Origin of the sequence: Chryseobacterium arthrosphaerae, from assembly GCF_001684965.1 — a bacterium.
Lineage (GTDB): Bacteria > Bacteroidota > Bacteroidia > Flavobacteriales > Weeksellaceae > Chryseobacterium > Chryseobacterium arthrosphaerae.
In genome coordinates this window covers 574,335-632,005 of the sequence record NZ_MAYG01000012.1, presented here as the reverse complement: position 1 = coordinate 632,005, position 57,671 = coordinate 574,335, and the positions used below count along the sequence as shown (strand labels likewise).

40 protein-coding genes and 2 riboswitches (2 of these 42 cut by a window edge) are annotated in these 57,671 nt (G+C 38.5%); of the genes, 12 read left to right on the top strand and 28 right to left on the bottom strand.

What is annotated here, in order from left to right:
- A riboswitch (cobalamin riboswitch) is annotated at positions 1-5 on the bottom strand (it extends 180 nt beyond the left edge of the window).
- Positions 6-256: 251 nt separating this feature from the next.
- The 15 genes from BBI00_RS18180 to BBI00_RS18110 form a co-directional block, all read right to left on the bottom strand.
- A complete protein-coding gene (locus BBI00_RS18180) occupies positions 257-1,204 on the bottom strand; it encodes a transporter (protein ID WP_065400433.1) in 948 nt (315 codons plus the stop codon).
- A gap of 12 nt (positions 1,205-1,216) precedes the next feature.
- Positions 1,217-2,266, bottom strand: a complete 1,050-nt coding sequence (locus tag BBI00_RS18175; protein ID WP_065400266.1) for a cytochrome-c peroxidase — start codon at positions 2,264-2,266, stop codon at positions 1,217-1,219.
- Entirely contained in the window at positions 2,259-3,089 is an 831-nt protein-coding gene (locus BBI00_RS18170) for an MbnP family protein (RefSeq protein WP_083988574.1), read from the bottom strand. Before BBI00_RS18170 ends, BBI00_RS18175 begins: the two co-directional genes overlap by 8 nt.
- Before the next feature lie 246 nt (positions 3,090-3,335).
- On the bottom strand, positions 3,336-3,704 hold the full coding sequence (locus tag BBI00_RS18165; RefSeq protein ID WP_065400265.1) for a hypothetical protein: 369 nt from the start codon (positions 3,702-3,704) through the stop codon (positions 3,336-3,338).
- Positions 3,705-3,708: 4 nt separating this feature from the next.
- Positions 3,709-4,383, bottom strand: coding sequence for a superoxide dismutase (locus BBI00_RS18160; protein ID WP_065400264.1), 675 nt, complete (start codon positions 4,381-4,383; stop codon positions 3,709-3,711).
- 158 nt (positions 4,384-4,541) lie between these two features.
- A complete protein-coding gene (locus BBI00_RS18155) occupies positions 4,542-5,219 on the bottom strand; it encodes an SCO family protein (RefSeq protein WP_065400430.1) in 678 nt (225 codons plus the stop codon).
- Entirely contained in the window at positions 5,206-5,481 is a 276-nt protein-coding gene (locus tag BBI00_RS18150) for a YHS domain-containing protein (RefSeq protein ID WP_083988572.1), read from the bottom strand. The genes BBI00_RS18155 and BBI00_RS18150 overlap by 14 nt, the downstream gene beginning before the upstream one ends.
- Positions 5,482-5,740: 259 nt before the next feature.
- Positions 5,741-6,103 carry a hypothetical protein gene (locus tag BBI00_RS18145; protein WP_065400263.1) on the bottom strand — a complete coding sequence of 121 codons (363 nt, stop codon included), beginning with the start codon at positions 6,101-6,103 and terminating at the stop codon, positions 5,741-5,743.
- Positions 6,104-6,707: 604 nt separating this feature from the next.
- A complete protein-coding gene (locus tag BBI00_RS18140; protein ID WP_394363637.1) occupies positions 6,708-8,357 on the bottom strand; it encodes a heavy metal translocating P-type ATPase in 1,650 nt (549 codons plus the stop codon).
- Positions 8,358-8,734: 377 nt separating this feature from the next.
- Complete coding sequence (locus tag BBI00_RS18135) at positions 8,735-9,154, bottom strand: Fur family transcriptional regulator (protein ID WP_050020659.1); 420 nt, start codon at positions 9,152-9,154, stop codon at positions 8,735-8,737.
- Between the two features lie 18 nt (positions 9,155-9,172).
- Positions 9,173-10,075: a cation diffusion facilitator family transporter gene (locus tag BBI00_RS18130; RefSeq protein ID WP_065400261.1), complete on the bottom strand. Its 903-nt coding sequence runs from the start codon at positions 10,073-10,075 to the stop codon at positions 9,173-9,175.
- Between the two features lie 18 nt (positions 10,076-10,093).
- A complete protein-coding gene (locus tag BBI00_RS18125) occupies positions 10,094-10,975 on the bottom strand; it encodes a bestrophin family protein (protein WP_065400260.1) in 882 nt (293 codons plus the stop codon).
- Between the two features lie 177 nt (positions 10,976-11,152).
- Positions 11,153-12,382, bottom strand: coding sequence for an efflux RND transporter periplasmic adaptor subunit (locus BBI00_RS18120; RefSeq protein WP_065400429.1), 1,230 nt, complete (start codon positions 12,380-12,382; stop codon positions 11,153-11,155).
- A 73-nt stretch (positions 12,383-12,455) separates the two neighbouring features.
- Positions 12,456-16,817, bottom strand: coding sequence for a CusA/CzcA family heavy metal efflux RND transporter (locus BBI00_RS18115; RefSeq protein WP_083988571.1), 4,362 nt, complete (start codon positions 16,815-16,817; stop codon positions 12,456-12,458).
- Between the two features lie 137 nt (positions 16,818-16,954).
- Positions 16,955-17,278: a DUF6660 family protein gene (locus tag BBI00_RS18110; protein WP_065400259.1), complete on the bottom strand. Its 324-nt coding sequence runs from the start codon at positions 17,276-17,278 to the stop codon at positions 16,955-16,957.
- Between the two features lie 399 nt (positions 17,279-17,677).
- On the opposite strand from BBI00_RS18110, the gene BBI00_RS18105 reads away from it, so the two are divergent.
- The 5 genes from BBI00_RS18105 to BBI00_RS18085 all read left to right on the top strand — a co-directional run bounded on the left by BBI00_RS18105 (position 17,678) and on the right by BBI00_RS18085 (position 27,759).
- Complete coding sequence (locus tag BBI00_RS18105; protein WP_083988570.1) at positions 17,678-18,643, top strand: DUF536 domain-containing protein; 966 nt, start codon at positions 17,678-17,680, stop codon at positions 18,641-18,643.
- Positions 18,644-18,649: 6 nt separating this feature from the next.
- The gene (locus BBI00_RS18100; RefSeq protein ID WP_065400258.1) at positions 18,650-19,723 is read left to right on the top strand and encodes a hypothetical protein; all 1,074 of its coding nucleotides are present in this window, start codon (positions 18,650-18,652) and stop codon (positions 19,721-19,723) included.
- Between the two features lie 6 nt (positions 19,724-19,729).
- On the top strand, positions 19,730-20,203 hold the full coding sequence (locus BBI00_RS18095) for a hypothetical protein (RefSeq protein ID WP_065400257.1): 474 nt from the start codon (positions 19,730-19,732) through the stop codon (positions 20,201-20,203).
- A 123-nt stretch (positions 20,204-20,326) separates the two neighbouring features.
- Complete coding sequence (locus BBI00_RS18090) at positions 20,327-27,178, top strand: RHS repeat-associated core domain-containing protein (RefSeq protein ID WP_065400256.1); 6,852 nt, start codon at positions 20,327-20,329, stop codon at positions 27,176-27,178.
- Complete coding sequence (locus BBI00_RS18085) at positions 27,175-27,759, top strand: hypothetical protein (RefSeq protein ID WP_065400255.1); 585 nt, start codon at positions 27,175-27,177, stop codon at positions 27,757-27,759. Before BBI00_RS18090 ends, BBI00_RS18085 begins: the two co-directional genes overlap by 4 nt.
- Positions 27,760-27,907: 148 nt before the next feature.
- Here the strand turns inward: BBI00_RS18085 and BBI00_RS18080 are convergent, their stop codons facing one another.
- Entirely contained in the window at positions 27,908-29,401 is a 1,494-nt protein-coding gene (locus BBI00_RS18080; protein WP_065400254.1) for a RagB/SusD family nutrient uptake outer membrane protein, read from the bottom strand.
- An 18-nt stretch (positions 29,402-29,419) separates the two neighbouring features.
- Positions 29,420-32,353, bottom strand: a complete 2,934-nt coding sequence (locus BBI00_RS18075; protein ID WP_065400253.1) for a SusC/RagA family TonB-linked outer membrane protein — start codon at positions 32,351-32,353, stop codon at positions 29,420-29,422.
- Positions 32,354-32,436: 83 nt separating this feature from the next.
- Positions 32,437-32,533, bottom strand: a riboswitch (SAM riboswitch).
- A 246-nt stretch (positions 32,534-32,779) separates the two neighbouring features.
- On the opposite strand from BBI00_RS18075, the gene BBI00_RS18070 reads away from it, so the two are divergent.
- Both BBI00_RS18070 and BBI00_RS18065 read left to right on the top strand, forming a co-directional pair.
- Complete coding sequence (locus BBI00_RS18070; RefSeq protein ID WP_065400252.1) at positions 32,780-33,187, top strand: type II 3-dehydroquinate dehydratase; 408 nt, start codon at positions 32,780-32,782, stop codon at positions 33,185-33,187.
- A 4-nt stretch (positions 33,188-33,191) separates the two neighbouring features.
- A complete protein-coding gene (locus BBI00_RS18065) occupies positions 33,192-33,629 on the top strand; it encodes a hypothetical protein (RefSeq protein WP_065400251.1) in 438 nt (145 codons plus the stop codon).
- 54 nt (positions 33,630-33,683) lie between these two features.
- Here BBI00_RS18065 and pckA read toward each other — a convergent pair whose 3' ends face one another.
- The 8 genes from pckA to BBI00_RS18025 form a co-directional block, all read right to left on the bottom strand.
- Positions 33,684-35,300: a phosphoenolpyruvate carboxykinase (ATP) gene (gene pckA, locus BBI00_RS18060; protein ID WP_065400250.1), complete on the bottom strand. Its 1,617-nt coding sequence runs from the start codon at positions 35,298-35,300 to the stop codon at positions 33,684-33,686.
- A 127-nt stretch (positions 35,301-35,427) separates the two neighbouring features.
- The gene (locus BBI00_RS18055; RefSeq protein WP_065400249.1) at positions 35,428-36,333 is read right to left on the bottom strand and encodes a GYDIA family GHMP kinase; all 906 of its coding nucleotides are present in this window, start codon (positions 36,331-36,333) and stop codon (positions 35,428-35,430) included.
- A gap of 12 nt (positions 36,334-36,345) precedes the next feature.
- Positions 36,346-37,221 (bottom strand): ACP S-malonyltransferase, encoded by an 876-nt coding sequence (fabD, locus tag BBI00_RS18050; protein ID WP_065400248.1) that lies wholly within the window; start codon positions 37,219-37,221, stop codon positions 36,346-36,348.
- A 70-nt stretch (positions 37,222-37,291) separates the two neighbouring features.
- On the bottom strand, positions 37,292-39,244 hold the full coding sequence (locus tag BBI00_RS18045) for an amino acid ABC transporter substrate-binding protein (protein WP_065400247.1): 1,953 nt from the start codon (positions 39,242-39,244) through the stop codon (positions 37,292-37,294).
- 38 nt (positions 39,245-39,282) lie between these two features.
- The gene (bshC, locus tag BBI00_RS18040; protein WP_065400246.1) at positions 39,283-40,869 is read right to left on the bottom strand and encodes a bacillithiol biosynthesis cysteine-adding enzyme BshC; all 1,587 of its coding nucleotides are present in this window, start codon (positions 40,867-40,869) and stop codon (positions 39,283-39,285) included.
- A gap of 12 nt (positions 40,870-40,881) precedes the next feature.
- On the bottom strand, positions 40,882-42,822 hold the full coding sequence (locus BBI00_RS18035) for a putative porin (protein ID WP_065400245.1): 1,941 nt from the start codon (positions 42,820-42,822) through the stop codon (positions 40,882-40,884).
- A gap of 90 nt (positions 42,823-42,912) precedes the next feature.
- Positions 42,913-44,583: a RagB/SusD family nutrient uptake outer membrane protein gene (locus BBI00_RS18030; RefSeq protein WP_065400244.1), complete on the bottom strand. Its 1,671-nt coding sequence runs from the start codon at positions 44,581-44,583 to the stop codon at positions 42,913-42,915.
- Between the two features lie 12 nt (positions 44,584-44,595).
- A complete protein-coding gene (locus BBI00_RS18025) occupies positions 44,596-47,454 on the bottom strand; it encodes a SusC/RagA family TonB-linked outer membrane protein (protein ID WP_065400243.1) in 2,859 nt (952 codons plus the stop codon).
- A 433-nt stretch (positions 47,455-47,887) separates the two neighbouring features.
- Between BBI00_RS18025 and BBI00_RS18020 the strand changes: the two genes are divergently transcribed.
- Positions 47,888-48,568 carry a hypothetical protein gene (locus BBI00_RS18020; RefSeq protein ID WP_065400242.1) on the top strand — a complete coding sequence of 227 codons (681 nt, stop codon included), beginning with the start codon at positions 47,888-47,890 and terminating at the stop codon, positions 48,566-48,568.
- Positions 48,569-48,654: 86 nt separating this feature from the next.
- Here the strand turns inward: BBI00_RS18020 and infB are convergent, their stop codons facing one another.
- The 3 genes from infB to rimP all read right to left on the bottom strand — a co-directional run bounded on the left by infB (position 48,655) and on the right by rimP (position 53,427).
- On the bottom strand, positions 48,655-51,627 hold the full coding sequence (gene infB / locus BBI00_RS18015; protein ID WP_065400241.1) for a translation initiation factor IF-2: 2,973 nt from the start codon (positions 51,625-51,627) through the stop codon (positions 48,655-48,657).
- Between the two features lie 79 nt (positions 51,628-51,706).
- Positions 51,707-52,942 (bottom strand): transcription termination factor NusA, encoded by a 1,236-nt coding sequence (gene nusA / locus BBI00_RS18010; protein ID WP_002982960.1) that lies wholly within the window; start codon positions 52,940-52,942, stop codon positions 51,707-51,709.
- Between the two features lie 17 nt (positions 52,943-52,959).
- Entirely contained in the window at positions 52,960-53,427 is a 468-nt protein-coding gene (gene rimP, locus BBI00_RS18005) for a ribosome assembly cofactor RimP (RefSeq protein WP_065400240.1), read from the bottom strand.
- Positions 53,428-53,640: 213 nt separating this feature from the next.
- Here rimP and BBI00_RS18000 point away from each other — a divergent pair, with 213 nt between their 5' ends.
- The 4 genes from BBI00_RS18000 to BBI00_RS17985 all read left to right on the top strand — a co-directional run.
- The gene (locus BBI00_RS18000; protein WP_065400239.1) at positions 53,641-54,954 is read left to right on the top strand and encodes a UDP-glucose dehydrogenase family protein; all 1,314 of its coding nucleotides are present in this window, start codon (positions 53,641-53,643) and stop codon (positions 54,952-54,954) included.
- 4 nt (positions 54,955-54,958) lie between these two features.
- Positions 54,959-56,038 (top strand): dTDP-glucose 4,6-dehydratase, encoded by a 1,080-nt coding sequence (gene rfbB, locus BBI00_RS17995; protein ID WP_065400238.1) that lies wholly within the window; start codon positions 54,959-54,961, stop codon positions 56,036-56,038.
- Between the two features lie 97 nt (positions 56,039-56,135).
- A complete protein-coding gene (gene rfbA, locus BBI00_RS17990) occupies positions 56,136-56,999 on the top strand; it encodes a glucose-1-phosphate thymidylyltransferase RfbA (RefSeq protein WP_065400237.1) in 864 nt (287 codons plus the stop codon).
- A 173-nt stretch (positions 57,000-57,172) separates the two neighbouring features.
- Positions 57,173-57,671, top strand: partial view of an ABC transporter permease gene (locus BBI00_RS17985; protein WP_065400236.1) — the 5' portion only. The gene runs 350 nt beyond the window's last position; the window shows 499 of its 849 coding nt (coding positions 1-499); the start codon lies at positions 57,173-57,175; the stop codon falls past the right edge of the window.

Here is a 57,671-nt window from a genome sequence, read left to right as displayed (position 1 = left end):
GATAGAAAATTATTGCTATATCCTGTTATCAACAAAATGATTTACAATATTATATATCAGAAGGCTGTAAAAAACGGTTTTAATAAAGAAATAAAACGATGAAAATCACTGTCTGCACCGGTCATTATATTTAACTTTATGCCCCAATCAGAAAGAAGGCTGCCCCAATAATGAAACAGCCTTTTGTATCAGTCATCAATGTTCAGATTCTTTACTCTTTCATTCATGACAGGAAAAATGTTTTTTACAAGATCCGTTATATTCCAATATTCAGGAACACGCTGAACCTTGATTTTGCCTCAATGTCTCCTCCGGCAAGATGGGTATATAACGGGAGCATCACTTCACTTCCCAGGCTGAACCTTTTATAAGAGGCTTCAAATCCCAGTTTTCCATATAATGCACTTCCTGCAGTATTGGGCAAGCCTTCCCCAAACTGTTTATTCTGTGCATACACTTCCCCCTGAAGCCCGGTTTTAGCAGAAAATATGGTTTTTTCATTTCCTGAGAGCTGATAGAAACCGGTGGCTGCATAATTCCATTGGTTTCCGAAGCGGTAATGTTTTTTGTTTTCAGTTTTAATGGTGTAATCGGTATTGATCAATACGGCTATTTTATTTTTTTGAAATTTATAGTTCAAAGCTGCCTGATAATCCCAGCTGCCTGTTCCCAACTGAAAGCTCGGGTTGACGCCTGATATTCCTTTTTCATCAAATTTACCCAGAGGCACTTTCACGCCGAGGCCTCCGCTCAGTTGATGGAAATTATCCCCTGACTTCACCAGCCTGTAAATTCCCATCAGATTCAGGTCACCGATTCCATTGATTCTGATATCGCCCTGCGTGGTCTTTTTTTCGTGAAAATGAAATGGCAGACTGGCATATACACTCAGTTTTTCCGTCACCGGAATTTTACCCCAGATCTGCAGTGTATTGAAATACTGATCCTGAGTGAGGTCTTTGACAAATAAATTCTCTTTGGCCTTATAATGCTGTGCAAAATATTTGACTCCTATAAATTGTGGGTTCAGTAAAGATTCAAAACCGGATGACCCGTTTCCTGCAGCACAACCACAGGCATCACAATCATCATAAAAACTGATCCTGCTATAGCTTTCAGGAGTAATATAAATACTGTCTCTTACGGTATTGGCCTTATTCAGGTTAAATAAGACCAGGCATATTATCAATATTATCTTCTTCATGTTTTCTCTCATTTATTCTGCAAATTTTGGATTGGATATAAAGCTTTTATCGGACAGTGTTTTCAGGAAAGCTATGATCAGCTGTTTTTCCTGGCTGTTCATTGCAATTCCCGTACGTCCGTTTTGTCTCAGCTGCGGATCAAGGTTTGGATTATCTTCCACATGATCCGAATAGAAATTGAGGACTGCTTCCAGGGTATAAAATCTTCCGTCATGCATATAAGGTTTGGTATATTCTATATTCCTCAGGCTTGGAACCCGGAACTTCATCCAGTCAGCCTGATCAAGGGTGACCCGGTAGCGGCCCGCATCTTTAAACTCAGTATTGTAATACATTCCCGTATTTCTGAAGCTTTCATCTGTAAAAAGCTCTCCACTATGACAGGATGCGCATTTCTGATTAAACAATGCCATGCCCTGGGATTCTTCCGGGGTAAACTGCTCCCGCCCCTGCCTGAACCGGTCATATTTTGAATCTGCTGAAACCAGTGTGGCCATAAACTGTGAAAGTGCCTTTAAAATCCTTTCTCCTGTAATGGTTTCATCTCCATAAGCTTCCCTGAAAAGTTTTTTATATTTCTGATCATTTTTGAGCTTTGAGATGGCTTCAGGTATAGAGCTGTCCATTTCATTTACGTCTGTAATAGGGCTGATTGCCTGTTGATTCAGATCATGGATCACCCCGTCCCACATATATTTTTTCAAAAAAGCCATATTCTGTATAGGGGGTGCATTCCTGATCCCGATCCTGTCATCCACACCGTGGCTTACCGTATGACCATGATGGGTAAAAGCATTTTCCTGGATATGACAAAACCCGCATGAGATGGTGTTGTTTCTGGAAAGCCTTCCTTCATAGAATAATTTTCTTCCCAGCTCTACCCCGTTTCTGGTGACCGGGTTTGAAGACTGATCAAAAGACATTTCCGGAAAGTAAGCGGGAAACTGCAAATGGTAAGCCTCATCTTTCTCCAGCGGCTGTATAACCTCATCAGAACAGGAAATACAGCCTAAAAGTATCATGAGCACAGCCAGCATCATTTTAATTGAAAAATTAATCATTGTGAACGTGATCTACTTTAAACATCTTGGTAAGGTTATTGGTGACATCTACAAGATGCTGGCTGGACCCCATCATCATATCATTGGCTGATGTAAGGGTAAGAGCTTTATCACCACTTAAAAACTGATTCAGATCTGCCAGGATATGAATGGAAGGCCTGATCTTTCCGGTAACTCTTGCGGTAACCGGGAGGTTCAACGTAATCTCACGGTATAGATCCGGGGTATTATTGGCTGCTGTATTTCCCATGTTTCCCGTATGATTCATAAATTCCTTAGCTGCTGAATCCGCACCGTATTTTCCTTCAAGTTTTACAAACACATACCCTGCAGCCCATGACCATGACATTCCTTTCTGCTTGGCTTTGGTCCAGAATTCTGCCTGTCCGTCCTGGCCCAGCAGATACGCTTTCTGGCTGACTCCCAATCCGAATCTGATCTTCTTATAATTATTTTTCGGAATTCCGTCTAAATTCAGATACACCACTCCGGCAACCGCATCTGCCTGGTCTATGATAAAAGCTCCTTTATCAGGATTGTTTTCATTGTATCTGAACTCATTTCCGCCTTCATCGATCAGGGTGATATTACTTACGACATATTTTAAGGAAGAGAAATTATGCTTTTGTCCCTTTGAGGAAGTCTGTACCGTCTGGTTTAAAACGATATTTCCCAGATTATTAAACCCGTTTTCAAATTTGATCTGAATATTTCCCGGCGTGGTATCCTGCGGATTTTCATCATCCCTGCTGCTATCACAGGATGATACGGTGAACAAAGTAAAGGCAATAAAGAATAGTGATAAAAATTTATAAATTTTCATTGTTGATTTTTTAAGTTGAATTGATTTTGAATTGCTGTAACAGCGTTGTTTTTTAACCACCAAAGGCACATAAGTTTTAACACTTAAGTTTATTTAAGTGAAATGCTGTATGTATAAGAAGGCACTTAAGTTTTAAATCTTTGAATTTAATATATGCCCGTGCCCAGTCTAAGGCATCATCTTAAACTGTTGATGTACTAAGAAAATGCGTTGACCCTTTTGTGATTGAATAATGATATAAGTAACTTAAAAAACCGGTGGCTTGAAAATATGTTTCAGAAACAGAAAAGAATAAGCTGTTTCATAAATAAAATGAAAATTGAAAAATGGAAATTTCTCAGAAGCAGAAATTTCTGTAATTTCAGGAAGAATGTAGATATCAAGGATTTTCTGCCCTGAATTCTTTGATTTTTGTAAAGGTGAAGATTCCGAATCGCCGGTCTTTGCCAGCTGTTTGCTGAGGTAACATTTTCCGTTGCAGTGAATCTCAGGCTTGCTTTTATTCACACACAGCGTGTTGACAATGTAATCATAATTTACGGCATACTCCACCAGCGGTATCAGAGGTCTGAACACCATATAAAAGGTAAAGAGTATGCCGTAAAGAAATTTCACCAGCTTATTTTTTACTTACAGCTTCATCGTATCTTCTGCTGATCTCTTTCCAGTTGGTGACGTTCCAGATAGCGGTAAGATAGTCTGCTCTTTTATTCTGATATTTTAAATAATAAGCATGTTCCCAGACATCAATTCCGAAGATAGGGGTTCCTTTTTCTTCCACTACATCCATCAAAGGATTGTCCTGATTGGGAGTAGAAGAAATGAATAGTTTTCCGTTTTTATCCACAGAAAGCCATGCCCATCCTGATCCGAAACGGTCTGCTCCGGCTTTAGCCATCTTTTCTTTAAAAGCATCCATGCTTCCGAAAGTTTCAGTGATCGCTTTTGCTAATTTTGCGGAAGGCTGTGTATTTTTCTGGGGAGTAAGAACAGTCCAGAACAACTCGTGGTTGTAATGTCCTCCTGCATTATTTCTCACTGCAGGCGGCAGTTTTGAAACATTTGAAAGAATCTGAAACAATGTTTCTTTTTCCTGTGGAGTTCCTGCAATGGCTTTATTCAGGTTGGCTACATACGCTGCCGCATGTTTTGAATAATGAATTTCCATCGTTTGGGCATCAATATTCCCTTCCAAAGCATTATAAGCATATGGCAGAGGTGTCTGCTTAAACTGAGCCAATGCAAACTGGGCCGCGAAAACTGCGCTTAAGGCAGCTATTTTCATAATCTTCATAACTTTTTTGTTTATGGTTGAACAATGTTTTCTATTAGGCTGAAAGATGAGAGTGATTTATTTCAATGTATAACTGCTTCAACCTCTATTTACCTTTACATCAAAAATCATCAGAGCTTTATGGGCTGGATGTTCTTCCTGCTGCGCTCCCCTCTTCACTATTTCAATAATTTCTTAATATCTTCAATCAGAATTTCCCTGTCCGGATGATATTTCCCATTCAGGCGGGGAGTTTTGCCTTCCGGATCATCATAATTCAGCCCTGAATAATACAGGATCGGCATATTATCTTTATTGTATCTACAGCGGATGTTTCCTTCCTGATCTACCAAAGCAATCATACCGCTGTGGTTCAGACTTTCCGCTTCGTCTTCCTTATCTCCTACGTAGATATTAAACTGATCTGCAAGTTTTCCGATATATCCTCTGTCACCTGTTAAAAAATGCCAGTCAGGAGATTTTGCCCCTATCTTCTGAGCATGTTCTTTCAGGGCTTCAGGAGTGTCATTTTCCGGATCTATGCTGATGGAGATAATTCCGAAATTGGGATCATTGATCTGGCTTTGTATAGCCTTCATATTGGTATTCATCACAGGGCAGATGGTAGGACATTTACTGAAGAAAAATTCCACGAGATATACTTTTCCCAGCATATCTTTATTGGTAATTTTCTTATTATTCTGATCCGTAAGTTCAAAATCCGGAACCTTCATCACCGTATACAGGTTCTTTTTGAAGTAGCTCATTCCTATGCCTATTCCCAGAAAAAGCAAAGCAATCACCGCAATGGGCATAATTACTTTTCTTTTGTTATTCGTCTTATTATTTTTGGGCATATTTTTCAGGATTTTGTTTGAATTCATCTTTACAGTAAGCACTGCAAAAACCATACGTTTTATTTTTGTACACCGCAGTATCTTTCAGAAATTCTGCAGTTTTCATATGGCAGATGGGATCTTCTTCATTTGCTACCTGTACATTTGTGATATTTTCTTTTGTAGAGCTCATATTGCTCTTATGCTTTACCTGAGGGATTTCTTTGGCACATGAAAATAATACTATTGACAGCAGGGCAGTCAGTATAACCGGAGATTTCATATTGATGTTAAATTTTAATTAATAATGTTAAATAGATATCCTGGCTTCAAACTCCGAAGGAGATCAAACCATAGACAACAGTTTATTTTAAAATATTCCGAAAACTTTCAGGAGCTGAGATGAAGTTCATACACCAAATTGACTTATCGCATCTTAGAAAATAGCAATTTTACTCCTAGGCGTAAACTATCCCAATAACTTTTCAATAAGGTCTGAAAAGCTTTCAAAATAAAACTAAAAATTTAGTTTAAAGCTGAAATTAAACTAAAGGAGGATGAAATACCCTGGAAAAGTATTCTGAAGAATGAGAACTGATATGGTCTGAACAAGGATCGTTTACAGACCGTTCCAGATTCAACTGATGTGAAAAGGAAAATATGTCATGAGAAATAAAGGCATCTAATCCTGCAATTTTTATGGTTTGAGAACTGTTGGATTGTTTTTCTGTCTTGGCCAGTTCTTTTTCCACATAGCATTTTCCTTTACACGTTGACTGTGGGATATCTCTCTTTTCACAAAGATTTTTCACGATATAGTCATAGTTCACCGCATAATTTACCAGTGGCAACACGGGGCGTATTGCAACAGTAAAAATGATGAATATGGAAATTAATGCCTTCAACAATTTTGTTCTCTGCTACAAATATACTACTTCAAAATTGTTTTATGCTTCATTTATGATGAATGTCATTGATCATTTCCAGGCTTTCACGATTTGATCCTATGCATCAATGCATTTCAACTGTTACCTATAAAATTGGCCAAACTGTATCTGTTATCATTAAGGTATTATTCCGAAATTTGGTTCTGCACTTCAGGTCATCTTACATGGCTGATCATCCCAATAAAATTTAGTTCTTTATATAAAATTTAATCTTGTTCATAAAGCTTTGCCTGATGTGGTGGGGCTTTTTTTAATTATTGGGAGAAGACACAAGGTTTTTCCTCCGATAAAATTTAAGAGTGCATACTTTTATTGCTCGCTGATTTTGCAGATTACGCAGATTTTTATGAAGGATCTTGTAATATGCCGGATCTGCGGGAGAAATAGAATCGTAACAAACACCAGTAAAAATTAATCATTTATTTGGTAAGAGTATGTGTCTATGTTGTTTAAAAAATTAACTACATAGGGGCATAGAAAAATAAGATGGTATTAAAAAAAAGCTTCGCTGAAATCAGCAAAGCTCTTATTGAATATAATTTAGTTTGTGTTTATGATTCTTTTAAAATTTCATCCTCTGAATTCTCACTGCATTTAAAATTGCGAGCAATGCCACTCCTACATCAGCAAATACGGCTTCCCACATCGTGGCCAGACCTCCTGCTCCGAGAATGAGCACAACAGCTTTTACGGCAAAAGCTAAGATGATATTCTGCCAAACGATTTTTTTCGTCTGTTTCCCGATATTAATTGCCATCGGAATCTTACTCGGTTTATCATCCTGAATCACCACATCTGCCGTTTCAATGGTAGCATCACTTCCCAGACCTCCCATGGCAATCCCTACATCACTCAAGGCTACTACAGGGGCATCATTCACTCCGTCCCCAACGAAGGCCACGGTTTGATTTTTTGCTTTGATCTCTTTGACTTTGTTTACTTTATCTTCCGGAAGCAAATCTCCGAATGCATTGTCTATACCAAGCTGATCGGCAACATATTTCACTACTGTACTTTTATCTCCACTCAGCATGGTGGCTTTTACATTCATTTTATGCAGATTGTCTACTGTGGCTTTGGCATCTTCTTTTATGCTGTCTGCAATGGTGATATACCCTGCAAATTTCCGGTCATAGGCTATCGCAATAAGGGTGTAAACAATATTGGCATGGTTGAGGTCATAGCGGATATTAAATTTATCCATCAGCTTAAAATTCCCCACCAGAAGTTCTTTACCGTTCACTGTTGCTTTCAGCCCATGTCCTGCAATTTCTTCTACGTTTTCCAATGGAACAGTATAATTGATATCGCCTACGTAATTGTGAATCGCTGTAGCTACCGGGTGGGTACTTTTGCTTTCAAGAACGTTTACCAGCTGAAGGATTTCATCTTTATTAAATTCAGGACTGATGCTTACTTCCTGAACTTTGAAGACTCCTTCCGTCATGGTTCCGGTTTTATCCATTACCACATTCTGGATTTCTGCAATACTGTCCAGGAAATTACTTCCCTTAAACAGGATTCCATTACGGCTTGCCGCGCCTATTCCACCGAAATACCCTAACGGAATAGAGATGACCAGGGCACAAGGGCAAGAGATCACAAGGAAGATCAATGCTCTGTACAGCCAATCCCTGAACTGATAATCGCTGACAAAGAAATAAGGCAGTAAACAGATTGCTATTGCCAGGGCTACAACAATTGGTGTATACACTTTGGCAAATTTTCTGATGAACAGTTCCGTAGGGGCTTTCTGCGCTGTAGCATTCTGTACCAGTTCCAGTATTTTGCTCAGTTTGCTGTCTTCATAGGCAGTGGTAACCTTTACAAGGGCAATACTGTTCATATTGATCATTCCTGCCAGTACTGCTTCACCTTTATTTTTAGTATCGGGTTTACTTTCCCCTGTCAGCGCTGCCGTATTGAACGACGCTGAATCTGAAATCAGTTCACCATCCAGCGCCAGTTTTTCACCAGGCTTCAGCTGAATAACGTCTCCTACTTTCGCTTCTTTTGCTTTAATTGCTTTTGGCTGATTATTTTCCATGATGGTCACCTCATCGGGACGCTGGTCCAGTAAGGCTTTTATGTTTCCTTTTGCCCTGGTGACTGCCATAGACTGAAATACTTCACCTACAGCATAAAACAGCATTACAGCTACTCCTTCAGGATATTCTCCAATGGCAAACGCACCAATGGTTGCAATGCTCATCAGGAAGAATTCAGAAAACACATCTCCTTTGGTGATACTTTTAAAGGCATCTTTCAGGACAGGGAATCCGACAGGGATATAAGCCGCCAGGAACCACACTAACCGTACCCAGCCTGTAAACCATGCCGGTTTTATATAATTATCAAAAGCGATTCCCAATAGCAGGATGACAAAAGATATAATCGCCGGAAGAAACATCCGGAAGATGGTCTGATCGCCGGTATCATGGGAGTGATCATGCCCGTCATGGTCATGGCCGTCTCCTTCTGAATGATTGTGTGCGTGGGCTTTTGTATCTGGTTTTTCCGGGGTTGTACTACAGCATTTTTCCATAACTGATATTTTTATACAAATTTAGGGTTGAGACTGATGCAATGCTATTGCAAACTTTCAAGACAGTTTTCGCAGATTCCTTTGGCAAAGAGCCTTATTTCATCGATCCTGAAATTGGTCTGTATATTTTCTGGGAAGGAAATATCTTCTTTACAGGTGGTCTGCTTACATATTTTACAATAGAAGTGCAGGTGCCAGTCTTTATGTGTTTTTTCATCACAATCATCCTCGCATAGCTTATACTTTGTAGTTGTGTTTTCCTGTATGCTGTGAACAATCCCTTTTTCTTCAAAGGTTTTTAAGGTTCTGTAAATCGTAATGCGGTCTGCATTGTCGAAATGATTTTCTATTTCAGAAAGAGACAGGGCTGCTTCCTGGGAACTTAAAAAATCATACACCAGAATTCTCATGCTGGTAGGTTTGGTATTTTTATCAATGAGTTTGTTCTCTATATCTTTTTTCATGTTTCCACAATTTGAATGTTACAGATGGGCTTCATTTTCTTCGTAGCCTTCATCTTCTATCTGAAAAGTTGTGTGACTTATCTTAAATGTATTCACTGTTTTCTCCGTCAGGGTTTTCAACAGCTGATTTTGTGAAGTGCCGGTTTCTTTCACCACATGGGCACTCATAGCGTTGACTCCTGAGGTAAGGGACCATACGTGAAGATCATGGATATTTTTCACCCCCGGAATTTCCTCCAGTGATTTTCTCAACCCATGGATATCCACGTCTTTTGGGGTTCCTTCCAGTAAAACATTGACCGCTTCTTTTAAAAGCCTCCATGTTCTTGGAAAGATCAATAATCCGATGGCTGCAGAGATCAAAGGATCGGCATAATACCAGCCGGTTGTCAACATGATAACTCCTGCAATCATAACGCCAACTGATGTTAACATATCTGAAAGAACTTCAAAGTAAGCTCCTTTCATATTCAGGCTGCCTTCAGAATCTTTTCTCAGGATCATCATTCCTGCAATGTTTACAATCAATCCAATCCCAGCTACGATCAGCATCGACTTGCTCTGTACTTCCGGCGGATTCTGAAAACGCTGATAGGCTTCAAATAAAACATAGACAGAGATTCCTAATAATACGACTGCATTGATGACTGCCGCTAATATTTCCGTACGGTAATAGCCGTATGTTCTGGAGGGATCTGCTTTTTTTTCTCCTATTTTAATGGCAATGAATGCCAGTAATAATCCTACAACATCGGTGAGCATATGAGCAGCATCTGCCAGAAGCGCAAGACTGTTGGTCACTATTCCTCCTATCACCTCAGCAATGAGATAGGTACCGCTGAGGCAAAGTACGATCAGGAGGTTCTTTTTATGTCTGCCTGCAGCAGAGGGAGTCTGTATTGGTGTCGGGGTAGTTTCCATATTATTTTTATGGTTTAATTACATTTCATAGTAAGATGTATTTTCTTTTTTTAAAGGAACATTCTGTTCTCCAATCATCTGGCGGATATTGATTTCAATGGTTTGTGCCAAAGAGGTCACCGGAGTATCCACGGGTCTGTTTTCAAACGGGTCCTGCATAATGATTGACGTTTTCTCTATTGCAATGAATACAATCGGGATCAGGAATGTGACCAGGATCTCAACGGCCAGCTGTGAATCGTCAAGCCCAAAAGGCAGGATAACAGCAAACACATAGATCAGGATATGTACCAATACACTGTAAGATCTTGGAAATACCGTATTCTTCAGCCTTTCGCATTTTCCCATGCTGTCACAAAGTCTGGTAATGATGTCATTCAGCTGCATTTGCTGAAAGTCGGTCAGTCCCTGGGAAACCGCAATATCTTTCAACTGTCTGGAATGTGCATCCAGGAGTGCATTCGGAATATTTACAGCCTTGATCTGATGCTGTACGATATACTGCTGTACCTTTTCTGAAAATGGCAGTTTTCTGAGCGATTCGCCAAGGGCATAGGTCCAGATGATCTGTCTTTCTGCAAAATCTTTTACCGTTTTTTCATCTCCTGCAGGCATAAACTGTATAATAAGCCTTACAAAGGTTCTGGAATCATTGACAATAGCTCCCCACACCGTTCTTGCTTCCCACCATCTTTCGTAGGATTGGGAAGTACGGAAAGCCAGCAACAGCGATACTGCCGTTCCTAAAAGTGCCGGAATATTCAGGGGAAGGGATATTTTCCGAAACCATGGCAGCATATCCAAAAGGCCAATGACCACAGCAAATATTCCAATGAACAGAATTTGGGATTTTATTTCACGGATGAAATACCAGACTGATATTTTTTTGTTTAATAGCATAAAAGGTCATGTATTAAATATTATAAAAACATTATTTTTTAAAACCATCTTAGTCTCTTATCAGATAAAAGGTTCAGATGTTTCGTAAGATCATCTTTACTTTCTTCCGGCCGGTTTTTATAATAAGTCCGTAAACAGTTCTAATTTACGCATAAAAATCGACATTGAGCGGATTCATTAATGTTCATGCTCCCCGGAATTCACCAATTTGGCATTCACAAAAAAGGCTCCTTTCACCACAATTTCAGCATTATCCGGAATGTTACCTACGGGTGTGATCGCTGTATATCCCATATCTGAAGTTCCTTTTACCACTTCAATTTTCTCGAAGTTTAAGGTTTTCGGATGTGGCTTTCCTTTTTCGTCATGTTCTTCCTCTGCTTTTTTATCTGTCTGAATAAAAACATAATATTTACCGTCTGCTTCCACAATGGCCTCGGTAGGTACAGCGGGTGTGGTGCTTTTATCAAGGCTTACGATACCTGTGATATTCATTCCGTCGATCAGTCCGGACTTATTTCCTATCACTTCACAGTGCATAGAGATGGTCTTGCTTTCATTTTCAAAAGAAGAGCCTATGCTGTAAATTTTGGCATCGTATTCTGTTTCGGGGTTATTCGTCAGTTTAAAATGAACAATCTGCCCTACTTTCATTTTGGGAAGGTCTTTTTCAAATACCTGAAGATCCAGGTGAATGGAACCGTTATCTATGACCGTAGCGACGGGTGAAGAAATATCCACATAACTTCCTATCTGCGCTGTAATACTACTGATGGTCCCACTGATCGGCGAAGTGATCACCAATCCTGATTTCATATTTCCGTTACTGACTTTTCCGGGGCTTATTCCCATCATCTGAAGCTGCTTCAGGAGAGATGCTCTTTTGGTTCTTAATGTTTTCAGTTCTGCATCTGCACTCTGAAGATTTTTCTTTGCTCCGGCATCGTTATCAAAAAGTTCTCTCTGTCTTCTGTATTCCTGTTCTGCATAGGTAATCCTGCTGTTGGTCGTCAGATAATCTTCCTGAAGCTGAATATATTCCGGATTGGCAATTGTTGCGATGACCTGCCCTTTTTTTACAATGCTTCCCACCTGGATATTAATGGTTTTTATGATCCCGCCGTACAGGGAAGTAATGGTGGCTTTATTACTGTTGGGAACGCTCAGCAATCCGTTGGCTTTGATTGTTGAGGTCAATTCTTTCATCTCTACCTTCCCCAAAGCAACTCCTACCGACTTCATCTGTTCTTCCGTCAGTGAGGCAATGGTTTCAGGACCTTCTTCATGAGCCTGTTCTTTCTGCTCTGTTTTTTCAGGGGCCTTTTCTGCCGCAGCTTCTTTTTTTCCACAGCTTATGACCAGCAGAGCCATGAGCATCAGGGGTATGATATTATATTTGAGTTTCATATTCGAATATTTATTTTTTATAAGACCATCTTTTCTCTTTTTTCCTGTGTTTTCTGTTGACATTGATCTCATATTATTTATTAATGATTGAATTGATAGTCACCACAGATTGGTTGACCTGTTGGATTGATTCCAGATATTTTAACTGAATGCTTGTGGCAGTCTGTAATGCAAAAAGATATTCTACATAGGAAATTTCCCCTGTTTTATAGCCTAACTGAGCTGCCTTTACAATTTTTTCTGCATTCGGCAGTGCCTGAGTGGTATAATACTCATACTGCTGTATATCCTGCCGGTATTGGCTGAACGTATTTTCCAGCTGTGCGGTAAGCTGCTTCTGCTGCATTCTTGCATTGGTTTCTGCAACCTGCTTTTCATATTCCAGCGCCTGGATCCTTGCCTTTGTTGCCCCAAATGTAAGCGGAATAGCCACGCCGACTGTTGCCGACTGAAAACGTTTTCCGGAGTTATAATAATTTTCCTGCCCGTTGATGGTATGAAAACCGATCAGTGACTGGTTGGTATAGCCTAAACTGAAGTCCGGCAATCCCATTGATTTTTCCACTTTCTTATTCTTCTCTGCAATTTCCATTTCCTGATAGAAGGCCTTTACGGAAGGATTATTGGCAACGACACTGCTGTCCAGGACATTTTCTGCTTTCAAAGGCTCATACTCTTTATTGAATGGTACTTCAAGATCTTCAGAGGTGTTTAAAAGTGTTTTTAAATTTTTATAGGCATTGTTCAGGTAGACCTCATTCTGTCTCAGGAGAAGATCTATTTCTCCTTTCTGGGTTTCTGCTGTACTGATCTCAATCTTTTTGATATCCCCTGCTTTAAATCTTACGGTGGCAATTCTGATAAACTCCTCATAGAAGCCATCCAGGCTCGTCAGCTGTGCTTTGTTATACTGCAGGTATTCAATCTGATAATAGTAGGTACGGACCTGTTTTACAAGCTCATTGGCTGTGACCTCTCTGTCAATCTGCCTGCTTTTGATATTTTCATTGATGAGTTCCTTTCTTGCCTTGAATAATGTTGGAAAAGGAATGCTTTGGGATATGGCAAACGACTGGTCAAATTTCGGACTGTTGTACTGCCCAAGCTGAGCTTCAACACTTAGTTTGGGAAGTTCTTTGGAGGTTGGCCTTAATGCTTCGGCAGATTTAATGCTTAGATCTTTCGATTGTAAGGTTAAATTATTATTCATTGCCATTTCCACCGCCTGTTCGACAGATATGGGTCTGGACTGGGCTTTAAAAGTCTGCCCCAGCATCATCAATCCTGCAATAAGAACAATGGTAAATGTTCCTGGTTTGTTATTTTTTCTTTTCAAAATCTTTGTGTTAAAAATAATATACAGCATCGGCAGGACGAACAGGGTAAGGAATGTAGCTGTTATAAGACCTCCGATCACTACTGTTGCCAGAGGCTTCTGTACTTCTGCCCCCGCCCCGGTGGAAATCGCCATTGGTAAAAATCCTAATGATGCTACAGTTGCGGTCATCAGAACCGGTCTCAGTCTGGTTTTCGTTCCTTCCAATACTCTTTTCATAATATCCGTTTCACCTTCTTTTTCCAATTGGTTGAAAGTCCCTATCAGAACGATTCCGTTGAGTACAGCTACCCCGAAAAGGGCAATAAATCCGATTCCGGCACTGATACTGAATGGCATATCTCTGACGAGAAGTGCAAATACACCTCCGATAGCACTCATAGGAATTGCCGTAAAGATAAGGGCTGCCTGTTTGAAAGAGTGGAAGGTAAAATACAGTAACATAAAGATCAAAAGCAATGATACGGGAACAGCAATCATCAGACGTTTGCTGGCTTCCTGAAGGTTTTCAAACTGTCCACCGTAAGTAAAATAATATCCGGATGGCAGCTTCACTTTTTCCAGTTTTGCCTGAATGTCTTTCACCACACTTTCCACATCACGGTCTTTCACATTGAATCCTATTACAATTCTACGTTTTCCCTGCTCACGGCTGATCTGCGCAGGTCCTAATTTATAGCTGACATTCGCCACCTGAGACAGAGGGATCTGTGCTCCCGTAGCAGAGGTGATCATTAAGTTATTAACATCTGAAATATCGGTCCTGTGAAGACTGTCAAGACGTACAACAAGGTCAAAACGTCTTTCATTTTCAAAGACCTGGCCGGCAGCTTTTCCTGCAAAAGCAGTACTTACCGCATTATTGACATCTTCAATATTTAACCCATAATTCGCAATTCTCGTCCTGTCATATTGTACATTGATCTGCGGAAGACCACTTACTCTCTCGATCTGTGGGGCCGTAGCGCCATCAACGGTCTGGATCACCTTTCCTACTTTATCGGCATACACTACCAGAGAATCCAGGTTTTCCCCGAATATTTTTACTGCAACATCCTGCCTGATCCCAGTCATCAGCTCGTTGAAGCGCATCTGAATAGGCTGGTTCTTTTCAAAGAATACCCCTGGAATATTTTCCAGTTTTTCACTGATCTCATCGGCCAGCTGATCATAGGATTTTTTGGTTTTCCATTCACTCTGAGGTTTTAGTACAATGATCATATCAGTAGCTTCCGGAGGCATCGGGTCTGTAGGAACCTCAGCGGATCCGGTTTTCCCCACCACCATTTTTACCTCATCAAACTGCTTGATAATTCTTGAAGCCTGCATGGAGGTTTCTATACTCTGACTCAGCGAACTTCCCTGTGGCAGAATACAATGGAATGCAAAATCTCCTTCCTGCAGCTGCGGAATAAATTCTCCCCCCATATTTTTAAAGATAAAGGCAGAAATAAGGAAAACCACAGCTGTTGCGGAAACGATGACATATTTTATTTTGATAGCTTTCTGTAATAATGGCTGATAAACCTTCTGAAGGCGGTTCATCATTTTATCTGAAAAGGTTTCTTTATGTGATATTTTTTTAGACAAAAACAAAGCACTCATCATGGGAATATAGGTCAGTGATAAGATCAAAGCTCCTAAGATGGCGAATCCTACTGTTTTAGCCATAGGGGTAAACATTTTACCTTCTACTCCGGCCAATGTAAGAATCGGAATATATACGATAAGGATGATAATTTCACCAAAAGCAGCACTGCTTCTGATCTTGGATGCTGAAAGGAAAACTTCTTCATCCATCTCAGACTGGGTCAATGCCCGTGTTGATTTCCTTATGCCCAGATGATGCAGGGTTGCCTCTACTATAATAACGGCTCCATCCACGATCAATCCGAAATCTATAGCTCCCAGACTCATCAGATTGGCGCTGACTCCAAAAACATTCATCATTCCCAAGGCAAAAAGTAAGGAAAGCGGAATTGCTGAAGCTACAATAAGCCCTGCTCTTAAGTTTCCAAGGAAAATAACCAGCACGAAAATAACGATCAGAGCTCCTTCAATGAGGTTTTTCTCAACGGTACTGATGGCTCTGTCTACCAGGTCCGTCCTGTCTAAGAATGGCTCTATTACCACATCATCCGGAAGCGATTTCTGAATGGTTGGAATTTTAGCCTTGATATTATTCACAACTTCATTACTGTTTGCTCCTTTTAACATCATGACTACACCTCCCACAGCATCCACTTTTCCGTCATAGGTCAGTGCTCCGTAACGCACAGCGCTTCCCAAACGGACATCTGCCACATCCTTGATAAAAATCGGAACACTTCCCGTTTCATTTTTAACAGCAATATTCCTGATATCTTCCAATGAAGTTACCAGCCCGATTCCACGGATGAAATAAGCATTCGGCTTTTTATCAATATAGGCACCTCCCGTATTTTGATTATTCTTTTCAAGGGCTGTGAATATTTCGGTAATACTGGTTCCCATTGCCTTCAAGCGGTTGGGATCAATAGCAACTTCGTATTGTTTCAGCTCACCACCGAAGCTGTTAATTTCAGCTACTCCCGGTGTACCATTGAGCTGCCTGCGTACAATCCAGTCCTGCATGGTACGGAGCTCTTTAGCATTATATTTCTTTTCACTGCCTTTTTTAGGGTGAAGAATATACTGGTAGACCTCTCCAAGACCTGTACTTACCGGAGCAAGCTCAGGGGTTCCGACTCCTTTGGGGATTTCTTCCACAGCATTTTTCAGCTGCTCACTGATAAGCTGCCTTGCAAAGTAAACATTGACATCTTCTTTGAAAACGACTGTAATGACAGAGAGCCCGAATCTTGAAATACTTCTTGTTTCCTGAATATCCGGAACATTGGCTATGCTCTGTTCAATGGGAAAAGTCACTAACTGCTCCACTTCCTGTCCTGCCAATGTAGGACATACAGTAATGATCTGCACCTGATTATTGGTAATATCCGGAACAGCATCGATCGGTAATCTGGTGGCACTCCATGTCCCCCAGATAATCAGCACCAAAGTCATCAAACCAATGATCACTTTGTTTTTGATACTGAATCTTATGATTTTATCTAACACGATTTTATTTAATTTTTATTGAAAACAAATGCATACAGCAAGAAATACTGATGCAAAAATATCCTGAAACCCTCTGCAATGGTATTGCAAAGTTTCAAGTACGTTAAGAAAGCATTGCTTTCTAAGGTCAATAAAAATTAAATCTTGGGAGGCTGCCAGATAGGATCGTATACCTGGTAGGCAAAGTCGTTCTTATGGAATAAGATTTTCTTTGAAAAATAAGCAGGAATCTGCTCAGGAATTTCCAGTAAGGGATGCATCTTAAATGCCGAAACTGTCATCTGACAACAGCTGCATGCACATAGCGGCGAACAGACATCTCCTTTTTCCGTAGAATGGGAATCCCGGATACTTAATGATATTTTTTTATTTCCTGAATCCAGCGGATGCGACACGTCTTCGCATGGCATTAGTGATAACGCCATGAAATAAATTGCCAGTATCCATCTTAACAGGTTCATTGTGACAAAGGTAAAGATTTTTTATAAAACGAGTGAATCTCCAAAGTTTTAAATATATGACAAAAATCAAACAATTCATGATTTCATCTATTTTTCAAAAACTAATTTTTTCACAGGATCGTTATTTATTATTCAAAAGAAATGCCATTCTCACAGGGTATTTGCTACCATAAAAACAAAACCGGACAAATACATTCAAAACACCGATAAACAAAGGATTTTCTACTAAAACAGCACCACCTTTTGTACCTTTGTAAAAAATTAAATAATCACTCCTAAGCAGATTTTCAATCTGTTATTACTCAAACGGAGACTCAAAATAAATTCTCAAAAAAAAATTGAAAAAAAGTTTTTTTCAGCAACTTGATATTATTCTTAAACTAATTTATATACAGATATATGAAACGTACTTTACTGATTGCCGCAATGGTGGTCTCAGGTCTTATGCATGCACAAAATGCTGCAGGAATAACCATACATGATACGAGAAGTATCAATGCACTGCCCGCTGCCTATAATCACGAGGTTAAGGCAGAATTTAAACTCAGAGATGTAGTCGGAGTTCCGGGGACGGGAAATTATTCAGGAATGTTAACGATTGCCCCTTGGTTTGATAATTCCGGAAATAAACGCCATCAGCTTAACTTTAATGATGGAGGAATCTTTTACAGAAACGGATTATCAACCGATCCTCAATGGGGAAGCTGGAGCAAGCTTTTGCTTCAATCCAATGACGGGAAAGTTCGAATTGGCTCTTCTAGTGATCCTGATTTAAATTCAGCGTCTTTATTAAGAGTATATGATACTAAGGATGTGATGATGGAAGTTACCAATTCCTATGGAACATTTCAGATTGCGAAATCAGGTTGCAACGGATGCTATGGAGGTACGCCGGGTGATACTGTTTTAAGGAACCTGGGAAGTTCACACAACATTATCATCGCCCAGCCCAATGACAACAATGATGGTAAAACCTTCATAGGATTTCAGGATGCTACCCGTGGCATCTGGATCAAGTTTCTTAATAACGGAATTGCAAAATTCGATGGAAAAATCCACGCCAAGGAAATTGAAGTAAAAGCGGATGTTTGGGCTGATTATGTATTTAAAAAGGATTATCAGCTGAAATCTTTGGAAGAAGTAGCAAAACATATTGAGAGTAAAGGACATCTTCCCAACATTCCTTCAGCTGAAGAAGTATTGAAAAATGGGATTAATGTAGCTGAAATGGATGCCAAACTTCTGGAAAAAATTGAAGAACTGACCCTTTATTCTATTGAGCAAAACAAGCAATTAAAATCACAATCTGAGGAGATCAAAGAATTAAAAGCGCAGGTACAAAAGCTTCTTTCCACAAAAAAATAAATACTTATGAAAGTAAAATTATTATTGATCTTCTTATTTGCTTCATCTTTGACTTCCGCACAGTTGTATACGCCATCCGGTACAGTACAGCCTTCATCCAATAACCATATTGGTATCGGGACCAATACTCCGGCAGGAATTCTTGATATCAATGCCAACAGCAGTATTCCTATTATCAGAGGTAACGGAGGATACATCCCAACCGGATTAAGGTTTATCGATGATTCCTATACACAATCCGGTCAGGTAAAGGAATGGAGCATCTGGAAAGGAAACACCTGGGCAAAAGGACTGGCCTTTATGAGATATGATGCCATCAGCCCATGTAGCACAGGGATCTGTGATGTTCCTCTATTTTTAGCAGATAATGGTAATGTAGGAATCAATACCAGCTCTCCACAGGAAAAGCTTTCTATTCACGGAAAACACGTAGGCTCTACTATTTTATTACATGCTGATAATGACAGCAATGCTCCTGCAGATTTAATGCTTTGGGCTTCTGAACCAGGATTGACTTATTCCGGTGTTGGTATTGGAAACAATATAAGGAATTATGTAGGTGGAGGAGCAAGCATGGAAAGAATCAATGCCTCAAAAGGAGGTTCATATATCCGGTTGCTGGATAATGAGATCAATTTTAATCTGGTATCCAATACCGGAACTAAACAGCAGTCTCTGACTTTACATTCTAATGGAAATGCATCGTTACAAGGTAAACTGGAAGCTAAAGAAATTAAAGTAACCTCAACGCCTACAGCTGATTTTGTTTTTGATGAGAACTACGCCCTTCCGAAATTGGAAGAAGTAGAGCGACACATCAGGGAGAAAAAACACCTTCCGGAAATTGCCTCTGCCCATGTAATGGAAAAAGAAGGTGTAAATGTAGGGGAATTTCAGATTAAACTTTTACAAAAAGTAGAAGAGCTTACCCTTTATTCGATCGAACAAAATAAGCAGCTGAAATTTCAGTCTGAAAAGATCCAGCAACTTCAGAAAGAAAATCAAGCTTTGAAGCTGCAATCTGAAGACATTACCGAATTAAAAAAAATAGTACAACAACTTTTAACGGAAAAAAAATAAATCATCATGAAAAGAAAATTACTTTCTGTATTTTCTCTGTTGATCGGGTTTTTCGGGTTTTCACAAACCGAAGTTTATTTCAAATATGATGAAGCAGGAAACCAGCGATACAGAGGAACCAATGCGGCAGCCAAAAAAGCCGATGAAATTGTCCCTAAAGAGATGAAATTACTGGAACAGGCCAAAACCCAGCAAGCCCCAGCCATGGATGAAAAAACTTTCTGGAAACAAATCAGGCTTTATCCGGTTCCGGTGAACGACTATCTTACCATTGACTGGACTGAGGAAGTAGACGGGCTCATTGAATCTGTTTCACTTTATCAGCACAGTACGGTCCATTGGAAGTTCCAGCAACAGAACATTCCGGGTCTGAACCGTCAGGTCAAAATTAATATGACCGGATATGACTGGGGTGTTTACATTCTGCGCTTTACGCTGAAAGACGGAAGAGTCTTTGGCAGAAACGTAACTAAAAGATAAAGTATAGAATAAGAATTGAAGTATTGAAAGATTTTAGAATGAGTCTTTCTCTTTATTCAATATTATTTCTATCTAACGATTATCATTTATTAATTATCATTTATAAAACAATATAATACAACAATGAAATTATTTTCATCATTGATATTATCCCTGTGTTCAGTATGGGCTTTCTCACAGACTATACTTTACCAGACAGAATCTGCTTCCAGGACCGTTCAGGATCCCCAGGCGGTAATTCTGGCTCAGGGATTTCATGCTAAATCGGATGTTTCGAGTCCGTTCTTAGCTAAAATCGGACCGGCTACGCAGGGCAACCCTGGCGGAGGACCGGCAGATTCCAATGCAGGAGCTAATAATCCCAGCGGGACAACCACTCCAAGCTATCATAATACTGAAGGGAATATAGAAGTGAACGGGGTTGGGCAATTACAGTTCACCCTCCCGATAGCAACACTTCCCGGGGTTAAAAATGTAGCCCCACAAATCAATTTAGCTTATACGAGCGGTTCCGGAAATGGAATAGCTGGATATGGCTGGAATGTTGCCGGTATTTCTTCTATTACAAGAATCGGGAAGAACATTGAAAAAGACGGTGACAGTAAGGGTATTCAGATCGATTACTCGGATTATTACAGTTTCAATGGTCAGAGATTAATCTTAAAATCCGGAGAATATGGAGCTGACGGAGCCGAATATACTACAGAAAAATATTCAAACATTAAAATTAAATCTGTAGGCACATACAATAATGGTGGACTAGACGCCGGACCTGCTCATTTTGAAGTTACTTTCGAAGACGGTTCACAGGCTTGGTATGGAGCCTATAAACCCGGCTTCAGAGGCAATCAGACCGTAACAACCCCTTTAGAATACAATATTGTAAAGTGGAAAGATGCCCAAGGGAATTATATTAGTTATAATTATGCTTCTAACGTTACTCCCGGCGGGTTCAGAACCCAGGAACGTATTATGAAGATTTCCTCAATCGGCTGGGGAGGAAACGAAACATTGAATAAGCCTCATATCAATTCGATTGACTTTCTTTACATTGACCGGGATGCTCAGGAGCAGTCCTATGTACAGGGAGTTGAATTTAATCAGGATAAAATCCTGTCAGAAATTGCAGTAAGGAATAATTTCAAGCCTATCAAGACTTATAAGATCACTTATCAAAAAGATACTAATGGGTCCGATTATCAATTCCTCAATACAATCACTGAATACAACTCGGCTGGCGAAAGTGCCAATTCTATTACTTTTGATTATGAGAAATCCAGCCTGGGAGGATGGAAATCTACCAACTATGATTACACAGAGGATCACAAGGTTTTAGGAGATTTTGACGGAGACGGAAAAGTTGATATGCTGAAATATTCCAATTCTGTTAATTATTGTAAAGCCTATAATACAGAAGCGCCTCTGGATCCCAGAGCAGACGAAAATCAAATTTCATACACGGATTACAGTGATTCAAAATGTATAGAGTGGGTGAATGAACCGGGAGGTTTTTATCTTTTCAAAAATATTTTTGATGATAATAAGCCTGAAAAAATATCTGTAGCAGCTGATATTTCTAAAGAATCTCTGGATAATGCTTCTGCAATTGTGGTTAAAGACAATAACAACATTGTCAATTCAAAGCAGAGTCTGGTTCTTTTCAAGAAAAATAATATTGCAGGCACTCAGAAATCTGATTTAGAATTTAAAGTATATATTTTTTCTGACAGCAATACGCTGGATTATCAGTTTAGCAAAACCATCCAGTATGATCAATATGCTACAGACCAGAATACAATAGCTGAAAATCAGATAAAAGAAGCAGACCTTAACGGAGATGGCTTATCAGAAATAATTGTCACCGTAAAAGATGCTAATGGACTGTACAAATATTTACGTGTCAATTTAGATAAAGATGTTCAAAATAGTGCTTCTTTTGCTTCCTTTGAACTTCTGCCTAAGAATTCACCGGCAATGAGTAATTATATGGCTGGGGATTTTGATGGGGATAGCAAGACTGATTTCCTTACGTTGAGGAATAATGTGGCTACTTTTGTCAAGCTAAAAGATGATGGTCAAAGTATTACTGTTATTGAATCACCTGCAGTAAGTAATACCACCAATGGAACAATGCCTATTTCAGGGGTCTGGGGAAGCGCTGTACTGGGAGATTATAACGGTGACGGAAAAACAGACTTTTTAATTCCTACAGCTTTTGATTCATCGGATTGGAGAATGTATACTTCGACCGGGAAAGGTTTTGCTGAAAAATATTACTCCAACTTCTGTTACTTCCAGGAATCACAGAATGATCCGGACAACCATATTCCATGGTATTCCCACAGAAGAACGTATGTAGCCCAGGATCTTAACAGGGACGGAAAATCTGATTTTATCGAATTTTATTCATTGGTTCAAATCAGCCAGGCCGGAGGTGCCCAATCCAGATTCCTTGTCAATTTGTATGAAAATAAAGGGTATAAATCTGCTTCTTCAGGCATAGAATTCCAAAAGAAAAAGCTGGTTAATTATAAGAGCATCGTCAACCAGTCCAACAGACCACTTATCGAGAATCGCAGAGGGTATCCTTACCTGTATAATACAGACAGAACATGGTATATTCCGAGCATGGAACAGTTCACCTGGTCTAATGTAGCAGAGCACTACACACCGATATTCGGGAACTTCAGAGTGAATATGTCTGATGAAAACATTCTTGTTTTCCAAAAAAGTAAATTGTTTAAATTTAACTATTATGACGTTTCAAAAGAGTCCAGAATTATTGGGATTACCCAGGGAAATATAAAAACAGAAATTGAGTATAAAGAGCTGAATCCTGCTGTTGATTCCAATGTATATCAACCTGTAAAAAAAGAACAGTATCCTTATTTAGAACTTAATAAAGTCTACCAGACTACTGCCGTATCTCAGCTGAGATCATGGGGAAGAAAGCAGGATTTCCGTTACAGAGGTTTTGTTTCTCATTTACTGGGTAAAGGTATTATAGGTTTCCGTCAGTCTGCCCGTTCATCATGGTATGCAGACGGTTTCGAAAACACAAAAATCTGGAGTGGTGTTGAGATTGACCCGCTGAATGATGCTGCTGTTGTAAAGGAGTGGACGACAAGAACCAATGATGAGAGCAAGATATTCCCTGCAGATCTTTCTGAGAACAACACTCAATTATTAAGTTTTAAGTCTACTATTTATCAGACAGACAAATTACTTAACGGACAGGTACTCACTTCTCTGAATAATGTAGATAAATCTAAAATTGTTACCGCTGTTGTTCCGAAATCAACAAGATCAAAAGATTTTCTGACCAATACAGTTGCCACAAGCAGTATAATTTATGGAGAATACTATCTTCCATCACAAAGTATCTCTAAGATAAATGATAATTTTGCTGTCACAACTTCCAACTTTGAATACATCCATAATCCCTCAGCCTCAGGACCGGATTATTATATCGGCCGTCCAAAGGTAAAAACCAGTACAATACAGGCTTATGGTGATACCAAATCTTCTAAAGAGGAATACGTATACGAAGGCAATCTATTAAAGACCTTAAAAAAATGGAACAGAGATAATACTGCCTATCTTCAGGAAACATATAATTATGATGGATTTGGGAACATTATTCAGAAGACAATTATCAATAGTTCAGATTCACAAACCCAAACCAACAAGGCCCAATATGATGATACAGGAAGATTTATTGTAAAACAGACAGATAATCTTGGCCTGGAAACCAATATTACTTATGACAGTCTGGGGCAGGTGCTTACCCAAACCGACCCTATAGGTAATACGGTAACCAATACTTATGATGAATGGGGAAAGATTTTAACTTCCAAATCTAATCTTCAGGGTACAACCACTTACCAGTATGAAACCCTGTTCCGGGTTACAACACCAGGTTTTATCAAGCGTGTTATAGGAACCAAGGTAACAAAATACTCCCCTGATGGAGATATCAGCATTGCTTACACCAATTTATTAGGGCAAAATTATAAGACAACAACCAAAGCATTTAAGGAAGGAAAATTTATTTCCAAGGATACCGAATTTGATATTCTGGGAAGGAAAACAGCTGAAAGCCAGCCTTATTTTGAAAGTGATTCTAATCTGAGACAATGGAATAAGATCATTTACAACGATTCTGTTTTTCCTCCGAAAGTAACTGCATTATCATTCAGCGGTGCAGAAACTATAACTACAACTTCCGGTTTCACTACAACGATTGAAGAGACCAAAGGGAATAAAAGAATCACTACGAAAACGCTGGATGCACTGGAAAATGTAATTTCCGCAACAGACAAAGGAGGAACCATTAAATTCTCTTATAATGCTGCCGGAGACCAAATAAAGGCCCAGTATGCAGAAAATATTGTCACAACTCAGTATGATTCGTGGGGAAGAAAAATAGAATTTAACGATCCATCCAACGGAGTCTATAAATACGAATATGATGGTTTTGGTAAAATAAAAAAAATAATCAGTCCAAAAGGTAATAAACTCTACACATTTAACAATGTGGGACAGCTTGTTTCTCAGAATGAAATTTCTACAGCAGATGGAGGACAGGCGACCAACAAAATAATAACCTTTACCTATGATAATAAAGGCAGACTGATTTCAAAATCGGGAACATCAAAAGGAAAAAGCTACAGTTCCAATATATCCTATGATCCCCAGGGAAGGGTCATCTCCTCATCAGAAAGCAGTAATGGAAAATATTTCATAAAAAAAGGAATCACCTATGATGACAAGGCAAGGGTAATCTCTTATGAAAAACAATTATATTCTTCGGGAGTGCTTACCAAAGTAACTGTTGAAAATTTTTACAGTACCTGGAATGGAGATTTACAGCTGGTGAAGGATAAAACTTCCGGGAAAATCTTATGGGAACTTAAAAACACCAACGAAAGAGGGCAAGTTCTTAATGCCAAATTAGGAGCAGCAGAAATCACCAATTTATATGATGATACGAATGGCTTCTTAACGAAAGTCAATCATTCCTCACAGGTTAAGCAGGATATTTTACAGTTAACCTATGCTTTTGATGCCATCAAAAATGAATTAAGAAGCAGGACTACCGGAGGTGATTTTAATATCACGGAAACATTTGAATATGACAACAATAACAGATTAGTAAAATGGACCAATCCTGTAACCGGGCAATATAATTCCAATATATATGATGCAAAAGGCAGAATTCTGGAAAATGATCAGGTTGGAAAAATTAAGTTTGAAAACTCAGCGAAGGTTTACCAACCAACAGGAATGACCCTTAATGCTGCCGGAACACAGAACTACAATAATGATCTGATCCAAAGTATCGCTTATAATGAAAATAACGACCCGATATTCATTGATGGAGAAAAAGGAGATGTGGCTTTCCAGTACGGATTAACAGCCATGAGGCAGCAAGTCTCTTTTGGAGGAAATTTTGATCCTGACCAGGAAGGTAAATTTACCCGATTCTATAGTGAAGACGGCAGCTTTGAAATCACTAAAAACAATGTAACCGGTAAAGAAAAACATACTATTTATATTGGTGGTACCCCTTATGAAAGTAATATTGTATATTTAAAAAATTATGAAGAGACCAATGGTTCTTATAGATTTTTACATAAGGATTATTTAGGAAGTATTCTTGCAATCAGTGATGAAGCAGGGAATAAACTGGAACAAAGACACTTTGATGCATGGGGGAACTTTACCCATCTTCAGATTGGAAACGGCCCTATCCTTACAGATAAGAACAGTATTGATAATGCTGCATTATTAGTAGACAGAGGATACACCGGGCATGAGCATTTTGCGGAGGTAGGAATTATCCACATGAACGGAAGATTGTATGATCCGTTACTCAGAAGATTTTTAAATGCGGATGAAAACATTCAGGATCCATACAACACCCAAAACTATAATAAGTATGGGTATGTATTGAATAATCCATTAATGTTTAGTGATCCTAGTGGAGAGGTATTTCAATTTGCTTTTCTCGCTGTGATGGGGACTTTTTGGGCTACAGTGATGACAGGAGCGATAATTTCCTCAGCCATTGCCACATTTTTATATCTGGCAAAAGCTTATCTGACAAGAAATTTCAGTGTAGGAGGCTTTTTCAAAGCCGTCACCATTGGGTCAATTACAGGAGCGGTATCAGCAGGACTCGGACAGGTATTCAGTGCAGGAACTTTAATTGCAAGCATTGGTAACGGAGTATTGTCCGGAGCAGGAGCTTCAGCAGTACAGGCATTAGCTAGTGGTACCAACTTCCTTAAGGGAGTTGCACAAGGCGCAGTAATAGGTGGTGCAATGGGCGCAATAAGCTTTGGACTTAGCAGATTATTTGCAAAACCTTCAGGTGAATCTTTAGATGTAGAAGATCATACAGAAGGGGTTACAGAAAACCCTGTAAATCAAAAATCCAACGAAGTAAAAAAAGTTATGGCAAATGATTTTAAAGGGAAAAACCCTGCTAACGGAAGTATCAGAGTATTACGAAAGCCGGAGGACTTACCAAACTATTTAAAAGAAAGAGATTATACATTTGATGGTAAAACATTGGTAAATAAGGACGGTAAATCTGTTTTGGGAGTTACAACCCCATTCTATGGAAATAAATATATCCGATATGTATTTGCTCCTAATGCTTTTAAATCGCCAGAGATATTAACCCTTACTACCGGACATGAAATGCTTCATGGAGTTTTTTATGCCAATCAAATTAACCCCATAGAACTATCTACTCAAACATGGACACCAAACGCTAAGACGGTATCCAACCACCATGTTATAATTGCAGAATGGGAAAAAAGTTATATTGATTTACGAGGTTGGCAAGGTTTAAATCTTCCAGTAGAACCTAGGTTTAATTTAGATCTTATAAGACAATCCAACTATGGTTTTAATGCCAGATTTGACAACATGATGAAGCTAATGAAAAACTTCCTTAAAAAATGAAAAAACTAAACAAAATCGCTCTATTATTAGCAACATTAACAGCAATTGCCTGTAATAAAAACAGTAGTAGTAGTTCTGATAAAATAGAATTATCTTATTCGCTTGAAAATAAAGAAAAGAAAATCAATTTGGTATTATACAACAATACTGATGAGGACTTTATAGTAATTATATCTAAAACACTTAGCTTCGACAGTAAACATTCAGCAAGCGAAAAATTAGAAGAATATAAACCTCTGGATGCAGATTTGTTAAGCCAAGAAAATACATCTTTTTCTAAACAAATAGATTCTATTAACTTGTCTTTAAATCCAGATACCTCGCCTAATGATATAAAGCATTCATTTCCTACTGCTGTATTAGTAAAGAAAAAAGAGAAAAAACAATTGGAATATAAATTCAATAATAATTTCACTTTAAATAAGGAATATAAAAGTTCTTTTAGTAAAATGAGAGATATCTTAAACATTCCCTATAATTTAGAAATGATAAAAAAAATGCTGGAGTGCCGAAAAGATGGCCAGTATAAAATTTATTTGGATGATTTCGTCATCAAAGACAGTATAAAAGTTAAATTTTAAAAACTAAAATCAAGTCCAATAAACACTGCTTCAATAATGGAGCAGTGTTTTTTATTGCTATTAATTCTCACTTACTTCTCCCTACATAAAAACAAAAAAGCCACCGCAAACGCAGTGGCTAAAAAATCAAATCTAATTATGGACTGTATTATAAATTCGGGTTATTCTCTGCTTCTCTCTGAGGAATACTGAATAAATAGTAATTGCTGTTCGGAGCAAAAGCAGACTGGTCAGGAAATGCAAAAACAGAATGCCCTCTACCGTCAACGGTTTTTACAGTTCCTTCCGGTGTGATCACCTGAACTTTAATTGGTTTCCCCTGATCATCTACATAAGGTTTTCTCTCCACACTTCCCTGGGTTCTGATAATATCTGAAAGGGAGAACCCTTCTCCGAATAATTCTTTTCTTCTTTCGATCAGAATGGCTTTCACTACCTCATTCTGAGCTAACGGACCTGTATAAATATTTGCTTTCCTTGCCGTTTTCAATTGATTTAAAGCAGTAACTGCCTGGGAAATATTTCCATTTCTTGCCTCAGCTTCAGCTTCGATCAGGTACATTTCAGCAGCTCTCATATACACGATATCAGCAATAAGGTTGGGCTTAAATTTAAATTTCGCATATCTGAGCAGTCCCTCTCTTCCTTTCTGTCCATCCCACGAAAATAACTGAGTTCTGATATCATTGGCATCAAACAGATCTTTAAAGTAAGGGTCAGCCATAAAGCTGTAGTAGAAACTTCCCGATGAAGACACATCCAGGTAATGGAATGCATAACTTGCGTCTGACTGTTCCTGAGTCTGTCTATGCCCCCAGATCCATTCTGCATTCTCAATATCATTGAATCCCTCTTTATATTTTTCCGGAGCCATAAAAGTAAACCCCTGTCTTGCTGTTCTTGCAGCATCAGCAGCTTTGCTCCATTCACCGGTATTCAGGTAAGTTCTTGCCAAAAGTCCATTGACTACATTTCTGTTGATTTTATCTTTATTATTTCTTGAATAATTTTTCAACAGATGGTCTGCATCTGTAAGATCACTTTTAATCAGTGTATAAATTTCTTCCAGGCTTGCTTTCTTCCTTCCCGGTGTACTTATTGTGGATGGTTCCGTATAGATTGGAGCCGTCAAAGCGGTTTTATCTTTAAGGTAGCTGAACTGGTAAAAGCTTGCAATATTCAGATAACAGAAAGCACGTAACGCTTTTGCCTGGCCTTTTACCTGGTCCTTTTTTTCCTGGCTTCCTACCGTACCGTCAATTCTTGCAATAACATTGTTCATATTATTGATGGTTGAATACAGCATTGTCCAGATAAATAATGGTCTTCCGGCTGTAGTATTCACCATTTCAGTAAAATCATAGGCAGCTGAAAATCCGTATTTATTTCTAAGGATTGCGACATCACTTCCCATAGCATCACTGGCTCTCAGTACTGTAGAATAACCGATATTAGCATAAGTTGTTCCATCATTATTGAATTTTGCCCACGTACCGTTGATTACCGTTTCGGCACTTTCAGCCGTTTTGAAAACTTCTTCACTGTTTGCCTGATCCGTTGGTGCGGTGGTCAGATCACTTTCACAGCTGGTCAGCGACCACAATCCAAGAAGTGCAAAGGATAAATATTTTAAATTTTTCATTGTTTCGATTTTAAAAGATTAAAGGGTTGCCTGAAGACCAAATGTGATCGTTCTCATTGCCGGATATCTGAAATACGTTGTACCGTCCAGTGCCTGCTCAGGATCCATTCCCTTATGTTTATAGAAAGTCAGAAGGTTTTCTGCCTGAATGTAAATTCTGAATTTTTTCAATCCTATCTTTTCAAAATAATCCGAAGGCAACGTATACCCTAGACTTACATTTTTAAGCCTTGCATACGTTCCCGAATACAGGAATCTTGAAGACGTTGAAGTCCAGTTGTTGGTTGTAGTACTAAGTCCCGGAACATCCGTATTAGGATTATCAGGCGTCCATCTGTTCAGCATTTCCACTCCCCATGCACGTCCTCCGGCACTTCCGTTATGTAAAAGCGAAGTATAATCTCCATCCAGGATCTTTCCTCCGATTTTGAAAGTCAGCAATCCTGAGAAGTCAAAATTTTTATAATTAATGCTGGTACTGATTGCTCCGGCCAGTTTAGGCAATGCAGATCCCTGTATTATTTTTGTTGCTTTTGAATACTCTGAAGTCGTTCCTTCCACTTCATTTCCGTTTGCATCTTTAGAAATAGTCTTCCACAATGGTTTTCCGTTGCTTGGATCTACGCCTACCCATTCCTGAATAAAGAAATCATACACGGAACCTCCTTCTCTCAGCTGTTTAGTTCCTACTACAAGCGGTCCTCCGGGTAATTTGGTCACTTTATTTTTTAAAGTACTCAGGTTAACATCCACATTCCATTGGAAATCCTCATTCCTGATCGGAGTGGTGAAAAGTGAAAATTCAAAACCTGTATTCTGGATCGTTCCTACATTCGCCGGATAGTCACTGATTCCCAGAGATGGGGCAACCGGTACGTTGAACAGAAGGTCCTGGCTTTTTCTTTTAAAATATTCGATATTACCCTTAATTCTGTTATTCAGGATGGCAAATTCCAGCCCTACGTTCATATTAAGGTTGGTTTCCCACTTAAGGTTTTTGGTTGCTGCTTTTTCCAGGGTTGTCCCCGCTTCCCCGCCAAGGGTCAGTATTCTGTACAGCTCCTGATATCCATAATACAGAGACTGCCCGTTTGGACGCAGCAATTTATCATTCCCCTGGCCTCCGTAGCTTGCACGCAGTGTCAACTGGTTGAAGACATTCAGGTTCTTAATAAATTCTTCATTGGAGATCTTCCATGATCCTCCTACAGACCAGAACCTTCCCCATCTGTTGTCTGAGGCAAATCTTGAGGATCCGTCTGCCCTTCCTGAAGCGGAAAGGAAATAGGTATTATTATAATCATACTCTACTTTTCCAAGGTAACTCAGCAAACTCAGCTTATTGCTGTACCCGCCGAAGTTGACCAATAATGAAGCTGCATCAGGCTCATAATAGTAAGGCAGGGAGAAACCGCTCCTTGATCCGGAGATGGTCTGATAGTCGTATTTATAAAATTCCTGTCCGGCTAAAACATTAATATGGTGTTTTCCAAACTTCCTGTCATAGGTCAGGATATTACTCGTTGTATAAGAAAGCGTTCTGGTATTGGATTTGGTCACAGATCCACCAATTTCCGTACCTTGTCCCAAAAGTGGATTAGAATAAAAATGGCCGTTATAATTAACAAGATCAACGGAAAAACTCGTTTTGAATTTTAACTCCGGTAAGAAAGTAAACTCCATGAATCCTTTTCCTGAAAAGTTATCTTCTTTGTTTTCATTTTTATCCAGCGGTAAAGATGCAGCCAGGTTTTGATTCTGAAGTGCACTGCTGGGTCTGTATTTTCCGAAATCATAAATCTTGTTTCCGGCAGCGTCCAGTACAAAAGATCCGTCCGGATTTCTTTCATAGTAAGGATAAAATGAAGGAACAACTCTCGCAGCCTGGATCACATTGCTGGCCTTGGAATCTGATGAGGTAGGTGCCTGCTGAACACTGTTGGTATAGTTCAGGTTTATCCCAACGTTTAACCATTTTTTTACTTCTGAATTGATCTTTAGCCTTGTATTGTATCTTTTAAATCCTGATTCAATAGCCATTCCCTTATCATCAAGGTATCCCAGGGAAAAGAAATAGTTGCTTTTCTCACTTCCGCCGCTGATATCAAGGTCTACCTGGTTCCTTGAAGCCGTTCTCTGTAAAACATCTCTCCAGTCATCATTCCATAGCGGAGTTGCTCCCGGCAATAATTTTCCATCCGTTCCTACCGGTTTTGAATAACCAGGACCATAAGGGTTTATTCCAAGCATTGAAACAAGGTTATCTGTAGCCATTTGTGAAGCCTGCTGGGAAGATATTTTATCAGATTTATATCCGTTTCTCAGCGCTTCCCAATACAATTGAAAATACTGATCCGTGCTTACCTGCTCATAATCCTTTACTGCTCTTCCGGAGAATCCCTGGCTGATATTAAGGTTTACTTTTGCTTCCCCTTTTTTCCCGGATTTTGTTGTAATGATAATAATTCCGTTCGCTCCTCTTGAACCATATAAAGCACTTGCTGTAGCATCTTTTAAAACACTTATGGATTCAATATCACTTGGGCTTATAGCATTCAGATTTCCGTCATAAGGAATTCCATCCACCACATATAAAGGATCGCTGGAAGCACTTACCGAGCCAATACCCCTGATTCTGATCGTAGCAATAGCACCCGGCTGCCCAGAAGAACTTGTAGTCTGAATTCCCGGCACCTGCCCTTCCAGAGCTTTGGTAATATTGGTTACAGGTCTGTTGTTAATTTTATCACTGGAAATCGTTGCTACCGAACCGGTATAGCTGTTTCTCTTGGCTTTTCCGTAAGCTACGACAACCACTTCATCAATCTCTTTTTCACGGAGTGTATCTTTTTTCGGTTTAGAAACCTGTCCGTTTACGCTGGCAACACCTAAGAAAAATGCAGCAACAGGCGGAATCCAAATTTTAGAATTAAATAGATTTTTATTAATCATAATCAATTTTGTTTATCAAATATTAAAATTTTGCCCTTTGCAGAAAAGTCAGCAAAGGGCATCGATAAATACGATAAACCAAATGCTTATTTTTCCTTTTACAGGCTGAATGTAACACCTTACCGTAGCAGGTTGTTAAGATTTCGCAGGGTCAGTTCCCTCCATCTTTCTTTATAAGCCGATCGAAATTATGGTTGCAAAGCTATACATATTTAGTCTACAAAACAAGTAGACTTATTAATTTTTTAATAGAAATTTTACAAAAATTAACATAAGATTTTATTAAAACCCATTAAAACCAAGCGTTTAAAGATTTAACACTTCCATAAATATGATAAATATCATTAAAAATAATTCAACAGCAGAAAATAAAAACCTGACTGATTTTTTTGACTCCTTATTAAAAAAACTTTTTAATTTTATAGAATGAAAGTTTTGATTATAAACGGACCTAATCTGAATCTTTTAGGTACCCGGGAACCGGAGATCTATGGAACTGTTTCCATGGAAAATTACTTGGAAACACTGAAGTCTGAGTTTCACACTCATGAGCTCTCCTATTATCAGTCCAATATTGAAGGTGAGCTGATCAACAGGCTTCAGGAAGATGATTTTGATGCAGTGGTGATCAATCCGGGAGCTTTCACTCATTATTCTTACGCTATAGCCGATTGTCTGAAGAACATCAGAAAACCTAAGGTTGAAGTTCACATCAGCAATATTTACAAAAGAGAAGAATTCAGGCAGAAGTCTGTAACGGCAGCCTGTACAGATGCTGTCCTATCCGGATTTGGAATGGATGGGTACAGATTGGCAATACTGAGCTTACAATAATGTCATGGAAGCAGGAAGTAAAGTGTACTGTAAAAGCATTGGAGTTTACAGCAGTCAGCTGACAAAAAGGAAATCTTATATTATTGAGAAAATAAATACCGATAATGTAAGGATATGCAATGATCAGGGTAAACTAAAATGGTATTCAAAATTTTACTTCAGTCCGGAACAGGAACCCGAAATCACTTCAATTCATATTGATGGTGAGATAAAAAATCCGGCATCTTACGACATAGAAGTTACCATCATATTCTCGAATAGTGATCGATACTGGCTCACCTTTATCACTCCAAAATATTTGGAGGTATTTCTTGAAACAGCGCCCTATTTTTCATCCGGACATTTCATGATTGTCAAAAACCTTAGTGAAGAAGTTATTAAAGACACTATTCACAAACTGGATGACCAAAATGAACTGATCAGCAATTGCAAGAAATACTAAAATAAAAAGCCCCATCTTTTGATGAGGCTTTTTCTGTATCTGTAAAAAATCTTATTAGATTGTTTGTTCCTGTAGCTGGGGACCAGAAGCGATTAATCTCTTACCTTCTTCAGTATCACAATACTGCTCGAAGTTTTTGATATATCTTGATGCAAGGTCTTTTGCTTTTTCTTCCCATTCCGAAGCATCTGCATAAGTATCTCTAGGATCTAAAATACCTGTAGAAACATTCGGAAGTTCGGTAGGAATTTCAAGGTTCATAATCGGAACCTGGGTTTTAGGAGCATTGTCGATGGAACCGTCAATGATCGCATCGATGATGGCTCTGGTATCTTTCAGAGAGATTCTCTTACCTGTACCATTCCATCCTGTGTTTACCAGATAAGCTTTAGCGCCGTGCTCTTTCATTTTACCGATCAATGTTTTAGAGTACATTGTTGGGTGCAGAGTAAGGAACGCTTCACCGAATGCAGGTGAGAAAGAAGGCTGAGGTTCTGTAATTCCTCTTTCGGTACCGGCTAATTTAGAGGTATAACCGCAAAGGAAGTGGTACTGAGCCTGATCTTCATTCAGGATAGAAACCGGAGGAAGTACTCCGAATGCATCCGCAGAAAGGTAAACGATCTTTTTAGCATGCCCTGCTTTAGAAGGCAATACAATTTTGTTGATATGATAGATTGGATAAGAAACTCTTGTATTTTCTGTGATAGATCCGTCTGTGTAATCTGCTACTCCATTGTTTACAACAACGTTTTCAAGAAGAGCATCTCTCTTGATGGCTGCAAAGATATCCGGTTCTTTTTCTTCTGATAGGTCAATTACTTTTGCATAGCATCCACCTTCGTAGTTGAATACTCCGTTGTTATCCCAACCGTGCTCATCATCTCCGATAAGGTATCTTTTCGGATCTGCCGATAATGTAGTTTTACCTGTTCCTGAAAGACCGAAGAACAGAGCTACATCACCTTTTTCACCTACGTTGGCAGAACAGTGCATTGAAGCCATTCCTTTCAACGGAAGGTAATAGTTCATCATAGCAAACATCCCTTTCTTCATCTCACCTCCGTACCAGGTACCTCCGATGATCTGTAGCTTTTCAGTAAGGTTGAACATGATAAAGTTTTCAGAATTCAATCCTTGAGCTTCCCAGTTAGGATTAGTTGTTTTAGAACCGTTAATTACCGTGAAATCAGGCTCTCCAAAGTTTTCAAGCTCATAGTGAGAAGGACGGATAAACATATTCGTAACAAAATGCGCCTGCCATGCTACTTCAACGATAAATCTTACTTTAAGTCTTGTATCTGCATTGGTTCCGCAGAATGTATCTACTACATAAATTTTCTTAGATTCAGCAAGCTGGTTCAGCACTAGTTCTTTACAAGACCCGAAAATTTCCGCTGTTGTAGGTAAGTTTACTTTACCATCCCAGAAAATTGTATCTCTTGTAACATCATCCTGAACAATATATCTGTCTTTAGGTGAACGACCTGTGAAAATTCCTGTTTTTACTGATACCGCGCCCGATTCCGTAAGTTCCGCTTTCTCAAACCCCTGATTTTCAGGAGAAACTTCAGCCTGGTATAATTCTTCATACGAAGGATTATACACTACTTCATAGTTTCCTTTAATCCCTAATTTCTCTAAATCCTGGATGATTTTAGTGTTTTTCATTTTACTTATATTTTCTATTTCTTTATTGTCTTCAACAAAAATAATATTAATTATTTGTTAAAGGTGGTTTAAATATACTGATATAAGTCAGAATGACAAATAAAAAAACGGGATTGTAATTTACTGATTATAAATTAATTATATCTGACCATTCAAAAACGGTTGTAAAACCTTTCTCCCAAAAATAGTCTTTATAGCCCCCAAATTTGGCACTCATCACAAAATCTCCGCCCCATGCGCCCAAACTTTTGACAAATACAGGGCAGTCTGAGAATATTTTTTCTTTAACTGTAGGAATTTCAAGAAAATCAGCAATTTTCCGCTCATGAATCATCAGTAATTCGGAAAAATTTTCCAATTCACTGCATAATAAAATTTTCTTTGTGATATCTGAAAATTCGTTAACCAATTCCGGTGACTTCTTTTTCGACTTATAAAAACTGATTCCTTCCCGGCTATCCTGCTTTTGATTTAAATGAATAAAAATCAATTCATTTTTAAAAGGAGGATTAAAATCTACCTTTTCATATTGAATCTCAGGTTTGCTCTGAAAAAGGACTGCAGATTTTTCTTTGGCCACTGCAATGTCATATCCGCTGCCCCCAAGACTGATTGTATTTAAATGAAAAGGATCAATCTCCGCCCATTCAGCAAGGTTATTCATTAAGGTAGAACTGCTTCCCAGGCCATAATCTGCCGGAAACTGAAGGTTTGTTTTCAGATGATAGGTAAAATCATTCTGGAATCTGATAGAAGAAAGCTGCTGAACATTCTTTAAAGTTTTCAGAATAAATTCAGCGCCTGATGGGATATTGGTTTCAAGGATCTGCCAGCTTTTGTAATCAATGGCAGCTTTTAACCAGGGTTTATTCTGATGGAGTGCTTCCCAAAGAATTAAAGACTGTTGATCATCTTTTTCTTCAAAAAAAAACTCTTGTCCCAGCCTGGTAGGTACCGCTAAGACAAGAGCTCCATCGATAGCGAAATATTCTGAAGTAAGCATAAGCTTGCCCGGTGAAAAGATCGCTTTCATATTTTTTCTTAATTAGATTGCAGATGCAGCTTCTACTGATCCGTCAATTTTTTTGATCAATCCCTGAAGGGTTTTTCCCGGTCCTACTTCTACGAAGTTTGATGCACCGTCTTTAATCATATTCTGTACAGACTGTGTCCATTTTACAGGACCTGTAAGCTGATCGATCAGGTTTTGTTTGATCTCATCAGGATTTGTTACCGCTGTAGTTGTGATATTCTGGTATACAGGAATGGTTGCTTTTCTGAATTTTGTTTTCTCGATAGCTGCTGCCAGTCTTTCCTGTGCCGGCTGCATCAAAGGAGAATGGAAAGCTCCGTTTACAGGCAGTAATAATGCTCTTTTCGCTCCTGCTTCCTTCAGTTTTGCACATGCTTCTTCTACTGAAGCTGTTTCTCCTGAAATTACCAGTTGCCCCGGACAGTTGTAATTGGCCGGAACCACTACTCCACTGATCTGTGCACAGATTTCTTCAACCTTAGCATCTTCCAATCCTAAAATAGCTGCCATAGAGCTTGGATTCGCATCACACGCTGCCTGCATTGCCTTAGCTCTTTCTGACACCAGCTTCAGGCCATCGTCAAAAGATAAAACGCCATTGGCTACCAATGCAGAAAATTCTCCTAAAGAGTGTCCTGCTACCATTTCAGCTCCAAGACCATTTACTGCTTTTAATGCTGCTACTGAATGTATAAATATTGAAGGCTGGGTAACCTCTGTTTTCTTAAGATCCGCATCCGTTCCGTTGAACATAATGGAAAGAATATCGAAACCTAAAATTTCATTGGCAGATTCCATCAGATCTTTAATATCTTTTCTAGAATCATACAATTCTTTTCCCATTCCTACGAACTGAGAACCCTGCCCTGGAAATACAAGTGCTTTCATGTATTGAATTAAATATTATGCAAATATAACTATAATGTTAAGAAATATTCTTCTGGGAACTGTAAATCATTTAAGGTACCAGTCTGATGACTCTGTATCCGGTATTGACATAAGCTCCGTTCGCTTTTGATTTTACAAACTCAAATTTTGTTGCAAGCTGAGTCTGCACTTTATTCATCTGCTTAAAGATTTCTCCTTTTTTATTTTCTCTGGTCAGCATATCGTTTACCACATCAAATCCTACGACCGCATATTTTGGAGGTGTTTTGCAGTATTTGCTTTTGTAGGCTGCCAGGATTTCTTTTTCAAAATTACCTTCGGTATTGATCTTTCTATCCATCAGATATACCAGACTTGCCTGGCTCAGATCATCCACTTTCTTCTCGAAAACCGGCGAATAGAACATACTGAAAGCTTTTACTCCCTGTACTTCTTTAGACAAAGCAATTATTTTATTGGCAAAAGCATCTCCTGTACCGTTATCATCATTAGCCAGGATAGCAATAACCGGTGCAGACTGCCCTGTCATCATATTCTGGTCAAGCTGAATGTCTGAAGGAGAATTCACGATGATTACTTCAGGATTTTTAACCGTTTTCTCAAGACCTGCTTTGATGTAGTTCGCATTTTCTTTTTTGGAATCCGCCACTACATATATTTTCTGGTTCGAGTATACTGCTTTTACCTCTTCTACAATTTTGTCTGCGTAGGTCTGGTTGTTGGTTTCAACAATAATCAGATTGCTGTAGTTATATAATTCCGGAGTGTTGGCAAAAGGTGCTACAACCGGTATTTTTTGATTTTTAGTGAAATCCAGAACATCAATAACATTTGATTTGAAGAACGGGCCTATGATCAGATCCGTATTCTCAGGATTAATTTGAGTCAGGGAATTTTTGAATGAAGCTTCATTTCCTGAATCTACAACTTTGATATCGAGTTTCTGGCCTCCTCTTGCATTTCTTTCGATAGCAAGCTTAGCGCCCGTCAGGAAGTCAAGAGCCATTCCTCTGTACTGGGTTTCGTTGGTGCTGTATCCGAAAGGAAGCATTAAAATAACACTCAATGCATCACCGTTTTTCTTACTGTACGCTGCATCCTGTTTTTTGATCTTTAAAACCATTCCGGTTTTCAATCCTTTGGAAAGCTCAGGGTTCAATGCAATAAGCTCATCAATGCTTACCCCAAATTTATTGACGATAGAAAATACAGTATCTCCCTGTTGAACGGTATAGGTTACATAATCGTCTCCTGCCACAACATTGGATACAGATGATGATTTTTCGTTTCCTGAATCCATCTTTTCTTTTGGATTTGCAGGCTCAGCAACAGCATCTGTATTGGTGGTATTAGTATTGGTATTTGATCTTTTGATTTTAATGGATTCGCCAGGCTTCAGTCCTTTTTCTTCCAGTCCCGGATTTAAAACAAAAAGGTCCTGTTGGCTGATTCCAAACTGTTTTGTAATTCTGTAATAATTATCTTTGGCCTGGATCACATACGTTTCTCCCTCTGCTGACGGTGTAGCTGTTACTGTTTTTTCAACCGGTGTTTCCACAGGTTTAGCTGTTGCCACTACAGTCTGCTGATCACCATATTTTTTAATGCTTGCAAGAGGTAATGTAATCTCATCACCGATTTTCATATGGGATTCCAGTTCAGGATTCAGTTTTCTTAAATCGGTTTCAGAAATACGGTATTGTTTTGTAATTCCATAGATGGTTTGCTTAGGCTGCAATACAATTTTTCCTACTGCGGTTCCGGCAGCAGTATGTACTTTTTCAGCTACCGGAGTTTTGGTAACCGGAGCTGCCGCTTTATCTGATTTTATGGTTAAAACATCTCCGATAGCGAGCTTGCCATCTTTATGCTTTGGGTTTAGCTTCAGCAATTCATCTACAGTCATTCCATACTTTCTGGCAATGTTGTAAGGGTTGTCACCTTGCACAACCGTATGTGATTTCTGGGCTGAAACTCCCAAAACCATACATAAACTGGATAGAATAAAAAACCTCTTTATCATATTCGATAATTATAATTTACAAAAATACTTCTTTAAAATTAAATGGCAACAATTATTAATTTGGAATCTTGAACCACCATCTCTTCCAAACAATTTTCAAGCCACGAATAGCCATAATCCGAAAAGAATACGCTAAAGTTATACACTCTTTCCTGCCACGTTTTTGCGGGATGAACATCTAAAAACAGATTTTCAAGTCTTTCCAGCAATTCATTCTGCTTTATTTTTTCAGCATGAAGCAATCTTTTCTTCATTCTTTTAAATGATTTCAGCTGTCTTACTTCTTCTGCTTTCACCATATTTCCAAAAGACTTTTCGGTAGTTTCCGCAAGTGTTCTGAGCTCAGAGAAATTATGGATCAACATATTTTCCCTGTCATCCAATGCTTTTAAAATGGCATTATCTTCTAAAATTTTCCGGTTGGTGAGTACTGTAAAGTTATGGAAGAAATCCTCTATTGTAAGATCAAGTTTTTCAATCTTTCCTAACGTTTTTTCTTTCAGGAATAACATTGAATTCCTTGGAATAAGAATTGGAAAAGGGATATTTATTTTTGAAAAATAATCTTTGAGTTCCAGCCAGTACATGATTTCTGCATTCCCTCCTATATAAGCCAGGTTCGGAAGTACATTTTCCTGATATACCGGACGCATTAAGGCATTCGGACTGAATTTTTCAGGGTGATTTTCCAGTTCTGTAAGCAGTTCTTCTTTTGTAAACCTGATATCTTTATCTACAATAGTATATTCCTGACCGTTCCATTCGATTCTGTCTCTGGTATCGGAAAGATAGAATAAATTGATTTCACGGGGATTCACCTGTACTTTTCCGTATTTCTCCGTCAGAAAATTTACTTTCTCCTGAGATGCTTTCTGCAGGCTGAAATCAAGAAGTTCATCTTTAAAGATCCCTTTCATCTGGTTTTTAAGTTCTTTGGAATCTCCATCGAGAATCAAAAGTCCGAATTCAGAGAAAAGACGGTTGACCAGAATTTTTATAGCCTGGGTCAAAGTATTTCCTGTCTTATAAGCTTCTTTCATCATTAAGATCAGTTCGGTCCCGAAAACAGAGTCTTTGAATTCCTTTTCAAATTCCGAAATAAAATAAGTATCACTGATCTCGATTCGTCCTACCGGTCCTCCGGATTTCTCACGGGTCTCGTAATAATTGCTTTCTGTTTTAAAGTGATTGATCTCCACAAAATCATGATCTTCTGAGGCCATCCAGTAAACAGGAACGAAATTAAAGTCCGGGAAGTATTCTTTCAGGGAGGTACAGGTCTTGATAGTCTGTAAAATTTTATAGACAAAGAAAACAGGCCCTGAAAAAAGGTTTAGCTGATGCCCTGTTGTAATGGTGAAAGTATCGGGAAGTTTAAGATGGTCCAGATTTTCCTTCTGCTTCGAAGAAAGACGAAGATCCGCAAGCTGGCCGCTCATCACATCAAACAACAGCTCTCTTTTTTCTGAAGTGAAGGAATCTTTCTTCACATGGATCTGCTGGCGAAAATGCTCAACAGAGAATGTAGTATTTTCAAAACCCTCAATTTTCTGATCCAGAAAATCTTTTACCAATTGAGGAATGCTTTCTATATCGTTGAATGATATCTTATTAATTGTTTTCAACCTGTTATTTTTTTAGTTGAACAAATACCACACAATGCCGATATTCAATCTGAAATCATATACCGGATAATGTGGAAATGCATATGCTTTATTATTGGAAATAAATGTTCCTATCTGCTGACCTTCTATGAAGAAAAACATTTTTTTCACCTTCATGTTGATGTAAAGATCTGCAATAGGCTGCCCTCCAATGGAGAATGAATCTGCACGGGGAAGAATATATTCATTAAGGACAGGGAAGTAATCTCTTGAAGCAAATTTAGAGAAGTAATATACTTTGAGTCCTGCCTGAATTTCAGCAGCTTTTTTAAAGGCCTGGGTCTGATAGAAGAAGTTCGCTCTACCGATAAATCCTGGCAAAGGAAGCAGGTTTTTATTGGTTAAGGTATTCTGGAAATGCAGCCTGGTATTCAGATGGAATTTACCAAAGCTGAATGTAGCATCACCTCCAATCTGGGAAATATTCACAGAATTTTCACTTTGCTTCGGATTTCCGTTGCTGTCAAAGTAAGTATAGTTATCAATTCTGAAATAATTGGCGAAAATCTCTGTTTTGAACCATTTCAGATTAATACTTCCCCCTATTTCCATTACAGACTGGTTCTTTGCATTTTCAAAATAATAATTGAAGTTGTTGTAAACGGAAGTATTTAACAGATAGTTGAAAGAAGGGTAAGCACTTTGAAAGTTGACTTTAGCATTAACAAAATAATCTTTTATCGGTTCAAACTTCAGGTTATTGGCTGTTCTTAGGTAGCTTTTAAACTGGCTCCCGTTTGAGAATTCCAGGAATGAATTCAACTGAATTTTATCCCAAAGTTTTACCTGTAAGTTTCCTACTGCTCCAATTCTGTTTTCTTTAAGCTCACCTGGGAAAGACACCCCATTAAGGGCTACAACATCTCTGATTCCCAGTTTAATGATCTGATAGCGTACTCCTGCATCCAGTTTAAATTTTTCATTATTAAAAATCAAGCTTACCGTATTGCTGAAATTGTCAGAGTATTTCTTTGTGGTCAGAGGAAAGCCATTCACCAGATCTGCCGGCACTCTGTACCAATAGTTTTCCAATGCGCCTTGGTTATAATAATATTTGTTTCCCTGATGCGAAATAGTGTGTCTGATGCTGAAAGGAAATTTTTCTGCATTGAACGGAGTGAACTGATGACTCAGGTAATATCTTCGATAGGAAAACTGAGAGCTTGACGATGCCAGATTTACCTGAGCATTCTGTCTGTTTTTATAGTTGCTGTCACCATTCTGAAACAGATTATCTTCGGTGATCCCGCCACTTTCCTGATTGTTTACATTCTGATGGAGATAATGGGCAAATAATTCATAGTTTCCACTTTTAGAAACATAATGACCGGAAAATATAGTATTGTTATTTGCCGCCAATGAGTTCCTGTAAAGTCCCTGAGAGCGAAGCCCCATATATTCAAGCGCAAAGTTGAATCTTTTCCCGATATTCTGGGTGTAGGTAGATCTCAGCGCCGCACCGTTCCGCATCGCATTATGATAAATAAATGAAGCGGTGGGTGTTTTTACATCGTAGTATTTCACATCATTGGCTCCAAGAATCATATAAGATTTATTGGAAGGCAATAAAGCCAGATTCTGCTCCGGATTAACTTCAAATACCAATGGGTTGAATCCTGCACCGATATTGGCAGGCTGCACCCTTCCAAAGTTATCGCTGTTGTTATATTGAGAAAAAATATGGGTTTTATCAAAAGTCATTACAGTATCAAAGACTTTCTTTTCAGAAAACTGGGTCTGAAACTGGTAATCTTCAATTGTAGGTTTAAAAATTTTCAGGGAATCTTTTTTTCCGGAATCGATTACCAATGTATCTTCTTTTTTGACCGGAGGATTCTTCACCTCTGCTTTGTCAACAATCTGAGCCTGCGCTGCAAAGCTAAAGAAGGAAAGTATGAAAAGGATGTACTTCATTATTCATTATTGTTCAGCAAAAATAAGAAATAATAGCAAATAAAAACCCCTGCTTGGAGCAGGGGTTGTATATAATATGATTATTGTTGATTAATAACCAGGGTTTTGCTTACAGTTTGGATTAGCAGAAGTCTCCTGAATAGGAATAGGTAAAGTATACTTATGGCTATTATTTGGGAGATTCGAAGTTGGGATAATATCGTCTTTTGCATTTCTATCCATTGTTACACCTGCAATGGTTGCAAGTCTCTTCAAATCGATATAACGGTGACCTTCTAAACCAAGTTCAATTCTACGTTCTTTCAAGATGTCAGCATAAGCAAACTGAGCATTTGTATAGGTAGGAGTTGTAGCTGTACCTAAGTAATTTCTTGCAACTCTTACTTCTTGGATCAAATCATGTGCTGCGGTAAGATTTCCAGCCGCTACTTCAGCTTCAGCTAAAATAAATTTCATTTCAGATAATCTGAATACCTTAATGTCATTTCTTGTTGCTGTACTTACTTTACCAGGATATTTATCAATTACCAATCTATCTGAAGTAGGATTAGTAGCAGCTGCATTTATTACCGAAGTAGGATCAATGTATGTATATCTTCTGATATCTCCTTTGTCTACAGCCGGGTCATATATTAGATTGAACAAGTTTCTTCCTAAGAACCACATTGGAACTCCAGATACGGTAGACCCATTAGTATTAAACCTTTCTCCAATAGGTAAGCCTGCTCCTAACGGAAGTCTGTTTAATGAGAAAATAACCTCTCCATTATCAGTATCAGCCCACATTCTTCTATATGGGTTGAAAGATCCACCAACGGTACCATTTCCGTTAGCTGGAGCGGTACCACCATAGAACGCTATACTCCAATTGCTAGTACCTACAAAAGGAAACGTGTATGGCCCAGATGCTACTCCAGGATTAGCGGCAGGCCCTGCATTTGGATTATTACCAGTTAATGGCGTTGCAGGTGTAAGCGTTAAACCGGCATTAGTAATTACATCTTGCGCATATTGTTTAGCTAAAGCATTTTCCCCTCTATATAAATTGAAACGTGCTGACACTGCATTTACAAAAGCTTTATCAATCACATATCTTCTTGTACTTGTTGAGTAAGATAATATACCTCTTGCATAATCCAGATCTGCGTTAATAAAGTCGTATACTTCTTTATTAGTAGCTCTTGGCAGTTTTGCATCACTGGCAGGTATATCTTTTAACAAAATAACTCCTAAAGCATTAGGATCTTTCATATCTGTAGAAAAATATGCTTCTAACTGCATATAGCAATAAGCTCTCATTGCTCTAGCCTGCGCAAGGATTCCATTATAGGTATTTACCTCATTTGCCGCAGGTTTAACATTTTTTGCTCCTTCTAATAATCTGTTGATTCTGTTAATCACTCTATAGTGATTACGCCAAATCCCGTCACTAGTTTGGGTACTGATACCTCCACCTCCAACAATTGGAGAAGAAGGATCCAGGAAAAATCTATGGATTTCATACTCCTGTCCACCGCTACCACTACCTGGTTTTACCTCATCAGTAAATACCGCAGTAAAATATATTTCATCAATTGGATCAATCTGTCCGTAAACTCCACCGTATAGAGCCTCATTCAAATTAGAAACAGTGGTATAGAGTTCTTTATCCTCTAACTCTCCTGCCTGCTTAATATCTAATGCATCCTGACAGCTATTCAACGTAAATCCTGCTGCTGATAAGGTTGCTACAATTAATACTGTATTTATAATTCTTTTCATAATTATTTTCTATTAAAAATCAACATTTAATCCTACCGACACTGTTCTAGGGTTTGGATATACATTTAATGAATAAGTAGTAACAGGCTCTGGGTCAAAACCTTTCCAACTTGTCCAAGTATAAAGGTTTTCCGCCTGAACAAATACTTTAACTCCTCTAATTGGCAAGTTGCCTAATTGATTCTTAGTGAAAGAATATCCTAAGGATACATTCTTAAGTCTTATGAAATCTGACTTATATAGAAATCTATCTGACGATCCATCTCTACCAGTATTATCCGCCTCTACGCTAGGAACATTTGTATTGGTGTTATCCGGTGTCCAAGCATTTAATAAGTCTGCAGAAACGTTGATATTATTAGCTGCATAGTTCGGATTCATTACCCACTGATATAAGTTATCATAGATCCAACCTCCTTGTTGGAAAGAGAATAAAGTATCTAAGAACCATCCTTTATGCTGGAAGTTGAATCCAAAACCACCTGTAAATTTAGCAAAACGAGATTTACCTGTTAATCTTCTGTCTGAAGGTTGTGGATCTTCTGTAATATTTCCGTTGATATCAAGGAACTGCATATTACCATTAGCTTGATTTACTCCTACATAAGGATATAAATGATATTGTCCAGCAGGGCCTCCGATAGCATTAACTACATCATCAGAAAGATCTTCGTTGCTCATGGATACGATCTTGTTCGAGTTGTATGCACCGTTTACAAAAATAGATAGTTTTGTATTTTCATTTCTGATAGCATTAAATCTGATCAAACCTTCAACCCCTTTATTATCAAGAACTCCGTCGTTTCCTCTTATAGACCAATACCCTGTAACGGCAGATCTCTGAAGATCGTTGAACATTCTTGATGTTCTTTTCTGATAATAGTCAAAGCTACCTTCAACAATTCCTTTATAATTAAAGTCAACCCCAACATTCGTTTGTTTTACCTGCTCCCATCTTAAATATGGGTTAGAAAGGTTAACGAAGTTATATCCAAGAAGGTTTTGATACCCGGAAATACCATTATATCTATCTAGGAAGTTATTTGGAAGTAAAGCCAATGGGTTTTGATTATTAGCTGCGATTCCTAAGTTCTGGTTACCTGTAGTACCAATGGAAGCTCTTAATTTTAATAATCTGAATCCAGAATCAGCCATGAATTCTTCTTTATCGATATTCCATCTACCAGCTACTGACCAGAAAGTTTCCCATCTGTTTGTAGGAAGGAAACGGTAAGATCCATCTCTTCTTACAACCCCACTTACTCCGTACTTATCTTTATAGTCGTAATCTAATGTTCCGAAGTATGCTAAAGTTCCAGCTGTTGTTTTTTCAGCTAATACAGTTGGTCTGTAAATATTTGGTGTATCAGGGTTAAATGGAATATATCCTGTTCCAGCTCCGAATGCCCATTGTAATGGATTCAAACCATTTTGTGTTTGAGCATTACGGTTAACATGAACTTTGATGTAATCCATATAAGCCGCTGCTGAAATTGTATGATCTCCAAAAGATTTATTGAATGTAATATTCGTAATACTGTTGTAAGTAAGATCCTGAGTGGTATCGAATGTTTCAAACCCTCCATATTTTGCACCCTGTCCGGTTGCTACAGATATCGCAAGGTAACCAAGAGGTGATCTTGCAAAGGTTCTTTCATATTCTTTATACTCAATTCCTGTTCTGTTTCCTACGCTTAACCAATCTGTAATTTTATAGTTTACGTTAGCGTTAGCAGATATACTCAATTCGGTAAACCTGTTTTGAATACCTCCATTAATATTATCCTGAAGGACCCATTGTCTGTTTCCTGCACTATTGGTTCCGATAGCATTAAATAATTCTCTTCCGTTTGCATAAGGAGATGGAGCTACATATGATGGAGAAAGCACTCCTCCAAATAATGGGTTTTGAATTACGTTTCCGTTAATCGCTCCATTGGTTTCATCATCCAACTGATGTCTCTTAGAGTAACCAAGTCCCATAATTGCACTGAAAGTCAATTTCCCATCTTTAGATTTCCCATTAAGGTTATTTCTCAATGTGAATCTCTTAAAATCTGTAGATCTCACAATACCTTCACTATCCAGATATCCTAAAGAGAAAAAGTTATTGATATTTTCTCCCCCTCCGGTTATTGCTAAATTGTGTTGTTGAGATGCCCCTACACGAGTAAATTGTTTATTCCAATCTGTATCTGTAGCCCAGTTATCAATTTTATCTTGTGTTAAAGTACTACCATATCCACCGCCGATATCAAACTGAAATTGTAATAGTTGCTTAGCGTTTGACATGTTATAATCAGGCTTAGGCATATAATTGAATGATGTCAATGCATCATAAGATACTCTTAAGCCAGAATTAAATTTACCTCCTTTTGTAGTAATTACAACAACCCCGTTAGCAGCTCTGTTACCATAGATAGCAGTAGCCTGAGCATCTTTTAGAATACTGAAAGTTTCAATATCATAAGAGTTCAGGTTTCTAAACTGAGATCCTGAGGTAATAACACCGTCTACTACATATAGAGGATCCGTAGAACCGTTCAATGAACTCATACCTCTAATTAGGATATTGAACTTTCCTGAACCTGGGGAACCAGATGCAGAGTTAACCACAATACCTGGAGCTGTTCCCTGAATTGAATTCAGAACAGAGATGTTAGGTCTGTTTTCTAAAGTTTCAGCACCAACTGTAACTGAAGAACTCGTAGTTTTTGCTTTTGTAGCTGTCTTACTATATCCTAAAACAACTACTTCCTCAATTTTCGTCTCCTTGTCCTTTTTGTCCTTAGAGTCATTTTCCTGAGCAAATACAGCTTGTCCTGTAAAAAACAGTACACCAGCCGTTAATACACGTAGTTTAACATTCATATTAACAAATTTTAATATATTTTAGGAGCAAATATGTTAATAAATATTAATACTGGCAAATTTTTCACATTCACAACTTATGGACATATTCACAATATAACAACATCAGCACTACATATATAAAGAAATTCATAATTTTAAACTTGATTTAATTGTTAAAATTTAAAACAAACTTCACAAAACGCTTGTTTTAATACTTTTTAATCAACTGAAAAAAAATTATTTATAATAAATCTAAATTACAATCGCTCTAATTTTCAGCCATATAGCCGTTTTAAAGACAAAACCCAAAAAAATCATATCAATTTTTATTGTTTTATCTATTATTTAAAAAAATATGTCTGCTAAAGCAAAAAAAGAGACTCATCAACTCTTTGAAAATAATATTTTTTATACTTTTGAAACCAAAACTAAAAATTCATAAATTTAGAGTATGAAAAAAACAATTTTAACCACATTCGCTCTAGCTACTTTTACCTTAAGCTTTGCACAGAACACACTTTCAGTAAATGGGGCTACAGGAGCACAGTCGGTATTTGACGGAATCAAGTCTACTACGGGTAAGACATTTAAATACGAAGAGATTGCAGGGGACTCTCCCTATATTGGAAAAGAATTCTCCAATGCCAAAATTGCGGCTAATTACGAGCAGGTTCCTGTACGTTATAACAGCTACACTGATGAAGTAGAATTTAAGAAAAACGGAGAAGTTCAGGTACTTCCAAAAACGGCAGATTTCTCCAGGATTGAGATTGCCTCTCCTAAACAAACCATCGTAATGCTTCAGACTTCGGATGAACTAAACGGGTATTTTTTTGAATTGGTGAACGGCAAAAACAGTCTGTATAAAAAGATCAAGACCAAATTCACAGATGTTGTACCGGCTACTAATTCATACGCAAGTGAGCGACCTGCCAACTTCAGAACTTTACCTGCTGTATATTACATTAAAACGGAAAAAGGTTTGATCAAGAAGCCGAGAAATCAAAAAGACATCATTGAATTGTTCCCGGATAAGAAAGATAGCTTAAATGACTTCTGCAAATCCAACAAAATAAAATTTGACAGGGATGAAGATTTAATCAAGCTTGTCAACTTTATGAATCAGAATTAAGAAGAAAAGAAAACATTAAAAGTTATTGTAAAAAAATAAACCCGGCGCCTCAATGAGGCGCCGGGTTTCATCATATGTTAAAAGTATTATTTCAACTTTTTCTTAACTGCTACTTCTTCGTAAACTTCAAGAATATCTCCGATTTCGATATCGTTATACCCTTTCAGGTTCAATCCACATTCGTAACCTTTTGTTACTTCCTTCACATCATCTTTGAAACGCTTCAAGCTTTCCAATTCTCCATCGAATTTCACGATTCCGTCTCTCAACAGACGTACTTTCGACTGTCTTGTAACTTTTCCGGTAAGAACCATACATCCGGCAATTGAACCCACTTTAGAAATCTTGAATACTTCACGGATCTCAACGTTACCAATTACCTGCTCCTGAATTTCCGGAGAAAGCATTCCTTCCATCGCTTCTTTTACTTCATCGATAGCTTTATAGATTACAGAGTATGTTCTGATCTCAATTTCCTCACGGTCTGCAAGTTCTTTTGCATTCGCACCGGCTCTTACGTTGAATCCGATGATGATGGCATCTGATGCTGCCGCTAAGTTGATATCAGATTCAGTGATCTGTCCTACCCCTGAGTGAAGGATTTTCACGCTGATTTCTTCTGTTGACAATCTTTGTAACTGATCAGAAAGTGCTTCAACAGAACCATCCACGTCACCTTTAAGGATAATATTCAATTCTTTGAATTCTCCTAAAGCAATACGTCTACCCAATTCTTCAAGGGTTGTGTGTTTCTTCGTTCTGATAGAAAGTTCTCTCTGTAGCTGTTCTCTCTTATTGGCAATAGCCTTACCTTCACTTTCGTCGGTATAAACACGGAATTTATCCCCTGCTGTAGGTGCTCCGTCCAGACCTAAGATTGTTGCAGGAATTGAAGGACCTGCTTCCGCAAGGTTTTTCCCTCTTTCATCAAGCAATGCTTTTACTTTACCGTGGTTTTTACCTGCTACTACATAATCTCCGACTCTTAAGGTCCCGGTTTGTACCAACATTGTTGCTACATATCCTCTTCCTTTATCTAAAGATGCTTCGATAACCACTCCATTTGCCGAACGATCAGGATTAGCTTTCAATTCAAGCATTTCTGCCTGTAATAAAACTTTCTCCAGCAATACATCTACATTATTACCAAACTTCGCTGAAATTTCCTGCGCCTGCACATTTCCTCCCCATTCTTCTACAAGAACCGGCGGATTTAAACCTGATAACTGCTGACGGATATTGTCAGGGTTTGCATTCGGCTTATCTACTTTGTTGATCGCGATAATCATTGGCACTCCCGCAGCCTGTGCGTGAGCAATTGCCTCTTTTGTCTGTGGCATCACATCATCATCGGCAGCAATTACGATAATCGCAATATCTGTGATCTGAGCACCTCTTGCTCTCATCGCCGTAAAGGCTTCGTGACCCGGTGTATCTAAGAATGTAATTCTCTGACCGTTTTCCAGTTTCACATTATAAGCACCGATATGCTGGGTAATCCCTCCGGACTCACCTGCAATTACGTTCGTTTTTCTGATATAATCCAGTAATGAAGTTTTACCGTGGTCAACGTGTCCCATTACAGTAACTACAGGGGCTCTTGACACTAAGCTTTCTTCAGTATCGATTTCATCTTCTGCATCTGTATCTTCAAGATCTGCATCAGAGAACTCAATTTTATAACCGAATTCATCTGCTACCAATAATAAGGTATCAGCTTCCAGTCTCTGGTTCATGGTTACCATGACGCCAAGTGAGAAACAGGCAGAGATTACTTCAGTTGGAGAAACGTTCATCAAACTGGCCAATTCACCTACTGTGATGAATTCGGTTACTTTAAGCGTTCTGTCTTGCGCTTCAAGCTCCTGCTGACGTTCGTCCTGTTCTCTACGGAAAGTTCTTTTATCCTTTCTGTGTTTTGCAGATTTAGATTTACCTCCTTTATTAGTAAGCTTTTCTAAGGTTTCCTTGATCTGATTTTTAACTTGTTCATCAGTTAATTCAACCGGCATAACTCTTTGTCCAGGTCTGTTGTTCTGGCCTCCTTTTTTGAAGCCACCACCTTGACCACCCTGACGGTTTCCGCCCTGGCCACCCTGGTTATTTCCGAAACGGTTTCCACCTTGACCTCCCTGACCTTGTGGACGGTTTCCTTGTCCACCCTGGCCCTGACGGTTTCCGCCTTGTCCACCGTTATTATTGTGCTGACGGTTTCCACCTTGTCCACCTTGATTATTTCCAGAGTTTTGATTGTTTCCACCCTGGCCCTGGTTATTCTGACCTCCGCCTGGTTTTTCAATTCTCTTTCTTTTCTTTTTTGCACCAGCACCTGGTTTTGGAGCAAACTGAGTAAGGTCGATCTTTTCACCTACGATCTTCGGACCGTCAAGTTTCTGATATACCGTCTCAATTTTCTGTGGTTCCTGCGATTCAGGCTCAGCCTCAACTTTTGGAGTTTCCACTTTTTTCTCTTCCGCTACAGCTGGCTTTGGAGTTTCTTTCACTGGTTCCACTGGTTTTACTTCTTCTTTTTTCTCCTCCATTTTTGGTTTGTCTTTTTTCACAGGTCTGTTTCTAGATTCTATTTGAGACAAATCAATTTTATCCAAAACTTTAAATTCCTGTTTTTCAGGAGCTGCTTTTACTTCCGGTTGCTCTTCTTTCACAATTTCTTCTTTCTTCTCTTCAACCGGTGTAGCCACAGGTGCCACAGGAGCTGCAGGAGTTTCTTCAACTTCAGGTTTCTTAGGCTCTAAGTCTATTTTACCTAAAATTCTAGTTTCTGGTTTATTTGCTTTAGCTCTTATCACTTCAGGGGTTTTCTTCTCTTCAATTTCCAGTTTTTCTTCCGGAACTTTAGTGATCACCACCTCATGGGAAGCCTTTCTTTGTTCGCCGTCTTTAGCAAACTCAGCCTCCAATGCAGAATATGCCGATTCTTCCAATTGAGCGTTAGGATTGCTTTCAACCTCGAAACCCTTTGACTGTAAAAACTCTACTAATCTGGACATCGAAATGTTGAATTCCTTAACCGCTTTATTTAATCTAATTTTTGGCATCTATATTATTTACTGTTTTTTAATTTTTAAAATTAAAGTATTTCTTTTTTACTGTTTATTAAAATTTATTTCTAAAATCTTAATCTTCAAATTCTTCTCTCAGAATACGTTTAACCTCTTCAATTGTTTCTTCCTCAAGGTCAACCATATTTAAAAGACTCTCAGTTTCTTTATCCAATACTGATTTTGCAGTCGTAAGTCCTACTTTCTTAAACTCATCCAAAATCCACTGCTCGATATCATCATTGAATTCTTTCAATTCAACATCATCATCCTCGCTGGACTCTCTGTATACATCAATCTCATATCCTGTCAACCAAGAAGCCAGTCTGATATTCTGACCTTGTTTTCCGATTACTTTAGAAATTTCTTCAACCGGAGTATATACTAATGCATAGTTGGTCTCCTCATTGATTTCAATTTTGTTAATGGTAACGTTTCCTAATGCTCTCTTCACCAAGATCTCAGGGTTTTTAGACCACTGAATAACATCGATGTTTTCATTTCTCAACTCTCTTACAACGCCGTGAATTCTGGATCCTTTTACCCCAACACAAGCTCCTACAGGATCAATTCTGTCATCATAAGCATCTACTGCAATCTTCGCCTTTTCACCAGGAATTCTCACTACCTTCTTCAGGATAATGGTTCCGTCCTGGATCTCAGGAATTTCCAGCTCTAATAACTTCTCAAGGAACTTAGGTGCAGTTCTGGAAATAATAATCTGTGGTTTAGAACCTTTAAAATCTACTGTTTCAACAATAGCTCTGATATTCTCACCCTTTTTAAAGAAATCGGATGGGATCTGGTTTTCTTTTGGTAAGATGAATTCGTTTCCTTCATCATCCAGCAAAATTACATGCTTGTGACGGATATGGTGGATTTCTCCGACCACGATTTCACCAATTTTATCTCTAAACTGTTCGTACAGCATTGCATTATTGTGCTCCTGAAGCTTTGTTGCCAAAATCTGCTTAAGGGTAAGAATGTTTCTTCTTCCTAACTGCGCAACAGGAATTTCCATTGTAAAGTCCTCACCTACTTCAAAGGTAGGATCAATCTTCTTTGCTTCAGAAATTTCAATTTCCAAATCATCATCTTCAGACATTTCATCCTCTACAATAGTTTTATTCAAAAATATCTGAAAATCTCCTTTATCCGGGTTTACAATCACATCGAAATGATCATCTGAATCGAACCTTTTTCTCAAAAGGGTCTTCAGTGAATCTTCAATAATTGCCATAAGATCAATCTTACTGATCCCTTTTTCGTCTTTAAAATCACCAAAGGATTCAATCAACGCTATATTATCCATCTATTCTTTTTTCTTTTTTAAAATTTAATTACTACTAATGCTTTTTTGATCTCAGAGTAAGAAATCTCTTTCTCCTCTTCCACATCCACTTTTCCCTTTCCGATATCTTTTGGTTTTCGGTAGCGCAGAATAAGTGTGATCTTTTCCTCATCTACTTTTGACAATTCCCCTTCAATTTTAGAAGAATCATCCAACATTACTTCAATCTCTCTTCCTATATTTTTATTGAACTGTCTTGGGGTCACCAATGGCTCGCTCAATCCTGCAGACATTACCTGAAGGCTGAAGTCATGCTCTTCACGGTCCATATTGAATTCAATAGCACGGCTTGCATCAAGGCAATCCTGCAATGAAACTCCATGGTCACCATCTAAAATCACTGTAATATCATCCCCTGCAGAAATTTTAAGATCAATCAGAAACAGATCTTTTCTGGTCTCAAGGAATTCATTTAATAATTCTTCAATTCTTTTTCTAAACTCCATATATTTTTATCTTGATTTACAGTACGAAAAAAGGCTTTCTTGCGAAGCCTTCCCATTTTTTCCGTAAATCCATTGCAAATATACGCTTTTTTTCTAAAAACACAAAATAATCTTATTATCAAGTAAATAGAGAAGGATTCATTTACAATAAATTAAAGGAGTAAGTGAAAGTATTTTTATTATTTTTGTCTTTAGAATTTTAAAACAAACATTTTGAATATAACGATTGTAGGAACAGGTTATGTAGGACTAGTTACAGGAACTACGCTTGCAGAACTTGGCAATTCAGTATACTGTGTTGATATTGATGAAAAGAAAGTAGAAGGTATGAAAAACGGCATTGTTCCCATCTATGAGCCGAACCTTGAAGAAATGTTTCTGAGAAACATCCAGTCTGAAAGATTATTTTTCACCACCAATCTGAAGGAAGCATTAGATAAAAGTGAGGTCATCTATCTGGCCTTACCCACTCCTCCGGGAGAAGACGGATCAGCAGATCTTTCCTATGTACTTCAGGTTGCCAATAATATTGGAGAGATGATGACCGAATACAAAGTCATCGTTAATAAAAGTACCGTTCCGGTAGGAACCGCAGACAGAGTAAGGGAAACCATATCCGCTAAAACAAAAATTGCTTTTGATGTTGTTTCCAATCCTGAATTCCTCAGAGAAGGCTTTGCGGTGGAGGATTCTATGAACCCGTCAAGAGTGGTGGTAGGGGCAAGCTCAGAAAGGGCAAAGGATATTATGTCTAAGATCTACCAGCCTTTTACCAACACCGGAATTCCGATCATTTTCATGGATGAAAAATCGTCCGAACTCACCAAATATGCGGCCAACTCATTTTTAGCTGTAAAGATTACCTTTATGAATGAAATTGCCAATTACTGTGAAAAAGTAGGGGCGGATGTGGATAAAGTAAGACTAGGAATGGGTAGCGATGACAGAATCGGGCACAGATTTTTATTTCCCGGGATCGGATACGGAGGAAGCTGTTTTCCTAAAGATGTAAAAGCGCTTATAAAATCCGGCAAACAGGAAGATTTCAATTTCCAGATTCTTGAAGCCACTGAAAAAGTAAATACCACCCAGAAAGTCATTTTAGTTTCTGAAATTGAAAAATACTTTGGCGGAAATATCGAAGGAAAGAAAATTGCCATGTGGGGACTGGCTTTTAAGGCTAATACAGATGACATCAGAGAAGCTTCTTCTTTGGATAATATTGCACTATTACTGGAAAAAGGCGCCCAAATTGTAGCTTATGATGCCGTTGCAGAAAGTAATGTTCAAAAGTTACTCGGAGATCAGATACAGTATGCCAAAGGAATGTATGATGCACTGGAAGACGTGGACGCATTGTTCATTGCAACAGAATGGCCTGAATTCAAAAATCCTAATTTTGAACTTATGGCTAAAAAAATGAAGAACAAGGTCATTTTTGACGGCAGAAATATGTATCCGCTGGAAATCCCCGAACAAAACGGATTTCATTATAAAAGTATAGGAAGAAAGACCATCTCAAAATAAATAAATGAAAAATATTATCATCACAGGAGGAGCCGGATTTATTGGCTCTCATGTTGTAAGAGAATTCGTAAAAAACAATCCGGACACAACCATCATCAACCTTGATGCCCTTACCTATGCCGGAAATCTTGAAAACCTGAAGGACATTGAAAATGAACCTAATTATGTTTTCGAAAAAGCAGATATTACCCAGCCCGAAGAACTCAGAAAAGTTTTCGAAAAATATAACCCGGATGCAGTAATACATTTAGCTGCAGAAAGCCATGTAGACCGAAGTATTACTGATCCGATGGCTTTTATCAACACCAATGTAAACGGGACAGCCAATCTTCTTAATCTTTGTAAAGAGTTCTGGACCCTGAATCCTGATCATACCCACGGCAGATTTCCTGATGAAAAAAGAACCAACTTATTCTACCATGTTTCTACAGATGAAGTATATGGCAGCTTAGGTGAAACCGGATTCTTTTTAGAAACCACACCGTATGATCCACAATCACCCTATTCCGCATCAAAGGCAGCTTCGGATCACCTGGTAAGAGCTTACGGAAACACTTACGGAATGCCTTTCATCGTATCCAACTGTTCCAATAACTACGGACCAAATCATTTCCCGGAAAAGCTGATTCCTCTTTGTATTTCAAATATCATCAATGAAAGACCTTTACCAATCTATGGTGACGGAAAATACACCAGAGACTGGTTATTTGTAATCGACCACGCAAGAGCCATCCACCAGATATTCAATGAAGCAAAAACCGGAGAAACGTATAATATCGGCGGATTCAACGAATGGCAGAATATTGATCTGGTAAAAGAACTTATCAGACAAATGGACGCTAAGCTTGGAAAACCGGAAGGCTATTCTGAAAAACTGATCACTTTTGTGAAAGACAGACCAGGACACGACAAGCGCTACGCGATTGATGCTACAAAATTGAATAAAGACTTAGGATGGAAACCTTCCGTAACTTTTGAAGAAGGATTAGGAAAAACCATTGAATGGTATCTGGAAAATAAAGAATGGCTGGAAAACGTAACTTCAGGAAATTACCAGGAATATTACAACAAACAATATAGCTAGATCTCCATTATTGAGAAAAGCGAAAAACAACATCACTCCAGTCACAAAATAACGATCAATATAACACGCAAATGAAAATTGGCGTAATTCACACACAATGAAAGGAATAATATTAGCCGGAGGATCCGGAACAAGACTTTACCCTCTAACGATCGCAGTAAGTAAGCAATTAATGCCTGTTTACGATAAGCCTATGATCTACTATCCACTTTCCACGCTTCTTTTAGCGGGCATCAAGGATATTTTAATTATTACCACTCCCCACGACCAGGAAGGATTTATCAAACTTTTAGGAGATGGCTCCCAAATAGGATGCAACATCGAGTATGTTGTACAGCCAAGCCCAGACGGGTTAGCCCAGGCATTTATATTGGGAGACCAATTCATTGGCAGCGATTCTGCCGCCCTGGTTTTAGGAGACAATATTTTCTATGGTTCCGAAATGGGAACTTTACTGAAAAACAAAACCAATCCGGACGGAGGCGTCGTTTTTGCCTATCATGTGGCAGACCCTGAAAGATACGGAGTGGTAGAATTCGACAAAGAACTGAAGGCGGTTTCTATCGAAGAAAAGCCCTTAAAGCCAAAATCCAACTATGCTGTTCCCGGTTTATATTTCTATGATAACACTGTAGTGGAGATTGCCAAAAACATCAGACCTTCTGCAAGAGGAGAACTTGAAATTACCGATATCAACAATGTTTATTTAAACAAAGGAAAGCTTGAAGTAGCCGTTCTGGACAGAGGTACCGCATGGCTGGATACCGGAACTTTTGATTCCCTTCATGACGCTTCAGAATTCGTAAGTGTTATTGAAAAAAGACAGGGATTCAAAATCGGATGTATTGAGGAAATTGCTTTCAGAAATAAATTCATCAATGAAGAAAAACTTCTGGAAACTGCCACTAAATACGGAAAAAGCGGGTATGGTGAATATCTGAAGCAGCTTATAGAAAAATAGTAAATACAATTTATAAAATCCGCACACTATTGGCTTTATAGCCAATAGTTTTGTTTATAACAGCAAATATCAATATATTAGTTGTTGCTTTTTGGTTTTTATTTGAAATAAAATTCATAACCTCAAAAATACAGTAAGATTAATTATTATAAATTTGCAAAAAACTTACACAGATGAATGAACCACAACAGAAGTGGACTGAAACGATTGATGCTGATCATTCGTTGTTTGACCTGAAGCTAAAAGAAGTCTGGAGATACAAAGATCTTGTTTATATGTTTGTAAAGAGAGATTTTGTATCCAGCTTTAAACAGACCATTTTAGGACCTATATGGTTTTTTATCAATCCTATTTTAACAACCATCGTATATCTGGTCATTTTTGGAAGAATTGCAAAATTACCTACCGATGGGGCACCACCACTGCTTTTTTACCTTGCTGGTGTTACTCTTTGGAATTATTTTTCATCCTCTTTACTGGCTACATCGTCTACATTTACAGGAAATGCAGGAATCTTTGGAAAAGTTTATTTTCCGAGGCTGGTTACTCCACTCTCCATTGTTCTCTCCAACCTTATGAGATTTGGGGTACAGTTTCTGTTATTCATTCTTGTATGGGCGTATTATCTGAATAAAGGAGAAGTTCATCCTAATATCTGGATTCTTGCCACTC

Bases quoted from the DNA above. Each gene is read 5' to 3' on its own strand.
- BBI00_RS18120 (WP_065400429.1), bottom strand. From the start codon at position 12,382: ATGAAACTCAAATATAATATCATACCCCTGATGCTCATGGCTCTGCTG.
- pckA (WP_065400250.1), bottom strand. From the start codon at position 35,300: ATGAAAAACACTAAAATCATCCAGGATTTAGAGAAATTAGGGATTAAA.
- BBI00_RS18085 (WP_065400255.1), top strand. From the start codon at position 27,175: ATGAAAAAACTAAACAAAATCGCTCTATTATTAGCAACATTAACAGCA.
- infB (WP_065400241.1), bottom strand. From the start codon at position 51,627: ATGCCAAAAATTAGATTAAATAAAGCGGTTAAGGAATTCAACATTTCG.
- BBI00_RS18100 (WP_065400258.1), top strand. From the start codon at position 18,650: ATGAAAGTAAAATTATTATTGATCTTCTTATTTGCTTCATCTTTGACT.
- BBI00_RS18130 (WP_065400261.1), bottom strand. From the start codon at position 10,075: ATGGAAACTACCCCGACACCAATACAGACTCCCTCTGCTGCAGGCAGA.
- BBI00_RS18160 (WP_065400264.1), bottom strand. From the start codon at position 4,383: ATGAAGATTATGAAAATAGCTGCCTTAAGCGCAGTTTTCGCGGCCCAG.
- rfbB (WP_065400238.1), top strand. From the start codon at position 54,959: ATGAAAAATATTATCATCACAGGAGGAGCCGGATTTATTGGCTCTCAT.
- BBI00_RS18180 (WP_065400433.1), bottom strand. From the start codon at position 1,204: ATGAAGAAGATAATATTGATAATATGCCTGGTCTTATTTAACCTGAAT.
- fabD (WP_065400248.1), bottom strand. From the start codon at position 37,221: ATGAAAGCACTTGTATTTCCAGGGCAGGGTTCTCAGTTCGTAGGAATG.
- BBI00_RS18025 (WP_065400243.1), bottom strand. From the start codon at position 47,454: ATGAATGTTAAACTACGTGTATTAACGGCTGGTGTACTGTTTTTTACA.
- BBI00_RS18070 (WP_065400252.1), top strand. From the start codon at position 32,780: ATGAAAGTTTTGATTATAAACGGACCTAATCTGAATCTTTTAGGTACC.
- BBI00_RS18075 (WP_065400253.1), bottom strand. From the start codon at position 32,353: ATGATTAATAAAAATCTATTTAATTCTAAAATTTGGATTCCGCCTGTT.
- BBI00_RS18065 (WP_065400251.1), top strand. From the start codon at position 33,192: ATGGAAGCAGGAAGTAAAGTGTACTGTAAAAGCATTGGAGTTTACAGC.
- BBI00_RS18175 (WP_065400266.1), bottom strand. From the start codon at position 2,266: ATGATTAATTTTTCAATTAAAATGATGCTGGCTGTGCTCATGATACTT.
- BBI00_RS18045 (WP_065400247.1), bottom strand. From the start codon at position 39,244: ATGATAAAGAGGTTTTTTATTCTATCCAGTTTATGTATGGTTTTGGGA.
- BBI00_RS18035 (WP_065400245.1), bottom strand. From the start codon at position 42,822: ATGAAGTACATCCTTTTCATACTTTCCTTCTTTAGCTTTGCAGCGCAG.
- BBI00_RS18150 (WP_083988572.1), bottom strand. From the start codon at position 5,481: ATGAAATCTCCGGTTATACTGACTGCCCTGCTGTCAATAGTATTATTT.
- rimP (WP_065400240.1), bottom strand. From the start codon at position 53,427: ATGGAGTTTAGAAAAAGAATTGAAGAATTATTAAATGAATTCCTTGAG.
- BBI00_RS18140 (WP_394363637.1), bottom strand. From the start codon at position 8,357: ATGAGCATTGCAACCATTGGTGCGTTTGCCATTGGAGAATATCCTGAA.
- BBI00_RS18020 (WP_065400242.1), top strand. From the start codon at position 47,888: ATGAAAAAAACAATTTTAACCACATTCGCTCTAGCTACTTTTACCTTA.
- BBI00_RS18110 (WP_065400259.1), bottom strand. From the start codon at position 17,278: ATGAACCTGTTAAGATGGATACTGGCAATTTATTTCATGGCGTTATCA.
- BBI00_RS18090 (WP_065400256.1), top strand. From the start codon at position 20,327: ATGAAATTATTTTCATCATTGATATTATCCCTGTGTTCAGTATGGGCT.
- BBI00_RS18125 (WP_065400260.1), bottom strand. From the start codon at position 10,975: ATGCTATTAAACAAAAAAATATCAGTCTGGTATTTCATCCGTGAAATA.
- BBI00_RS18170 (WP_083988574.1), bottom strand. From the start codon at position 3,089: ATGAAAATTTATAAATTTTTATCACTATTCTTTATTGCCTTTACTTTG.
- BBI00_RS18105 (WP_083988570.1), top strand. From the start codon at position 17,678: ATGAAACGTACTTTACTGATTGCCGCAATGGTGGTCTCAGGTCTTATG.
- nusA (WP_002982960.1), bottom strand. From the start codon at position 52,942: ATGGATAATATAGCGTTGATTGAATCCTTTGGTGATTTTAAAGACGAA.
- BBI00_RS18155 (WP_065400430.1), bottom strand. From the start codon at position 5,219: ATGCCCAAAAATAATAAGACGAATAACAAAAGAAAAGTAATTATGCCC.
- BBI00_RS18080 (WP_065400254.1), bottom strand. From the start codon at position 29,401: ATGAAAAATTTAAAATATTTATCCTTTGCACTTCTTGGATTGTGGTCG.
- BBI00_RS18030 (WP_065400244.1), bottom strand. From the start codon at position 44,583: ATGAAAAGAATTATAAATACAGTATTAATTGTAGCAACCTTATCAGCA.
- BBI00_RS18095 (WP_065400257.1), top strand. From the start codon at position 19,730: ATGAAAAGAAAATTACTTTCTGTATTTTCTCTGTTGATCGGGTTTTTC.
- rfbA (WP_065400237.1), top strand. From the start codon at position 56,136: ATGAAAGGAATAATATTAGCCGGAGGATCCGGAACAAGACTTTACCCT.
- BBI00_RS18135 (WP_050020659.1), bottom strand. From the start codon at position 9,154: ATGAAAAAAGATATAGAGAACAAACTCATTGATAAAAATACCAAACCT.
- BBI00_RS18055 (WP_065400249.1), bottom strand. From the start codon at position 36,333: ATGAAAGCGATCTTTTCACCGGGCAAGCTTATGCTTACTTCAGAATAT.